The 56701-nt window shown below is 61.0% G+C and carries 53 protein-coding genes, 2 tRNA genes and 4 other RNA genes (2 of these 59 cut by a window edge); 26 read left to right on the top strand and 33 right to left on the bottom strand.

The genetic code is table 11. The annotated features are described in order from the left end of the window. The 4 genes in view from V8N38_RS10135 to V8N38_RS10120 are tightly spaced (at most 44 nt apart) and all read left to right on the top strand, a layout consistent with a single transcriptional unit that may run on beyond the window. On the top strand, positions 1-2531 hold the 3' portion of the coding sequence (locus V8N38_RS10135; protein WP_147840274.1) for a fimbria/pilus outer membrane usher protein. Its footprint begins 4 nt before the window's first position; the window shows 2531 of its 2535 coding nt (coding positions 5-2535); its start codon lies off the left edge, out of view; the stop codon is at positions 2529-2531. A gap of 28 nt (positions 2532-2559) precedes the next feature. Continuing rightward, positions 2560-3900 carry a fimbrial protein gene (locus tag V8N38_RS10130; RefSeq protein ID WP_060419392.1) on the top strand — a complete coding sequence of 447 codons (1341 nt, stop codon included), beginning with the start codon at positions 2560-2562 and terminating at the stop codon, positions 3898-3900. Continuing rightward, positions 3900-4652 carry a molecular chaperone gene (locus V8N38_RS10125; protein WP_244951331.1) on the top strand — a complete coding sequence of 251 codons (753 nt, stop codon included), beginning with the start codon at positions 3900-3902 and terminating at the stop codon, positions 4650-4652. Before V8N38_RS10130 ends, V8N38_RS10125 begins: the two co-directional genes overlap by 1 nt. Before the next feature lie 44 nt (positions 4653-4696). Next, complete coding sequence (locus tag V8N38_RS10120) at positions 4697-5563, top strand: hypothetical protein (protein WP_060419394.1); 867 nt, start codon at positions 4697-4699, stop codon at positions 5561-5563. 6 nt (positions 5564-5569) lie between these two features. Here the strand turns inward: V8N38_RS10120 and V8N38_RS10115 are convergent, their stop codons facing one another. From V8N38_RS10115 to ebgR, 7 genes are all read right to left on the bottom strand, one after another. Beyond that, positions 5570-6163, bottom strand: a complete 594-nt coding sequence (locus V8N38_RS10115; RefSeq protein ID WP_060440184.1) for an ATP-dependent Clp protease proteolytic subunit — start codon at positions 6161-6163, stop codon at positions 5570-5572. Between the two features lie 45 nt (positions 6164-6208). Continuing rightward, entirely contained in the window at positions 6209-6538 is a 330-nt protein-coding gene (locus tag V8N38_RS10110; RefSeq protein WP_087762347.1) for an SRPBCC family protein, read from the bottom strand. Then, complete coding sequence (locus V8N38_RS10105; protein WP_147840275.1) at positions 6535-6849, bottom strand: ArsR/SmtB family transcription factor; 315 nt, start codon at positions 6847-6849, stop codon at positions 6535-6537. Before V8N38_RS10105 ends, V8N38_RS10110 begins: the two co-directional genes overlap by 4 nt. 101 nt (positions 6850-6950) lie before the next feature. Next, on the bottom strand, positions 6951-8453 hold the full coding sequence (locus V8N38_RS10100) for an amino acid permease (protein ID WP_015377554.1): 1503 nt from the start codon (positions 8451-8453) through the stop codon (positions 6951-6953). 58 nt (positions 8454-8511) lie between these two features. Beyond that, a complete protein-coding gene (locus V8N38_RS10095; RefSeq protein ID WP_055312129.1) occupies positions 8512-8964 on the bottom strand; it encodes a beta-galactosidase subunit beta in 453 nt (150 codons plus the stop codon). Beyond that, the gene (ebgA, locus tag V8N38_RS10090) at positions 8961-12050 is read right to left on the bottom strand and encodes a beta-galactosidase subunit alpha (RefSeq protein ID WP_147840276.1); all 3090 of its coding nucleotides are present in this window, start codon (positions 12048-12050) and stop codon (positions 8961-8963) included. Before ebgA ends, V8N38_RS10095 begins: the two co-directional genes overlap by 4 nt. A gap of 169 nt (positions 12051-12219) precedes the next feature. Beyond that, a complete protein-coding gene (gene ebgR, locus V8N38_RS10085; RefSeq protein WP_049202529.1) occupies positions 12220-13200 on the bottom strand; it encodes a transcriptional regulator EbgR in 981 nt (326 codons plus the stop codon). Between the two features lie 336 nt (positions 13201-13536). On the opposite strand from ebgR, the gene ygjJ reads away from it, so the two are divergent. Then, entirely contained in the window at positions 13537-14607 is a 1071-nt protein-coding gene (gene ygjJ / locus V8N38_RS10080; protein WP_060440188.1) for a protein YgjJ, read from the top strand. A gap of 17 nt (positions 14608-14624) precedes the next feature. Beyond that, positions 14625-17000 (top strand): alpha-glucosidase, encoded by a 2376-nt coding sequence (gene ygjK, locus V8N38_RS10075; protein WP_147840277.1) that lies wholly within the window; start codon positions 14625-14627, stop codon positions 16998-17000. A 43-nt stretch (positions 17001-17043) separates the two neighbouring features. On the opposite strand, the gene V8N38_RS10070 is transcribed toward ygjK, so the two are convergent. Beyond that, a complete protein-coding gene (locus V8N38_RS10070) occupies positions 17044-17469 on the bottom strand; it encodes a universal stress protein (protein WP_015377548.1) in 426 nt (141 codons plus the stop codon). 147 nt (positions 17470-17616) lie between these two features. Continuing rightward, entirely contained in the window at positions 17617-18135 is a 519-nt protein-coding gene (locus V8N38_RS10065) for a hypothetical protein (protein ID WP_049202527.1), read from the bottom strand. 236 nt (positions 18136-18371) lie between these two features. Here V8N38_RS10065 and metQ point away from each other — a divergent pair, with 236 nt between their 5' ends. The 5 genes from metQ to lhgO all read left to right on the top strand — a co-directional run bounded on the left by metQ (position 18372) and on the right by lhgO (position 24283). Then, positions 18372-19187: a methionine ABC transporter substrate-binding lipoprotein MetQ gene (gene metQ, locus V8N38_RS10060; protein ID WP_060443277.1), complete on the top strand. Its 816-nt coding sequence runs from the start codon at positions 18372-18374 to the stop codon at positions 19185-19187. A 186-nt stretch (positions 19188-19373) separates the two neighbouring features. Further along, positions 19374-20408, top strand: coding sequence for a TAXI family TRAP transporter solute-binding subunit (locus tag V8N38_RS10055; RefSeq protein WP_049202560.1), 1035 nt, complete (start codon positions 19374-19376; stop codon positions 20406-20408). A gap of 13 nt (positions 20409-20421) precedes the next feature. Then, positions 20422-22377 (top strand): TRAP transporter permease, encoded by a 1956-nt coding sequence (locus V8N38_RS10050; protein WP_147840278.1) that lies wholly within the window; start codon positions 20422-20424, stop codon positions 22375-22377. Beyond that, positions 22374-23093 (top strand): FadR/GntR family transcriptional regulator, encoded by a 720-nt coding sequence (locus V8N38_RS10045; RefSeq protein ID WP_147840279.1) that lies wholly within the window; start codon positions 22374-22376, stop codon positions 23091-23093. Before V8N38_RS10050 ends, V8N38_RS10045 begins: the two co-directional genes overlap by 4 nt. Continuing rightward, positions 23093-24283, top strand: a complete 1191-nt coding sequence (gene lhgO, locus V8N38_RS10040; protein ID WP_147840290.1) for an L-2-hydroxyglutarate oxidase — start codon at positions 23093-23095, stop codon at positions 24281-24283. Before V8N38_RS10045 ends, lhgO begins: the two co-directional genes overlap by 1 nt. 29 nt (positions 24284-24312) lie before the next feature. Here lhgO and V8N38_RS10035 read toward each other — a convergent pair whose 3' ends face one another. From V8N38_RS10035 to V8N38_RS10015, 5 genes are all read right to left on the bottom strand, one after another. Next, positions 24313-25077, bottom strand: a complete 765-nt coding sequence (locus V8N38_RS10035; protein WP_049274233.1) for an SDR family oxidoreductase — start codon at positions 25075-25077, stop codon at positions 24313-24315. Between the two features lie 139 nt (positions 25078-25216). Beyond that, positions 25217-26137, bottom strand: a complete 921-nt coding sequence (locus V8N38_RS10030; RefSeq protein ID WP_087762341.1) for a sugar ABC transporter substrate-binding protein — start codon at positions 26135-26137, stop codon at positions 25217-25219. A gap of 63 nt (positions 26138-26200) precedes the next feature. Continuing rightward, entirely contained in the window at positions 26201-27241 is a 1041-nt protein-coding gene (locus V8N38_RS10025; protein WP_025160279.1) for an ABC transporter permease, read from the bottom strand. Between the two features lie 15 nt (positions 27242-27256). Continuing rightward, entirely contained in the window at positions 27257-28741 is a 1485-nt protein-coding gene (locus tag V8N38_RS10020; protein WP_049202519.1) for a sugar ABC transporter ATP-binding protein, read from the bottom strand. 75 nt (positions 28742-28816) lie between these two features. Then, positions 28817-29746, bottom strand: a complete 930-nt coding sequence (locus V8N38_RS10015; RefSeq protein ID WP_033642730.1) for a sugar ABC transporter substrate-binding protein — start codon at positions 29744-29746, stop codon at positions 28817-28819. Positions 29747-30230: 484 nt separating this feature from the next. Between V8N38_RS10015 and V8N38_RS10010 the strand changes: the two genes are divergently transcribed. The 3 genes from V8N38_RS10010 to dcuR all read left to right on the top strand — a co-directional run bounded on the left by V8N38_RS10010 (position 30231) and on the right by dcuR (position 33524). Next, positions 30231-31073 (top strand): class I fructose-bisphosphate aldolase, encoded by an 843-nt coding sequence (locus tag V8N38_RS10010; RefSeq protein ID WP_047727766.1) that lies wholly within the window; start codon positions 30231-30233, stop codon positions 31071-31073. 125 nt (positions 31074-31198) lie between these two features. After that, positions 31199-32812 (top strand): sensor histidine kinase, encoded by a 1614-nt coding sequence (locus V8N38_RS10005; protein ID WP_147840280.1) that lies wholly within the window; start codon positions 31199-31201, stop codon positions 32810-32812. Then, positions 32805-33524 (top strand): two-component system response regulator DcuR, encoded by a 720-nt coding sequence (gene dcuR, locus V8N38_RS10000; protein WP_060419412.1) that lies wholly within the window; start codon positions 32805-32807, stop codon positions 33522-33524. The genes V8N38_RS10005 and dcuR overlap by 8 nt, the downstream gene beginning before the upstream one ends. A gap of 37 nt (positions 33525-33561) precedes the next feature. Here the strand turns inward: dcuR and V8N38_RS09995 are convergent, their stop codons facing one another. The 4 genes from V8N38_RS09995 to fabV form a co-directional block, all read right to left on the bottom strand. Continuing rightward, on the bottom strand, positions 33562-33897 hold the full coding sequence (locus V8N38_RS09995; RefSeq protein ID WP_147840281.1) for a hypothetical protein: 336 nt from the start codon (positions 33895-33897) through the stop codon (positions 33562-33564). A 43-nt stretch (positions 33898-33940) separates the two neighbouring features. Beyond that, positions 33941-34246: a hypothetical protein gene (locus V8N38_RS09990; protein ID WP_084826386.1), complete on the bottom strand. Its 306-nt coding sequence runs from the start codon at positions 34244-34246 to the stop codon at positions 33941-33943. 171 nt (positions 34247-34417) lie between these two features. Then, positions 34418-34636 carry a hypothetical protein gene (locus V8N38_RS09985; protein WP_064291234.1) on the bottom strand — a complete coding sequence of 73 codons (219 nt, stop codon included), beginning with the start codon at positions 34634-34636 and terminating at the stop codon, positions 34418-34420. A 226-nt stretch (positions 34637-34862) separates the two neighbouring features. Then, positions 34863-36062 (bottom strand): enoyl-ACP reductase FabV, encoded by a 1200-nt coding sequence (gene fabV, locus V8N38_RS09980; protein ID WP_048322950.1) that lies wholly within the window; start codon positions 36060-36062, stop codon positions 34863-34865. A gap of 286 nt (positions 36063-36348) precedes the next feature. Between fabV and V8N38_RS09975 the strand changes: the two genes are divergently transcribed. Further along, positions 36349-36651, top strand: a complete 303-nt coding sequence (locus tag V8N38_RS09975) for a hypothetical protein (RefSeq protein ID WP_147840282.1) — start codon at positions 36349-36351, stop codon at positions 36649-36651. 50 nt (positions 36652-36701) lie between these two features. Here the strand turns inward: V8N38_RS09975 and V8N38_RS09970 are convergent, their stop codons facing one another. The 6 genes from V8N38_RS09970 to ftnA form a co-directional block, all read right to left on the bottom strand. Beyond that, positions 36702-37052, bottom strand: coding sequence for a DUF4377 domain-containing protein (locus V8N38_RS09970; RefSeq protein WP_060419421.1), 351 nt, complete (start codon positions 37050-37052; stop codon positions 36702-36704). A gap of 135 nt (positions 37053-37187) precedes the next feature. Next, entirely contained in the window at positions 37188-37595 is a 408-nt protein-coding gene (locus V8N38_RS09965) for a hypothetical protein (RefSeq protein ID WP_100396266.1), read from the bottom strand. Between the two features lie 490 nt (positions 37596-38085). Continuing rightward, on the bottom strand, positions 38086-38427 hold the full coding sequence (locus V8N38_RS09960; protein WP_025302452.1) for a YebY family protein: 342 nt from the start codon (positions 38425-38427) through the stop codon (positions 38086-38088). A 69-nt stretch (positions 38428-38496) separates the two neighbouring features. Beyond that, on the bottom strand, positions 38497-39378 hold the full coding sequence (gene copD / locus V8N38_RS09955; protein WP_060440195.1) for a copper homeostasis membrane protein CopD: 882 nt from the start codon (positions 39376-39378) through the stop codon (positions 38497-38499). A gap of 2 nt (positions 39379-39380) precedes the next feature. Further along, a complete protein-coding gene (gene yobA, locus V8N38_RS09950; protein ID WP_046686875.1) occupies positions 39381-39797 on the bottom strand; it encodes a CopC domain-containing protein YobA in 417 nt (138 codons plus the stop codon). A 292-nt stretch (positions 39798-40089) separates the two neighbouring features. Next, complete coding sequence (ftnA, locus tag V8N38_RS09945; RefSeq protein WP_038875847.1) at positions 40090-40608, bottom strand: non-heme ferritin; 519 nt, start codon at positions 40606-40608, stop codon at positions 40090-40092. 344 nt (positions 40609-40952) lie between these two features. Here ftnA and V8N38_RS09940 point away from each other — a divergent pair, with 344 nt between their 5' ends. Beyond that, positions 40953-41183, top strand: a complete 231-nt coding sequence (locus V8N38_RS09940) for a DNA polymerase III subunit theta (RefSeq protein ID WP_070914783.1) — start codon at positions 40953-40955, stop codon at positions 41181-41183. A 33-nt stretch (positions 41184-41216) separates the two neighbouring features. On the opposite strand, the gene pip is transcribed toward V8N38_RS09940, so the two are convergent. Both pip and dksA read right to left on the bottom strand, forming a co-directional pair. After that, positions 41217-42170: a prolyl aminopeptidase gene (pip, locus tag V8N38_RS09935; RefSeq protein WP_038875880.1), complete on the bottom strand. Its 954-nt coding sequence runs from the start codon at positions 42168-42170 to the stop codon at positions 41217-41219. A gap of 195 nt (positions 42171-42365) precedes the next feature. Beyond that, positions 42366-42791, bottom strand: a complete 426-nt coding sequence (gene dksA, locus V8N38_RS09930) for an RNA polymerase-binding protein DksA (RefSeq protein WP_147840283.1) — start codon at positions 42789-42791, stop codon at positions 42366-42368. Positions 42792-43215: 424 nt separating this feature from the next. Between dksA and exoX the strand changes: the two genes are divergently transcribed. Beyond that, positions 43216-43884 (top strand): exodeoxyribonuclease X, encoded by a 669-nt coding sequence (gene exoX / locus V8N38_RS09925; protein WP_147840284.1) that lies wholly within the window; start codon positions 43216-43218, stop codon positions 43882-43884. A 37-nt stretch (positions 43885-43921) separates the two neighbouring features. On the opposite strand, the gene V8N38_RS09920 is transcribed toward exoX, so the two are convergent. The 6 genes from V8N38_RS09920 to V8N38_RS09895 form a co-directional block, all read right to left on the bottom strand. Next, positions 43922-45955, bottom strand: coding sequence for a S9 family peptidase (locus V8N38_RS09920; protein ID WP_147840285.1), 2034 nt, complete (start codon positions 45953-45955; stop codon positions 43922-43924). A gap of 68 nt (positions 45956-46023) precedes the next feature. Further along, positions 46024-46677, bottom strand: coding sequence for a tellurite resistance TerB family protein (locus V8N38_RS09915; protein WP_060440713.1), 654 nt, complete (start codon positions 46675-46677; stop codon positions 46024-46026). A 158-nt stretch (positions 46678-46835) separates the two neighbouring features. Beyond that, positions 46836-47414: a molecular chaperone gene (locus V8N38_RS09910; RefSeq protein ID WP_019455786.1), complete on the bottom strand. Its 579-nt coding sequence runs from the start codon at positions 47412-47414 to the stop codon at positions 46836-46838. Between the two features lie 42 nt (positions 47415-47456). Continuing rightward, positions 47457-48194 (bottom strand): phosphatase, encoded by a 738-nt coding sequence (locus V8N38_RS09905; protein WP_049202798.1) that lies wholly within the window; start codon positions 48192-48194, stop codon positions 47457-47459. A gap of 90 nt (positions 48195-48284) precedes the next feature. Then, entirely contained in the window at positions 48285-49226 is a 942-nt protein-coding gene (gene ghrA / locus V8N38_RS09900; protein WP_060419491.1) for a glyoxylate/hydroxypyruvate reductase GhrA, read from the bottom strand. A 126-nt stretch (positions 49227-49352) separates the two neighbouring features. Next, a complete protein-coding gene (locus V8N38_RS09895) occupies positions 49353-50819 on the bottom strand; it encodes a peptide MFS transporter (RefSeq protein ID WP_049202801.1) in 1467 nt (488 codons plus the stop codon). A gap of 447 nt (positions 50820-51266) precedes the next feature. Here V8N38_RS09895 and V8N38_RS09890 point away from each other — a divergent pair. The 7 genes from V8N38_RS09890 to V8N38_RS09860 all read left to right on the top strand — a co-directional run bounded on the left by V8N38_RS09890 (position 51267) and on the right by V8N38_RS09860 (position 53420). Then, positions 51267-51356, top strand: a tRNA-Ser gene (locus tag V8N38_RS09890). Between the two features lie 465 nt (positions 51357-51821). Beyond that, a tRNA-Ser gene (locus V8N38_RS09885) sits at positions 51822-51911 on the top strand. A 47-nt stretch (positions 51912-51958) separates the two neighbouring features. Beyond that, positions 51959-52078: non-coding RNA, RtT sRNA (locus V8N38_RS09880), on the top strand. Between the two features lie 47 nt (positions 52079-52125). Continuing rightward, positions 52126-52245, top strand: a non-coding RNA gene (locus V8N38_RS09875) — RtT sRNA. Between the two features lie 47 nt (positions 52246-52292). After that, positions 52293-52412: non-coding RNA, RtT sRNA (locus tag V8N38_RS09870), on the top strand. Between the two features lie 46 nt (positions 52413-52458). Further along, positions 52459-52578: non-coding RNA, RtT sRNA (locus tag V8N38_RS09865), on the top strand. Positions 52579-52724: 146 nt separating this feature from the next. Next, positions 52725-53420, top strand: a complete 696-nt coding sequence (locus V8N38_RS09860; protein ID WP_127554731.1) for a hypothetical protein — start codon at positions 52725-52727, stop codon at positions 53418-53420. 68 nt (positions 53421-53488) lie between these two features. Here the strand turns inward: V8N38_RS09860 and V8N38_RS09855 are convergent, their stop codons facing one another. Continuing rightward, positions 53489-53845 (bottom strand): helix-turn-helix domain-containing protein, encoded by a 357-nt coding sequence (locus V8N38_RS09855; protein WP_004928813.1) that lies wholly within the window; start codon positions 53843-53845, stop codon positions 53489-53491. 295 nt (positions 53846-54140) lie between these two features. On the opposite strand from V8N38_RS09855, the gene sdeA reads away from it, so the two are divergent. Together sdeA and sdeB are read left to right on the top strand one after the other, a co-directional pair. Further along, on the top strand, positions 54141-55328 hold the full coding sequence (sdeA, locus tag V8N38_RS09850; RefSeq protein ID WP_075335070.1) for a multidrug efflux RND transporter periplasmic adaptor subunit SdeA: 1188 nt from the start codon (positions 54141-54143) through the stop codon (positions 55326-55328). Positions 55329-55352: 24 nt separating this feature from the next. Beyond that, positions 55353-56701: the start of a multidrug efflux RND transporter permease subunit SdeB gene (gene sdeB / locus V8N38_RS09845; protein ID WP_147839433.1), read on the top strand. 1795 nt of this gene lie beyond the right edge of the window; the window shows 1349 of its 3144 coding nt (coding positions 1-1349); the start codon lies at positions 55353-55355; its stop codon lies beyond the right edge, outside the window.

Here is a 56701-nt window from a genome sequence, read left to right as displayed (position 1 = left end):
TCGATGTCCGCAAGGCGACGCCGCTGCCTGCGCGCTGGTGTTGCGCGCTGCTGGCGCTGCCGCTGAGCTGCGCCGCCGCCGACGGCTATACCTTCGATCCCGCGCTGCTGCGCGGCAGCGTGCTGAGCAACAGCGCCCTGAGCCAGTTCAACCAGCAGGACGCCGTTGCTCCCGGCAGCTATCAGATCGATCTGTACCTCAACGGCCAGTTTCTCGAGCGCGACCAAATTCGCTTCGTGCGCGCAGGCCAGCAGGTGCTGCCCTGTTTCGATCGGCCGCAGTTGGCGCGCTTCGGGCTGAAAAATCCGCCGGCGGCCGCCGAAGCAGAATGCCTGCTGCCCGGTCGGGATCTCAAGGACATCGCGGTGAACGCGGACATTTCGCGGCTGCGGCTGGATCTGAGCATTCCGCAGGCGCTGTTGAACGGCCAGCCGCGCGGCAGCGTCAATCCCGCCAGCCTGGACAGCGGCGAATCGATGGCCTTCGTCAATTACAACCTCAACCAGTACCACGTCAGCTACCGACAGGGGCAAACCCGCGATCTCGACTCGACCTACGCCAACCTGAACGGCGGGTTCAACCTCGGGCTATGGCGCTACCGCCAGCAGTCCAGCTACCGCTACGATCGGGAGTTCGGCGGCCACCTGGACACCAGCCGCCGCTACGTCCAGCGCGCAATTTTGCCCTGGCGCAGCGAAATGCTGTTGGGCGAAGGCTTTACCGACGGGCACTTCTTCTCCGGCCTGGGATTTCGCGGTATTCAGCTCAGTTCGGACGACCGCATGCTGCCGGATTCGCAGCGCGGCTATGCGCCGGTGGTACGCGGCGTGGCGAAAAGCAACGCGCGCGTGACGGTGCTGCAGGGCAAAAGCACGCTGTATGAAACCACCGTCGCGCCGGGGCCGTTCGCCATCAACGATCTGTACGCCACCAACTACGCCGGCGATCTCACCGTGGTGGTGACGGAAGCCGACGGCAGCGTCAGTACCTTCACCGTGCCGTTCGCCGCGGTGCCGGAATCCATCCGCCCCGGTCAGTCGCGCTACTCCGCGATCGTCGGCAGTTCCCGCTACGTCGGCGACAACGATCTGTTCAGCGAAGTGACCTGGCAGCACGGCCTGACCAACGCCCTGACCTTCAACCTCGGCAACCAGCTGGCGGACGGTTATCAGGCGATGATGCTGGGCGGCGTGTACAGCAGCTGGCTGGGCGCCTTCGGCATGGACACCACCTATTCCCACGCCAGCCTGCCGGACGGCGGTGCCTCCGGCTGGATGCTGCACCTCTCTTACAGCCGAACCTTCAGCCCGACGGACACCACCTTATCCATCGCCGGCTACCGCTACTCCACCGAAGGCTTTCGCGATCTCAGCGACGTGCTCGGCGTACGGCGCGCCGCCACTACCGGCCAAAACTGGCAGTCCGACTCCTACCGCCAGCGTTCGCGCTTCGAGGTCGCCGTCAATCAGGGGATGGGGACGTTCGGCAGCCTGACGATGTCCGGCTCGACTCAGGACTACCGCGATCAGCGCGGCCGCGACAATCAGCTCCAGCTGGGCTGGGGAAAAACCTTCGGCAACGGCGTGGCGCTTAACCTCTCCGTCACCCGCACCCGCAGCCTGGGCTACAGCAACGGCGACTACCGCGGCTACGGGCCGCTGGATAACGTCTACAGCGCGCCGCTGGCGCAGAACGCGCAGACCGTCACCGCCCTGTCGCTGAGCTTCCCGCTCGGCCGTTCGTCATCCGCCCCCAGCGTCTCGCTGTTGGCCAACCACAGCCAGGGCCAGGGCGGCAACTATCAGGCTGCGCTGTCGGGCAGCGTCGGCGACGAACAGCCGGTCAGCTACGGCCTGAACTTCACCACCGATGACGATCGCCAACAAAGCATCTGGGGCGGCAACCTGCAAACCCGTCTGCCTTACGCCAACGTCACCGGCTCGTTCTCCACCGCGCGCCAGTACCGACAAGGCTCCCTGTCGCTGCAGGGGGCGGTGGTGGCGCACCGCGGCGGCGTGACATTAGGGCCGTATGTCGGCGATACCTTCGCCCTGATCGAGGCGCCCGGCGCCAGCGGCGCACGGGTGATGGACGGCCAGGGCGCGCGCGTCGATCGCTTCGGCTACGCCCTGGCACCGTCGCTGGTGCCCTATCACTACAACACCGTCGCGCTGAATCCCGAGGGCATGAACGATAAAGCGGAACTGGAAGACGGCCAGCGGCGCGTCGCTCCTTATGCAGGAGCCACGGTGCGCCTGCACTTCAACACCGTGCGCGGCCAGGCGCTGCTGATCACCGCGCAGCGGCCCGATAACGCACCGATCCCGATGGGCGCCAACGTGTTGGACAACGCGGGCAACAGCGTAGGCATGGTCGGCCAGGCCAATCAGGTGTATCTGCGCAGCGATAAGCGCGCCGGGGAACTGACGCTGAACTGGGGCGACGCCCCCGGCCAGCAGTGCACGCTGCATTATCGCCTGTCTGCCGGGGAAGACGGCCCGATTCAACGGCTCAGCGCCCCGTGCCGCTAGCCCGTTAAACTTATTTTCAGGAGAGACGATGAAACGCATTTTTTACCCGATCGCCGCCCTGGCGCTGCTCGCCCTGTCGCTGTTCGGCGCGCCCGCCGCGCTGGCGCAATGCACCCGGGTCGCCCCCTGGATCGATTCCGGTTGCGATCCCTGCGGAGTGGGCACGGCGCTGGGCCGGGTCAATTTGACCAGCACTTACCTGCAGCCCGTCGGCACGCCGCTCGGCACCAGCGTGTTCGACTTCACCTCCGGCACGCGCTATCCGGATCCCAACAAGGTGCTGTATGAATGCGACGCCGGCGACGCGGGGCAGATCTATGAAGTCTTCGCCACCAACGGCGACGATCGCGTCGGCGGCTATTACGATCTGGGCGCCCAGGACGGCAACCCCAACTACTACGCCACCTACTTCCCCTACGTCGGCATCCGCCTGACCCATCTGGATTCCGGCAAGGTTTTTACCCGCTACTGGCAGTCGGCGCCGATTACCCGCTACGCCACCGTCGGCAGCAAAATTCAGATCCGGGTGAAAGACTTCAGCGCCATCCGTGCCGATCTGATCCGCATCAGCTCGCTGCCGGGCGCGGGCGCCAGCAACTACTGTGGCTACAGCGCCGGCAACCCGCTGGTGGGCATGGCCTCGACCACCGGCAATTCGAACTATACCTGCACGCAGCCGAACGGCTATGTCACCTTTCAGGGGCCCGGCATCGCCTCGGATCCTATCGGCAGCGACTCCGCCACCAACTACGCCACCTGGGGCACCGGGCGCTGGAACGCGATGGGCATGGGCACCGCACCGATCTCCTCCTTGACCTATACCGCCACCTGCGTGGCGCGCAACGTCACGCCGCTGGTGATCCTGCCGACCATTTCCGTCAGCCAGCTGACCGCCGGGCAAACCTCTCAGGCGCAGTTCACCATCAATATCGAATGCGACAACGCCGCCGTTTCCGGCGTCAGCAGCAACAATACCGCCCTCGGCCTGCAGGTACCGTATGAAAGCTATGTCGCGGCGCAGCAGCTCGGGCTGGTCAGCGCCAACGGCGGCGTGAGCTACCTGCTCTCCAGCGGCTACGGCACCGACAGCAGCGTCGCCACCGGCGTGGGCATCGCACTCGCCAACGCCGGCAACGGCGCGCCGATGAACTTCGTCGGCTGGGCGCGTTGCAGCGCCGGGCAATGCCCGCAGGGCAACGACGCCGGCTGGTACCCGGTGCTCAACGGCGCCAGCGGCGGCGGCAGCACTGCGGCGGGGTTTACCCACTACACCACCCAGCTCACCGCCACGCTCGCCCGGCTGCCCGGGCAGACCGTTACCGCCGGCAAAGTGGACGCCAGGGCCTACGTCTGGGTTAAGGTGCAATAATGATGAGAAAGAAATATCTGACAATGGGATGCGCCCTGCTGCTGGCGCTGGCGACCATGGGCGCACAGGCGGGCATCATCGCCTCCGCCACCCGGGTGATTTTCCGCGAGGGTGACACGGAAAAAACCCTGATGTTGCTCAACACCAACGGCTATCCGATCGTGGCGCAAACCTGGGTCGATAACGGCGACGTCAATGCCGCCCCCGAACTGTCGCGCGCGCCGTTTGTCACCCTGCCCAGCGTATTCGCCCTGCCGCCTTCGGCGCTGAAAGGGCTGCGGATCCTGTTTGCCGGCGCGGCCCTGCCCACCGACAGGGAGTCGGTGTTCTGGCTTAACCTGTATGAGATCCCGCCCAGCCAGCCGACCACGCCGCCGCTGGCGTCGCGCGTGACGCTGGCGATGAACACGCAGATGAAAATCTTCTACCGCCCCAAAGCGCTAAAGGGAAACGCCGAAAACGCGGCCGAGGCCGTCTCGTTCTCGCTGCAAAAATCGCCGGGCGGCTATCTGCTGCGCTGCCACAACCGGTCGGCGTTTTATCTCTCCTTCGCCCGCATAAGCGTACACATAGGAAAACGTGATTACCCGGTGCGGCAAGAAAGCGACATGATGACCGCGCCGTTCAGCATGCGGGATTATCACCTCGACGGCGTTGCGGCGCCGACACTCCCTTCACAGATCACCGTTCAGGCCACCCTCATCAACGACCAGGGCCAACAGATCGTCAAGTCATACACAGCAAACCCATAACGATAAAAAGCAGCACATTTTTTAAGTACAGGAAATAGGGAAAAATGAGTCTAAGCAGATTCCAGCTACAGTTTCACCTGGAGAAACAGGCCAACAACATCAGGCAGTCACCGGGATTTCACGCCGCCATCGTCAAACACGGGGAGTTGTTGAAAGAGACCTACAAGAAGCATCCGCTGTTTTACAAAATCATCTTCAGGAACAGCCGGTTCATCATTTGTTCCACCATCCTGTCCATTTACTACCACCAGCCCGCCGCCGGGCTGAAAGACATCAAAGCCTTTTTTAAAGGAAAGAACATGATCAGCGAGAACTCCCTGGACTCCTTTCTGTTCTTTTTGCGGGTCGGCCGCCGGCTGGAGGTCAAACCCTGCGAACATGACAAACGCCAGTTGCGCTATAAGCCTACGCCGCACGCGCTGGCGGAAACCCAGGCGCTGATCGCCTCCATGGCGCGGCCCTATCAGGCGCTGGCGCCACAGATGCCCATCGCGGCGCTGCTGGCGGCGCCCGACTTTCTGCCCACCTTTTTCGCCGCCTACGGGCAGCTGATGCTCAAGGAGATCTACCTGATCGATCTGGTGCCGCAATCCGGACTGTTTATCAGCAAGGACGCCGGCCACATGGTGCTGCTGATGCTGCATATCGAAAGCATCCGGCAGGACTCCCCCTTTCTGCTGCTCTCCTCGGCGAAAATCGCCAAGTCGTGCTCCGTCTCACGCGCGCACGTAAACCGCATCCTGCAGGCGGCGGAAAAATCGGGCCTGCTGACCACCACCAATAACGTGGTGATCGAACTCAACAGCTCGTTCTTTATCATGGCAGAGCGCTATTTCAGCCTCTATTTCGCGATGGTCGAATTCGGGCTTGAACGGGTTTGGCACACGCCGCAGGCCGCCGAGCCTCGCTGAGCCGTTTTACCGCTCCCGCAGCACCTTATCGATCAGCCCCCAGGCCGCCGCTTCGTCGGCGGTCATGAAGCGATCGCGATCCAACGCCTGCTCTACCGCTTCATCACTCAGGCCGCAATGTTGGGCGTACAGCCGGATCACCCGGTCTTTGGTGCGCTTCATCTCTTCGGCGTGGATCAAGATGTCGGAGGCCTGCCCCTGAAAGCCGCCCAGCGGCTGGTGCACGTGCAGGCTGGCGTTGGGCAGCGCCATGCGGTGCCCCGGCTCGCCGGCCATCAGCAGGAACGAACCCATCGAACGCGCGGTGCCCATGCACAGGGTATGCACCGGCGCGCGCAGGTACTGCATGGTGTCGTAAATCGCCAACCCGCTGGTGATCGCCCCACCCGGCGAGTTGATGTACAGATGGATCGGTTTTTCCGGGTTTTCCGCCTCCAGAAACAGCAGCTGGGCGCACAGCATTTCAGCCACGTCGTCGTTGACTTCACCGTTGAGGAACACGATCCGATCGCGCAGCAGGCGCGAATAAATATCAAAGGAGCGTTCTCCCCGGCTGGTCTGTTCCACCACCATCGGGACGAGCATCATCTTCTCACGCATCGGTGAACTCCTGGGTTGGCAACAAAGGGAAGTGTGTTTAACGCGTCAGGCGGCGCGCATCACCGTCGTCGGGCCGTCGTTGGCGGCGTCGAGCTGGTGAATAATCCGCAGCAGGCTGCCGCCGCCGGCATCCGGCACAATCTGCAGCGTCACCACGCTTTCGCGGAACGGCGGTTGGTCGTCGCGCAGGCGGTAGCTCACCGCCTCGCCCGGCGTGGTGGCCAGCGGTTCGGCCTGCGCCAGATCCCCCGTCGGCAGCCACTGCTCGCGCAGCTCGGGAATGCTGAGCGCCCGCCACACTTTTTCCGGCGGCGCATCGAGCGAATATTCCAACACCAGCCGATCGCGCGGCGGTTGCTCAGCCCGTTTGTTCATTGATCCATGTCCTCCAGTAAGGTTTGCAGCGCGTCGATGCGCGCCGGCCACCAGGCGCGGTACTTCGTCAGCCACTGGGCGATCTGCGCCAGCCCGTCCGGGTCGACCTGATAATTGACGCAGCGCCCCTGCTTCGCCTCGCGCACCAGCCCGGCATTGCGCAGCACCGCCAGGTGTTGCGACATTGCCGACTGGCTGATGGGCAGCCCTTCGCGCAGCGCGCTGGCGTTCATGCTGCCGGCGGCGAGTTTGTCGAAGATGGTGCGGCGGGTCGGATCGGCCAACGCTTTGAAGATGTCATTTTCGTTCATATAAACACATTAGTGTTCACTTATGTATTATGCAAACGCAGACGTGGATTTTTTACACAAGCGAGACTCCGCGCCGGAGCGCGGAGCCGATAGAGGAGAGATTACAGCGGCTTATTGCAAGCGGGCGTGGTCAGCGCGGGTTGCCCGGCCGGTGCCCCTTCCTGCGCTTCCAGCGCGAGGCGCGCCAGCGGCATGTCTTCGTGGTAGCGCGCCTCGGCGTTCAGGGTCTTCGAGTAGCGGTTGTACTTCCACCAGGCGTATCCCAGGAACACCACCAACCCGCCGACGTTATAGAACACGATGGTCATGATGCTGGCGCCGGTCGGGAACGTCGAAGCGAAGAAACCGACGGTGAAGATGGCGATCAGCACGCTGACGATGGCGATGCCCTGCAGGCGCGAGCCCATTTTGAAATCGCGCGCCACCCGGTCGTACTTCAGCCGCAGATTCAGGTAGGCCAGCATGATGAACAGCGGCGGCAACATCGAGGCGGCGGCGGTCATGTTGATCAGCGTGTTCATCAAATCCTGCACGCTGCTGGAACCCAACGTCGGGATCAGCATCAGCGGGATGACGATGAAGAACTGGATCCAGGCCGCGCGCGTCGGCACGCCGTGCCGGTTCAGGCGAATGGTTTTCTCGCCGAAAATGCCCTTCGGGATTTCGGTGAAGAAAATCTTCACCGGCGCCGCCGTCCACATCAACAGCGAACCGAACATGGCGGTGAAGGAAACAATGCCGACAAAGCGGTTCATCAGCACCGTCGGCAGGCCGAAGTGCGCCGACAGGCCTTCGAACACCTGAACCGTGCCGCCGGTAAAGTGCAGATCGGTGCGGTGCACGAATACGTTAATCAGCAGCGAAGACACCGAATACAGCACGCCGATGAACAGCCCGGAAACGATGATCACCTTCACGAAGGCGCGGCTGCCGCCTTTCACATCGTTCACGTACACTGCCACGGACTCCGCCCCGCCCGCCGCCTGGAAGATCCAGGCGGTAATGCCGAGGAACGCCCAGTTGAAGTTCGGGGTCATCGCCTGCACGTTGATCGGGTCGGCCGGCTCAATGCCGCCCAGCACCGCCGCGCCCGCCAAGATGATGTAGGAAAACGTCAGCAGCAGCATCAGCGACGAAGTGACGGAGGTCATCGGCCCCAGCAGTTTTGCGCCGCTGTTGGAGATGTAGGTCGAGAAGGCGAACAGGAAGATGCTGATGATCGCCGTGGTCAGCGGGGTAAACACATAGTCATAGCCCAGGAACGCGTAAGAAGCGTAGGCGATGACGCGCGGCAGCAGCGCGGTGAAAAAGAACAGGTTTACGAACCAATAGGTGTAGGCGGTGATAAACGCCCAACGCCCGCCGAGCGCGCTTTTCACCCAGGCATAAACGCCGGCCTCGGAGTTGCGGTTGAGCGAGACGAATTCGGCGATGATCAGGCAAAAGGGAATGAAGTAAATGATCGTCGCCACCAGGAACACCGGCGACGAGGCGATGCCGAGCTGAATATTGTTGTTAATCACGTTGTTGAAACTGAACACTGCCGCAAACGTCATCGACAGCAGACCAAACTTGCCGATGGTGTTTCTGTTCGACGCAGCCATAGAGATTCTCCGAATGGTGTAGGGGACTTCGGTTTGTTGTTATCGATCGGCGAGCGCGCTATTTATTGACGAAATAGCTGTCTTCCACCGTCACTTTTAAAATGACTTTTTTTACCTTGCCGCTTTCTGCGAAGCGGTGAGCCTGGTGGTTTTCGAAGATCACCACATTGCCTTTGCCGACCCGGCGCCTCTCGCCTTCGCCGCTGAAAAACTCGCGGTCGGTTTCGTCCTGATAGGGCGCCACCGTCGTCAGCGCCCGTTTGTCGGCAACCTCGACGGTCTCTTCCCCGTCGAGGTAATAGTGCACGTCGAAGTAACGGCGGTTGCCCTCCAGCCAGCCGTGCTGGCGGCCGGCGCCGACGCTCAGCCGATACGTCAGCGAGTCGCCGATCGAATGGCACACGTTTGGGCTGATGCGCTCGACATTGGCGATCGCTTCCATGCAGCGCAGCCACTTCTTGCCGCTGTGATAAATGCGCTGGAACTCCGCCAGGGATTCGAGAATGATCATACGTTTTCCTCCGCAGACTGCGGGTGATGATGAGCGGGCGCGAAGTCATAACCGGCGAGCGCGGCACCCTGCGTTTGCCGCCCGTCGAACGGCACCAGTGTGAAGCCGTAGCTGAACGGCGCCAGATAGACCCGGTGGGTATCCAGCACTTCGGAGCCCCAGGAGTTGGAGCCGAGGCCGAGGATCTGGTCGTCCAGGTTCAGCGTCAGGCAGTCGCTCGGTTCCAGCTCGTTGATGTGTTGGGCCTGGTGCAGCATCTCGACGCTGTAAGGCCACAGGCTGAAGTTGATCGGCCGCCGCGGTTGGATGAAGATCCCCTTGCCCGCCGCGTCCTGCAGGCTCAGCCAGCGCACGTCCTGCCGGTTGCCGTTGTCCTGCGGGAACGGATAGTGTTCGAACAGCGCCTCGGCGCGCTGCCGGTAGTGGCCGATGAGGTTGGCTCGGCAGCTGTCGCGGTAGTTCTCGCCCGGCCCGCGGCCGTAGTATTCCACCTGCACGAAGCGGCGACTGATGCCGAAATCGAGACCGATTTTCGGGATAATCTGCCGGAAATCGCCATAAGGCTCACCGGACAGATCCAGGCTGACGTAGCCCTGCGGGGAGATGCGCCAGCGGTAGGTGCAGCGCATGCCGAAGTCGAACACCGGCGGCGCAATCAGGCTGTGCACCTCGAGCAGCAGATCTTCGCCCTGCCATTGCCGGCTGAGGCGGCGGAAGTGCTGCTGCATGATGGGGAAATGTTGCGGCAGCCAAATCCCCTCATATTCCTGTTTATGGTTATCGATCACCGGTTTGAAGAAGGTGATGCGCGGCGCGCGCCCCACCATTTCTTCATCGTCTACCCGCCACGACAGCAGTTCGCCGCTCAGCAGCGAGAACGCCAGCTGGAACCGGCCGCCGCTGACGAGCAGCTGATGATTCTCCTCGCGGCATTGCAGCGCCGGCGCATCGGCCAACGGTGCAGCCGGTCGCCGCGTCGCCGCCTGGCGCAGATGCTGATAATGCCCCAGCCGCTGGCCGCTCTCGCTGTAGCGGGTGGCGCTGTCCTTATGCACCGCTACGTCGATCAGCGTTTCCCCCTGCCCCAGCGCCAACACCGGCAGATGCATGTCTTCGCTCTCGCCCGGCTGCAGATGCGGCAGCTTGAATTCGTAACTTGCCACCTGGCGGCCGTCGGTCTTGACGCTGACCTTCAACGTGATGTCCGCCAGCGAGCTGAACCAATAGCGGTTTTTCACCCGCAGCACGTCACCCGCGCCCTCTTCCGCCGTCACCTCCACCGGGCACAGCACCTGCTGGTATTCCCGCAGGCCGGGGCCGGGGCGCTGGTCCGGATAGATCAGGCCGTCCATGCAGAAGTTGTAATTGTTCGGGTAGTCGCCGTAATCGCCGCCGTACTGATAGCGCTCGCGCCCCTGCTCGTCGTGGCTCAGCAGCCCGTGATCGCACCACTCCCAGATGTAGTGCCCCTGCAAACTGGCGTGACGGTTGAACACCGACTGGTATTCGAACAGCCCGCCGGGACCATTGCCCATCGCGTGGGCGTATTCGCACAGGATGCGCGGTTTGGGGTGCGGGTATTCGCCGAAGGCGTTCATCATCGCCACGCGGGAATACATGGTGCTGATCACGTCGGTCACTTCGGCGTCGCGATCTTCTTCATAGTGGATCAGACGGGTCGGATCGAGCGCTTTGCAGCGCCGGGCCATGGCGCGAATGTTGCAGCCGTAGCCGGACTCGTTGCCCAGCGACCAGATGATGATCGACGGGTGGTTTTTCTGCGCCGCCACGTGGCGCTCGATGCGCTCGACGTAGGCCTGTTCCCAGCGAGGATCGTCGGTGATGCGGCTCAGATCGCCGACGTTGGCGAAGCCGTGGCTTTCCAGATCGGTCTCCGCCATCACGAACAGGCCGTAGAGATCGCACAGCTCGTAAAAGCGCGGATCGTTGGGGTAATGGGCGGTGCGCACCGAGTTGATGTTGTGCTGCTTCATCAGCACGATGTCGCGCTCCACCCGCGCCATATCGACGGCGCGCCCTTTGCGGTGATCGTGATCGTGGCGGTTGACGCCGTGCAGCTTGAGGTAGCGCCCGTTGACGTACATCAGCCCGTCGCGCACCGCGATCTCGCGGAAACCCACCCGCTGCGGCACCACGCCCAGCAGGTTGCCGGCGCCGTCATACAGGCTGAGCAACAGCTGATACAGGTAGGGATTTTCCGCATTCCACTGCTGCGGTCGGCTGACCGGCAGTTCGAAACGGCAGCTCAGCGCCTGCTCGATGCGCAGATCGTCGCGCCACTGCTCCGCCACGCAGCGATCGCCGTCGAACAGCTGCGCCTGCAGGCGGCAGCCCTCGGCGGCCTGCACACCGAGATGGCGCAGCTCGGCGTCGATCGCCAACTGCGCGTCGCAGTAGCGCTCATCGAAGGTGGTGACCAGCGTCAGGTCGTGAAGGTGAGTGGCGCTCTGGCCGATCAGATAGACATCGCGGAAAATGCCGGCCATCCACCACATGTCCTGATCTTCGATGTAGGTGGAATCGGCCCACTGCATCACCCGCACCGACAGCAGGTTCTCGCCCTGCCGCACATAGGGGCTGATGTCGAACTCGGCGCACAGCCGGCTGCCCTTGCTGAAGCCGACATAGTCGCCGTTAACGTACACCTCGAAGTAGGTTTCCACGCCGTCGAATTTGATCAGCACCTGCTGATCTTGCCAGCCGGCGTCGAGCGTAAAGGGGCGCTGATAGGCGCCGGTGGGGTTGTTGGTCGGCACGTAAGGCACGTCGATCGGGAACGGGAAGCCCTCGTCGGTGTACTGCAGGTGGCCGTGCCCTTCCAGCTGCCACATGCCCGGCACCGCCATATCGCCCCAGTCGTTCATCGGCTCCCGATAAAACGCCGCCGGCACCTGCGCCGGGTGCTCGAAGAAGCGAAAACGCCAGCGGCCGCTCAGCAGCTGGAAGCGCCGGCTGGCGTTGCGATCGAAGCTCAGCGCCTGCCCGGCGTCCGCGTAGCTGAAGAAGCTCGCGCGCGGTGCCAACCGGTGCTCCGACTGTTTTTCAATGTTTTCCCAATTATTCACGTCACGTCTCCCGACACCTGTGCAATGCGGAAACGATAGTAAATATTTAGTAAAAACTACAGTTGATGTTTACCAAATGACGACAGGATCACAATAAATCTCAAATGCCTTTTTTTATCATGACGTTAATTTTGGGCGCCAACGCAACGCCCCGCCGAGGCGGGGCCGGTCAGGCGACGGTGGTGTCGCGCAGCTGCAGCGAGCTGGGAACGAAGATCGACAACGGGACGGCGCGCTCATCGCGCAGCCGCTCCGCCAGCAGGTTGACGGCCTGTGCGCCCATGGTTTCCGAAGGGATGCGCACCGTGGACAAGGCGGGGAAAATAAAGCGGGCGGTGGGAATGTCGTTGACGCTGATCAGCGCGATCTGCCCCGGCACCTGAATGCCGTGTTCGTGCAGCGCACGCAGCACGCCGATCGCGATCGAATCGGTCGCCACCAGCAGCGCCGGCGGATAGCCATTCTTGCTCTGCAACATCGCTTTGGCGCACTGGTAGCCCGACTGGCTGCTGAAATCACCGTGGTAAATGTCCTGCGCTCGCACCACGTTTTGCTGCCGGCCATACTCGACGAACGCCTGCTCGCGCTGGTCGATGCCGGCCGGATCGTCGCGCCCGCCGATAAAGCCGATGCGCTGATAGCCGCGGCCGATGAAGTAGTCGATCACCTTGCGGCTGATCTTGTATAGGTCGACATTAACGCAGTCGAACCGCTCATCCTCCACCACGCCGTCGATGAATACGACCGGCGTTTCCTGCTGCCTGAGCTGCTCATACAGCGCGGGCTGTGGCCGGCCGATCACCAGCAGGCCGTCGGCCGCCGGCAGCGCCTTGTCGCCGTTGAAGTCATATCCGGCGCTCAGCGCCACGCCCAGCTTTTCGCACTGCGTTTCGATGCCGTAGCGCATCGCCAGGTAATAGGGATCGTTGATCTCCACGCCCTGCGTATAGGTGAACAGCGCGGCGAAATGCAGGCGTTGCCCGCTTTGCCGTTTGGAAGGTGCAACCTTGTATTCGAGGCGCTCCGCCGCTTCCAGGATCTTCTGGCGGGTTTGCGCCTTCACGCTCAGGGTGGGGTCGTCATTCAACACGCGCGAAACGGTGGCGACGGACACATTAGCGGCTTCAGCAATTTCCTTCAGTGTGGCCATAGAGTCCCAATGCACAGACGAAAAACGGTAGCTTAATCGGATAGCGCCACGGCGTACAGCGCCGCCCGCCTCCTCTCCTTCCCAGACCGGGCCAGCGCACGCTCATGCCAGCCGTTGCCGGGCGCCTGCAGCGAAAGATACCCATTTCGCCCGCTGTGATCAAGTTAACGATTTACTGATTTAAGCGTATTTTTTACTAAATATTTTACTAATATACCTGCCGTTTACTGCCCCATGAGGGCGGACTTTTTCTCTTCTCCCAGGGATCCGGGAGCGACCTCGCGTGAGCCGCCGCTCGGCTGACGTTCCGATCCATCCAACACCAGGCTATGCCCCATGAAATCACTAAGCCATCACGCCCTGTTGCCCTTGTTGCTGCTCGTTAATGCGCCCGCTTGGGCGGCGCAGGAACCGGTGACCCCGGCGGAGCGCAATCAGCTCCCGCCGCCGCCGCTACCCGATAGCACCGCGACCGCCCTGCGTTTTTACGGCGAGCTCGGCATCGGCGGCAGCGTCTATTTGAACGGCGAACATCAGCATCAATACAGCGACGGCACCTATATCGAAGGTGGCCTGGAGATCAAACGGGGACACTGGTTCGGCCTGATTTACGGCGAAGGCTGGACCGTGCAGGCGGACAGCCAGGGCCACGCCTGGACGCCGGACCACAGCTGGGGCGGCTTCGAGGGTGGATTGAACCGCTTTTACGGCGGTTACCGCACCGACGACGGCACCGAGATGATGCTCAGCGTGCGCAACGATTCGTCGCTCGACGATTTGCAGTGGTGGGGCGACTTCACGCCGGAGTACGGCTACGTGATCCCCAACACCCGCGATCTCAGCTACGCCGCCAAGCTGCAAAACCTGACCGGGCGCTTTCGCTACAGCGTGACGGCGGCCCCGGAAAGCCGCATCGACGAGAGCAAGGCACTGCTGCACTTCGGTAAATACGACCGCTATTCCGACAAGTATACCTACCGGGCGATGGCCAATGGCTACACCCAGTACGACCTACAGGAGAATCTGACGCTGCTGACCGGCCTGGAAGTGACCGACGGGCTGGGGCAGCTGTTTCTGCTGGGGCTGCGCGGTAAGCACCTGGCCGGCCGCGTCTGGCACCACACCGGCAAAGGCGACAGCGGCGGCCATCCCGGCAGCGAATCGGGCCTGATGCTCAGCGCGATGACGGAAACCGCCAAAGGGCTGTATCTCTCCACCGCCTACAGCTACGCCCGCCACCGGTTTGATCGCGCGGCGGACACCGCCACCTCATACGCCCAGTTTGGCGTCTGGTACGAATACGCCGGCGGCAAACTGGCCACCGCGCTGGACAGCAAATTCTTCATGCGCAACGACAGCACCGGTGCCAGCAACTCGGTGTTTCTGATGCAATATTTCTATTGGTAACCGTTGAGGCTCCTACGATGAACATGACTCCCCTGACCCCGCTGGCCACCGCCCTCATCCTCGCATGGGCGCTGACGGGCTGTGTGCCGAAAACGCCCGACGCCGACGCCCCGTTGGCCGAGCGCTATAAAAACGTCATCGACCGCCGCGGCGCGCCGCACTTTATGCTCGATTACGATTTCGACGATCACCAGCGCTTCAATCCGTTCTTCGATCTCGGCGCCTGGCACGGCCACCTGTTGCCGAGCGGGCCGGAAGGCATGGGCGGTTTCCCCGGCCCGGCGCTGCTGACCGAAGAGTACATCAACTTTATGGCCAACAATTTCGATCGGCTCAGCGTCTATCGAGACGGTAAACCGGTGCATTTCACCATGACGGCCTACAGCCTGCCCGGCGCCCTGGTGCAGCGGCTCAGCGCGCCGGGCGTGACCGTCAACCTGACGCTGCGCTTCGCCGCCGCACGCACCTCGCTGCTGGAAACCCAAATCCTGACCGACACGCCGCTGGAGCTGGTGTGGGACGGTGAATTGCTGGAGCGCTACGCGGCCAAAGAGCAAAAACCGCAGCCGCCGGCGACCCTCGAGCAGGCGTTTCCGGACTATACGCGCCGCATTGTGCCGACGGCTGACGGCCTGCGCGTCACCTTCGGCAAGGTGCGCGCGCCGTCGCAGCTGATGACCTCGGGCCAGTCCGAGTATCAGATCCACAAATCGCTGCCGCAGCGCACCACGGTCGACGGCCACCGCTTCCGCGCCACGGCGCGCATCACCGGTTCCACCACCCTGTACACCACCTACTCGCACCTGCTCACCGCCGAAGAGGCGCAGCGCGAACAGCGCGCTATCGCCGATATCCTCGCTCACCCGCAGCGCTATATGGCCGCGTCGGCCCAGCGTTGGGAACGCTATCTCGCCACTGGGCTCAGCAACCCGCACGCCACGCCGGAACAAACCCGCGTGGCGGTCAAAGCGATGGAAACGCTGAACGGCAACTGGCGCGGCGCAGCCGGGGCGATGAAGTTCGACTCGGTCACCCCGTCGGTGACCGGGCGCTGGTTCTCCGGCAACCAAACCTGGCCGTGGGACACCTGGAAACAGGCCTACGCCATGGCGCACTTCAACCCAGACGTGGCCAAGGACAACATTCGCGCAGTGTTCGCCTTCCAGATCCGACCGGGCGACGCCCTGCGCCCGTGGGACGCCGGTTTTCTGCCCGACCTTATCGCCTACAACCCCAGCCCGGAGCGCGGCGGCGACGGCGGCAACTGGAACGAGCGCAACACCAAGCCGAGCCTGGCGGCCTGGGCGGTGATGGAGGTGTATCGCGTCACCGGCGATAAGGACTGGCTGGCGGAGATGTACCCGAAGCTGGTGGCCTACCATGACTGGTGGCTGCGCAACCGCGATCACAACGGCAACGGCGTGCCGGAGTACGGCGCCACCCGTGACAAAGCGCACAATACCCCCGACGGGCGCATGTTGTTTACCGTCAAACGCGGGCAGCGCGAGCAAACGCTGGCCGGCCTCGACAATTACGATCGCATCGTGCGCGAGGGGCAGTACGACAGCATCGAGATCCCGGCGCAGACCGCCGCCTCCTGGGAGTCGGGCCGCGACGACGCGGCGGTATTCGGCTTTATCGATCCGGATCAATTGGCGCGCTACGTGGCGCAGGGCGGCAAACGCGAAGATTGGCAGGTAAAATTCGCCGAAAACCGCGCGCCGGACGGCACGCTGCTCGGCTACTCGCTGCTGCAAGAGTCGGTGGATCAGGCCAGCTATATGTACAGCGACAACCGCTATCTGGCGGAGATGGCCGATATTCTGGGCCGCGGTGCCGAGGCCGCTGCCTTCCGCGCCAAAGCCGACCGGCTGGCGGCCTACATCAACACCTGCATGTTCGACAAGCAGAGCGGTTTCTTCTATGACATCCGCATCGAAAGCCAGCCGTTGGCCAACGGCTGCGCCGGCAAACCGATCGTCGAACGCGGCAAAGGGCCGGAAGGCTGGTCGCCGCTGTTCAACGGCGCCGCCAGCCAACCGCACGCCGATGCGGTGGTCAGGGTGATGAAGGATCCGCGCGAGTTCAATACCTACGTGCCGCTCGGCACCGCGGCGCTGACCAATCCGGCGTTCGGCGCGGACATCTACTGGCGCGGCCGCGTGTGGGTCGATCAGCTGTATTTCGGCCTCAAGGGCATGGAGCGCTACGGCTATCGCGACGATGCGGTGGCAATGGCGCAGGCCTTCTTCCGCCACGCCGACGGCCTGGTCGCCGACGGGCCAATCCGCGAGAACTACAACCCGCTCACCGGCAAGCAGCAAGGCGCGCCGAATTTCTCCTGGAGCGCGGCACACCTGTACATGCTGTATAACGACTTCTTCACGCAATAAGCCGCAGCGGCCACCGCCATCGTTGCCCGGCGGTGGCCCGCGTTTATGAGCGGATCGGGATCACCAGCACGTCGATATTCAGCTGGTTGATGGCATTGCGGGTGGAAGAAAACAGGTTGCTCCACAGATCGTGGTGATGGCCGAACACCAGCAGATCGATGTTCTTATCCACGACTGCCGTACGCAGTTCGTCGACGAAGCCGCCGCGCCCGATAATCACCTCCGCGATCGGGTAATTGACGTTTTGCGTGGTGGGCTCCAGCTCTTTGCGGATCTTCTCTTCGAACGGCACGCCGTCATAGCTGCGCTCCGAAAAGCCGATCGCCGCGTGGTAGGTGTCGTAGTGAACGTCCACATAGATCAGCGAGAGTTTGGCCTGCAGCGCCTCCGCCAGCAGCGCCCCCTTTTCGACCAGCCGTTTGCCGTCATCGCTCAGATCGGTGGCGATGACAATATGGTGGTAACACATAGCGCCTCCTGTCATGGACTCGGTAGAGCCGAGGCTCCGATATCACGCCGGGGTCATATCGTTATGGTTAATTTTAGTTCAGAAATGGCGCGTATGACGGGTGGCGACGCGGTGGGAAAGCCCCGTTACCGGGGCTGAAGGCAAAAATTACTTCTCGCGCTGCGCCTCAAACCAGACGTTGCACAGCGACAGGATCAGCGTGTTGGCGTCTTTCACCAGCACGTTATCGCCGGGCACCCCATCGGTGCCCTGATCGGTGATACCTTTGATGGCGGTATCCGCGTGCTGAATGGCCACGCGTTCGACCGACGGCGTGCTGATGCCCAGCATCGGGAAATCGATGTAGGAGCTGCTGCCGGAATTGTCCTCGACAAACTCCTGCGCTTCTACGGTGCTAACGGTGGCCCCTTCGCTTTTCAGCGCCGTGCCGTTCCAGCTGAACGCATCCGCTTTGTAGCTGATTTTGCCGCCGATCAGGCTCTGCGCCTGCTGTTGATCCCAGCAGCCGGTGGTCTGGGTCGGCACAATTTTACTGACGCGCCAGTTGCCCAGCAGCTGTTTGGGGATCGGCCCGGTATCGCTCTCCGCCGCCCGAACCTGAGTCGCCGAGACGCAGGCCAACACCACCAGCGGCAGCAGCGCCTTGCTCCAAGTGTTCAATCGCATTGTCTTTTCCTTCGTTTCAGTACCCAGTCTGCCCTCGCGGGCCAACGGCTATCATAATAAGCCCGCCGATTCGCCGTCAAAACAATCCGCACCGCACCGGGAGGCGGCCGCTCATAGCTAATCGCTATGAGTCATAGTGAATCAGTATTTTGTTTTAGCCCAGCGATTACCTACAGTCACTGCCACTATTCTGCCCGCCCAAATTAGCAGGCAATGTTGACAAGGACCCTGGGAAAATGACATTTACGCTGAAAAACCTCACCCTGGCGCTGGCCGCCGCCGGCACGCTGCTGCTGACCGCCTGCGGCCCGACGGCACAGGACGATCACCACATCAAGGTCGGCATCAGCGCCGGTATCGATCAGTCGCTGTGGGCGGTGGTACAAAAGGTCGCCAAGCAGAAATACGATCTGGACGTGGAGGTGGTGACCTTCAACGACTACGTGCTGCCGAACGAAGCGCTGAACAACGGCGATCTGGACGTCAACGCCTTCCAGCACAAGCCGTATCTGGACAAGCAGATGCAGGAGCGCGGCTACAAGCTGGCGGCAGTGGGCAACACCTTCGTCTACCCGATCGCCGGCTATTCGAAGAAGATAACCGCACTCAGCCAACTGCCGGACGGCGCGCAGGTGGCGGTGCCGAACGATCCGACCAACCTGGGCCGCTCGCTGCTGCTGTTGCAAAAACAGGGGCTGATCACCCTGAAAGAGGGCGTCGGCCTGCTGCCGACCGCGCTGGACATCGTCGGCAACCCGAAAAAGCTGAAGATCGTCGAGATTGAAGCGCCGCAGCTGCCACGCGCATTGGACGACCAACAGGTGACGCTGGCGATCATCAACACCAACTATTCCAGCCAGATCGGCCTGTCGCCGGCCAAGGACGGGCTGTTTGTCGAAGACAAAAACTCGCCGTACGTCAACATCTTCGCCAGCCGCATCGACAACAAAGACAGCGAGAAAGTGAAAGATCTGGTCAAGGCCTATCAGACCGACGAAGTGGCGGCCAGCGCCGCCGACATCTACAAGGGCGACGCCGTCAAAGGCTGGTAACCCTCCCCCGCATGCCCGTGGCGCCCGGCCACGGGTTTTTCATTTCCGCCCCCCGCTGCATCGTTCAATTTTCGCCCGCTCAGATCACAAATCAAGCACTGCGCTTTAGGTGAATAAAGCTGCCATGTTGTATACAAGTTTGCGTAAATGTTTTCTATTTGTTTCAAAAAACCGCTGGGGAAAATAATGAAAAATAGAAAAATCAAAACGTTGCTTGTTACCTGCGCCGTGGTCGGCGCCGCGTTGTTGGCCATCGCCGGCAAAGCGGAAAACGCCGATAAAACCTTCCTCTCCGTCGCCACCGCCTCCACCGGCGGTACCTACTACCCGATGGGCGTCGGGCTGGCCAACGTCTGGAGCAACCGGCTGAAGCACCAGGGGATACAGGTCACCGGCCAATCCTCCGCCGGCTCGATCGAGAATATCGACCTGCTGCAAAAAGACGAGGCTCAGTTGGCGATTTTGCAAAGCCTGATCGCCGTCGAAGCCTATCAGGGCGTGCGTAACTTCGACGGCCGCGCCTACGGCGATCTGCGCTCCATCTCCATGCTGTGGCCCAACGTCGAACACTTCGTGATGCTGGAAAGCCGGGTGAAAGACGGCACGCTGAACGATATCGCCGGCACGCGCTTTTCCGTCGGGCCGCAGGCCAGCGGCACCGAACAGTCGACGATGATCATCCTGCAGGGCGTCAACCTGACCAAAAAGTCGCTGTCGGCGGAATACCTCGGCTACGGCGACACGGTTTCCGCGATGCGCGACGGGCGCCTGGACGGCGGCGCCCTGCCCGCCGGGGTGCCGGCCGCCGCCGTCACCGATATGTATGCCAGCGGCGTGCCGGCACGCATCCTGGAAGTCACCGACGAACAGCTGGCCAGCATCAACGCCATCGCCAACTCCTGGTTCCGTTTCGACATCAAGGCGGAGACCTACCCGCGCCAGCCCAAGGCGGTCGCCACCATCGCACAGCCCAATATTCTGGTGGCCCTCAGCCGGCTCGATGAAAAGTTGGTGTACGACCTGACCAAAACGATGTTCGAGAACCTGCCGGAAGTGCACCAGGTACACAGCTCGGCCAAATACATCTCGCTGGAAAATGCGCTGAAAGGCGTTTCGGTGCCGCTGCACCTCGGCGCCTATCGCTACTACCGCGAAGCCGGCGTCGAGATACCCGATTATCTGATCCCGCCGGAAGCCGCCGCGCTGGCCGCTAACCCTTAATCCAGGAGGACGTATGAGCACTCACTCTTCTTCACCGCAGCCCGCCGTCGATCTGGACAAAGAAGCCGGCGCCGGCAACCGGCCGCTGAGCGGCATCTATTTGCAGCTGGCAACCGTCCTGGCGATCGCCATCTCCGCCTATGCCATCTACGCCAACGCGCTGTCCAACACGCAGGAGTTCTACCGCAACACCACTTTCCTGAGCGGTATTCTGATCCTGGGCTTTATCCTGTTCCCCTTCTCGGCCCGGTACGCCACCCGCAGCTTCAACCGCTGGGACTATTTGTTCATCATCCTGACGCTGGTCAGCTACGGCTATTTCTACGTTAACTACGTCGATCTGCACGTGGTGCGCAAGAGCATCCCCAACGCCACCGACTATGTGATGGCAGCGATCGGTATCGGCGTGCTGTTTGAAGCCGCGCGGCGCACCACCGGCTATTTCATCCCCGGCCTGGCGAGCTTTGCCATTCTCTATGCGCTGTTCGGGCAATACTTCATGGGCATCTTCGGCCACGGCGGCTTCTCGGTAGAACGCCTGCTGTATCGGCTATTCATGACCGGCGAGGGGATTTTCGGCATCACCCTGTCCACTGCCTCCACGGCCATCGTGGTGTTTATTCTGTTCGGTGCCTTTCTCAGCGTCAGCGGCGCGACCGCGCTGTTCAACGATCTGGCGCTGGCCGCCGCCGGACGCCGCCGCGGCGGCCCGGCCCAGGTGGCGGTGATCTCGTCGGCACTGACCGGCTCGTTGAGCGGCAGCGCGGTGGCCAATGTCGCCACCACCGGCACCTTCACCATTCCGCTGATGAAAAGCATCGGGTTGTCGTCCCGCTTCGCCGGCGCCGTGGAAGCCACCGCCTCCACCGGCGGCATGATCATGCCCCCCATCATGGGCGCAGCGGCGTTTATCATGGCCGGTTTCCTCGGCATCTCGTACACCACCATCGTCATCGCCGCCATCGTGCCGGCGCTGCTCTATTACGCCGCGCTGATCATGGCTATCGATCTGGAAGCCAAGAAACAGGGCCTGAAAGGCATCAACAAGGAGAACATCCCTCAGGTGCGCGCGGTGCTGAAGGCGCGCGGGCTGCTGCTGCTGCCGCTCGTCATCGTTATCGGCACGCTGCTGCTGGGCAAAACGCCGATCTATGCCGGCTTCCTCGGCATCATTGCCATCATCGTCGCCAGCTGGCTCACCCCCGACAGTTCGGTGCGCATGACGCCGAAAAAAATCGCGCTGGCCTTGAATGACGCGGCGCGCGGCTCGATCCAGGTCACCATCGCCTGCGCCGCCATCGGCGTGATCATCTGCGTGGTGACCATGACCGGCATCGGCTCCACGCTGGCGTTCAACATCGTCGCCATGACCGACAACACCCTGTGGATGATCCTGCTGGTGGTGATGCTGGTGTGCATCGTGCTCAGCATGGGGCTACCCTCGACCGCGCTCTACATCGTGGTAGCGGTGACCGTGTCGCCGATCCTGATCAAAGCCGGCGTGCTGCCGCTGGCGGCGCATTTCTTCGTGTTCTGGTTCGGCGCGTTGTCCAACATCACGCCGCCGGTGGCGCTGGCCAGCTACACCGCCGCCAGCATCGCCCGCGCCGATCCGATGCAAACCTCGTGGGACGCGGTGCGCCTGGCGCTGCCGGGCTTTATCATCCCGTTCATTCTGGTCTACAACCCGATGCTGTTGATGCAGGGTGACGATCTCAACCCGCTGTCGGTGCTGCATATGGTGATCAGCGCGCTGGTGGGGATCTACGCCCTGTCGATCGCCAGCGCCAATTTCTGGCTGATGAAGACCCACTGGCTGGAGCGGGTGCTGTTTACCGCGGCGGCGATTTTACTGATCAAACCGGGCCTGATGACCGATCTGGGCGGTGCGGCCCTGATCGCCGCCGCCGCCGCCATGCACCTGCTGCGCTATAAACAGCGCGCCGCGCTGCCGGGAGGCGCGTCATGATCCGCAAGGTCACGCGCCAGAAAGCCTCCCATCAGGTGCTGGCGCAGCTGAAAGCCGGTATCAACGACGGCACCTTTCCGGTCGGCGAGAAGCTACCGTCGGAAAACGTGTTGGCGGACGCGTTCGGCGTCAGCCGGGTGCCGGTGCGCGAGGCGCTCGGCGTACTGGAGGTCAGCGGCATCATCTCCTCACGCCAGGGCGGCGGCCACCGGGTGGAACAGCATTCGCTGCTGAGCAAATACGAACCACTGGTGATGGAGGTAGCCGACCGCCGCGAGGTGGAAGCGCTGCTGGAAATGCGCGAGGTCATGGAGCAGCAGGCGGCGCGCATGGCCGCCGAGCGCCGTACCGAACAGGAATTGCAGGCGATCGAACAGGCGCACCTCGCCTTTCGTCACTGTACGCTGAACGACGGCCAGATCGGCTATCGGCAGGATTACCTGTTCCACCGCGCCATCATGCAGGCTTCGCATAACCCCTTTTTCGTGCAGATCCTCGATAACATGCACGAGCTGTATCTGGGGGTGCTGGTGTACTCGCTCAGCAAAAACCTAGGGCGGCAGGCCGAGCGCCAGCGGGTGATCGACGAACATGAGCGGGTGTTTATCGCCATTCGCGACGGCGATGCGGCGGCGGCCACCGCCGCCATGCAAAACCATCTGAACAACGTACGCGGCAAATTACGCCGCCTGGAAAACGAGGAGCAAGAGCCGTGATGTACGACGCGATCGTTATCGGTGCCGGCCTGGTGGGGCTCGGCGTGGTGAATGCGCTGCAGGAAGCGGATCCGCAGCGGCGCATTCTGATCCTGGAAAAAGAACGCGGCCCGGCGGCGCACCAAAGCGGCCACAACAGCAACGTGGTGCATTCCGGCATTTACTACACGCCCGGCAGCCTGAAAGCGCAGTTGGCAAAACAGGGCAACCGCAGCATGTTCGCCTTCTGCCGCGAACATGACCTGTATTACGATCAATGCGGCAAGGTGATTGTCGCCACCCAGCTAAACGAACTGGATCGGCTGGAGAACATCTATCAGCGCGGCCTGCAAAACGGCCTGCAGGTCACCCGGCTGTCACAGGCGCAGCTGCGGGAGCGCGAACCGCACGTCAATGGCCTTGAAGCGCTGCTGGTGCCCGACGCCGGCATCGTCAACTACGCGGAGGTGGCCGCCAAGCTGGCGGAGATCATTGTACGGCGCGGCGGCGAGATCGCCTACGGCCATCAGGTTGAGGCCATCCGCGAGCACGCCGCCGGCGTCACCGTCACCGCCGCCGGCGACACCTTCGAGGGACGGCTGCTGATCAACTGCGCGGGGCTGTTCAGCGATCGCATCGCCAAACTGACCGGTTACGAAACCGGCATGAAGATCGTGCCGTTCCGCGGTGAATACTATGTGTTGGACGACGCGAAAAACCACCTGGTCAACCATCTGATCTACCCGGTGCCCAACCCGGATTTCCCTTTCCTCGGCGTGCACTTTACCCGCATGTATAACGGCAAACGCGACGTCGGCCCCAATGCGGTGTTGGCCTTCAAACGCGAAGGCTACCGCAAATGCGACTTCAGCCTGCGCGATCTGAGCGAGGTGCTCGGCTATCGCGGCTTTTGGAAAATCGCCGGCAACTACCTCGGCGAAGGACTGGCGGAAATGCGCCGTTCGCTGTCGCGCCGCCGCTTTGCCGAGAACGCCCGTCGGCTGATCCCGGCGCTGCAGGAGCAGGATATCCGGCCCGGCCCGGCCGGCGTGCGCGCTCAGGCGCTGACCGCCGACGGCAAGCTGGTGGACGACTTCCATTTCGTGCAGGGTAAACGCTCGCTGCACGTGTGCAATGCCCCTTCTCCGGCGGCGACTGCCTCGCTGGAGATCGGCCGCGAGATCGTGCGCCGCCACCTGTCCGCTTTCTGACGCCCGCTGAGGCCACGGCGCCCGTGGTCTCAGCCGCGCTGGATGGACACGCCACCGTCCACCAGCATCGCGGTGCCGGTGACAAATGAGGAAGCGTCAGACGCCAGATACAGCGCCGCCTGCGCGATCTCCTCCGGCATCGCCAGCCGCTTCAGCGCGTGCAGATCGGCCACCTGCGCCAGCGCCTCCGGGGTATTGCTCATCTGCCGGCCCATCGCCGTATCGGTGCCGCCCGGCAGCAGTGCGTTCACCCGAATGCCGCGCCCGCCGAACTCCACCGCCAGCGCCTGCGTCAGGCCGATCAGCCCCGACTTGCCGGCCGCATAGGCCGCCGTGCCGGGAAACGCCGCGGTGTGGCCGACGAAGGTGGAGGTGAAAATCACCGAGCCCGCGCCGCGCGCCAGCATGGCGGGGATTTGATATTTGGCGCCGTAGTAGGCGCTCGACAGATTGGTTTCCAGCACCTCGCGCCATTCTGGCGCGGTGAGCGCCAGCGACGGCCCCAGCGGCCCCAACGTGCCGGCGTTGTTGAAGGCGATATCCAGCCCGCCGAATTCGTCGACCGCCGTCGCCGTCAGCCGTTCGGCGAAGGCTTCATCGCGCACGTCGCCCGCCACCGCGAGCGCCCGGCCGCCCTCGCGCCGAATGTCCTCCACCAGCTCCGCCAACAGCCGCTCGCGCCGCGCCCCCAACACCAGCGCAGCCCCCTGGCGGGCGAACAGCAGCGCCGCCGCCCTGCCGATCCCCGAACTGGCGCCGCCGATCACCGCCACCTTGCCGTTCAATGCGTTCATCGCTCATCCTCACGCGGTTTAAAGATCCTCAGTGTGAAGCAAGATCCCGCGCCGCGCTGGCCGCAAGCGGACATGTAACTGACGCCAATAAAAAAGGCGCTGCAAGCAGCGCCCCGGCAACGCGAATCTGACGGTTAACTCACGGCCTGGCCGCATACTTCTGCATCGTGGCCGGCGTCACCAGCTCGAACGGGATCCAGTAATACGGCTCGAGCTTTTCACCGTTGATCATGCGCTGCGCCACATCGACCGAGGCTTTGCCCTGCCCGACCGCGTCCTGGAACACCGTGACCTGCATCTTGCCGGAGGCCAGCGCCTTGAGGCCGTCCGGCGTGGCGTCGATGCCGCCGATCAGCACTTTCTTGTCCGCCTTGCCCGCCTGCTGCAGCGCCATGATTGCGCCGATCGCCATCTCGTCGTTGTTGGCGGCGACGATGTCGATCGCTTCGCCGTTGGTCAGCCAGTTCATCATCAGGTCCATACCTTCACTGCGTGAATAGTTGGCGCTCTGCTTCTGCACCACCTTCATTTTCGGGTACTTGCTCACCACCTGCTCCACGTCTTTGGTGCGCTGCAGCGCGCCGGCGTCGGTCAGGTTGCCGATCATCACCGCCACGTTGCCCTGATAGCCGGCCAGCCGCGCCAGCTCTTCCATCTGCAGCGTGCCGGATTCCCGCTCGTCGGAGCCGACGAACACCACGCCCTGCGGCAGTTTGGCGTCGCCCGGCGTGCGGTTCACGTACACCAGCGGCACGCCGGCGGCCTGGACCATTTTGGTCATCACCGGCGTGCTGGCCGAGTTGACCGGATCGACGATAATCGCGTCCACCCCGGCGCTGATAAAGCTCTGCACCTGATCGGTCTGACGGCCGACGTCGCCGCGTGCGTCCTCAAACTGCACGGTGATGCCGCGCGCCTTGGCCTCCTTGTCGATCGCCTGGCGGATGATGGTGAGGAAGTTCTGGTCGAAATAGGCCATCGACACGCCGATGGTTTGCGCCCATGCCGGGGTAGACGCGCACAGCGCCACCGCCAGCCACAGCCCTTTCAGGTAATTCATGATGTGTCCCCCGGTAAAAAAACGCCGCCGGCCAACCCTGGCGCCGGCGGCAATTCACGGCAATCAGTGTTTTTTGCGGTTGCGCCGCATGTCGATCGACACGGCGGCGACGATAATCACGCCTTTGATGATGTCCTGAATGTAAGAATCGACGCCGATAAAGGTGAAGCCGCTTTTGATCAGGCCGAGGATCACCGCGCCGATCAACGTGCCGGTGATGCGCCCGACGCCGCCCATCAGGCTGCTGCCGCCGATCACCGCCGCGGCGATGGCGTCCAGCTCGTAGGACATCCCCATGCTCGACTGGCCGCTGCTGACGCGCGCCGCCAGCACCACGCCCGCCAACCCCGCCAGGCCGCCGGCGATGGTGTAAACCGTCACCAGGTACTTATTGACGTTGATGCCGGAAACCCGCGCCGAGGTCATGTTGCCGCCGATGGCGTAGATGTATTTGCCGTAGCGGGTGTGCTTGAGTGCGATATGGAAGATCACCGCAATCACCAGGAAGATGATCACCGGCATCGCGCCCTGGCCGATTGACGTGAAGCCGTCCGACAGGAAGCTGACCGGGTTGCCCTTGGTGTAGTACTGCGCCAGGCCGCGCGCCGACACCATCATCCCCAGCGTGGCGATGAACGGCGGAATGCCGGTGCGGGTGATCAGGAAGCCGTTGATAAAGCCGCAGACGATGCCCACCCCGATCCCCGCGCCGATCGGGATCGCCGCCGGCAGATCGAGCAGCCCCGGATACATCGGCGAGATGCTGTCCGAGGTCTGCGCCAGGCTGGCCGCCACTACCGCAGTCAGCGCAATCAGCGAGCCGGAGGAGAGATCGATGCCGGTGGTGATGATCACCTGGGTGACGCCCACCGCGATGATGCCGATGATCGCCACCTGCAGCACGATCAGCAGCAGGCGGTTCGGGTTCAGCAGGAATGACTGATCGCGCATGTACCAGCCGAGGATTTCGAAGATCAGCGCGATGCCGATCATCACGATGAAGATACCGGTATCCTTCGGCATTTTGCCGCTCAGCCCGGAGAACAGCGTTCCCTTGCCCGTTGAATCGGCGGAGAGCGGCTTCTCAATCTTTACGTTACTCATGATGTTCACCCTTCGTTATTCTGAGGCCAGCGCCAGGATCTTCTCCTGGTCCGCGTCGTCTTTGTCCAAAATGCCGGTGATGCGGCCGCCGTGCATCACCATCACCCGGTCGCTCATGCCGAGGATCTCCGGCAGCTCGGAGGAAACCAGAATGATGGCGACGCCGCGGTTGGCCAGCTCGCTGATCAGGCGGTAAATTTCCGCTTTCGCCCCCACGTCGATACCGCGCGTCGGTTCATCGAGGATCAGGATTTTCGGCTGCGCCAGCAGCCAGCGCGCGATCAAGACCTTCTGCTGGTTGCCGCCGCTGAGGTTATTGATGATCTGATCCATGGTCGGCGTTTTGATGTTGAGCTTTTTAATCTGATCCATGCAGTCTTTGGCCATCTGCACGTGGCTGACGAAACCGTTCTTGCCGATGTATTCCGACAGGTTGACGATGCTCATGTTCTCGACCACCGACAGCACCAGAAACAGGCCGGATTTCTTGCGGTCTTCGGTGAGGAACGCCAGCCCGCTCTCGATCGCCTTCGCCGGGGAATCCACTTTCACCGCCTGGCCTTCGATAAAGATCTCGCCGCCGTCCGCCGGGTGCATGCCGAACAGGCTCTCCATCACTTCGCTGCGCCCGGCGCCCACCAGCCCGGCAACGCCGAGGATCTCGCCGCGCTTGACGCTAAACGATACGTCATGGAACCAGCCGCTGCGGCGCAGCCCCGCCACCCGCAGCACTTCCTCGCCGATATTGTTGTTGAATTTGGGGAACATCTGCGTCAGTTCGCGCCCCACCATCATGGTGATCAGCGACTGTTTGGTCAGGTTTTCGGTTTTGTCGCAGGCGATGAAGGTGCCGTCGCGGAAAATGCTCACTTCGTCGGTGATGGCGAAGATCTCATCCATCTTGTGGCTGATATAGATGATGCCTTTGCCTTGCTCGCGCAGCTCGCGAATGATGGCGAACAGGTGCACCACTTCGCCTTCGGTCAGCGCCGAGGTCGGTTCATCCATGATCAGCACGTCGGCGTTGTAGGATACCGCCTTGGCAATCTCCACCATCTGTTGGTTGGCGATGCTCAGCTCGCCCACCAGCGTTTCCGGCTGCAGTTTGATGTTCAGCCGCGCCAGCAGTTCGCGGGTCTGTTCGTTCAGCTGTTCGTGGTTGACGAACCCCAGCCGCGCCGGTTCGCGCCCCAGCCAGATGTTTTCCGCCACCGTCATGTAGGGCACCAGGTTCAGCTCCTGGTGAATCATGGAAATACCCGAATGCAGCGCCTGCAGCGTATCGCTGAAGGTGACCGGCCGGCCTTTGATTTTGATCGAGCCTTCGTCCGGGTGGTAGATGCCGATCAGGCATTTCATCAGCGTCGATTTGCCCGCGCCGTTTTCCCCCATCAGCGCGTGCACGCTGCCGGGTTTGATTTTAATCGAGACCTTATCCAGCGCTTTGACGCCGGGGAACTGCTTGCTGATGCCTTCGGCCTCAAGAACATAAGGGTACATACCGCTTACCTCCGCACTGACCCACGTTTTCCGCCGCGCTCGCCCCACACCGGCGCCCGCGGCGGGCTTCAAGGCTTATTTCTTGTTTTTATCGGCGAATTGCTGGTAATTGGCCTGGGTGATCAGCTGGTAAGGGATCAGCACGTTGCTTTCCACTTTCTCGCCTTTCACCAGTTGAACGGCGGTCTGCACCGCGCCTTCGCCCTGGCCTTTGGCGTCCTGGAACACGCTCAACGCCAGATCGCCCTTCTTGATGAACTCCAGCGCGTCCGGCGTGCCGTCAACGCCGGCCACCAGCACGCCGGATTTCTTGGCCTGCTTCAGCGCCAAAATAGCGCCGATGGCCATTTCGTCGTTGTTGGAGGCGATGGCGTCTATCTGCTGGCCGGACAAAATCCAGTCGGTGGTAACGTCCACCGCCTCTTTGCGGAAGAACTTGGCGGTTTGCTTATCGACTATTTTGATGCCGGGATAGTTGGCCGCCACCTCTTCCACGCCGCGGGTGCGGTCGCGCGTGGCTTCACTCGACAGCTCGCCCATCAGGATCATCACGTTGCCCTTGCCGTTCATCAGCTTGGCCAGCGCTTCCATCTGCAGCTTGCCGGCCAGCTTGGAGTCGGAGCCGACGTAGGCCATGCCGGCCGGCAGCGCCACTTCCGGCTTGCGGTTGACGAACACCAGCGGGATCTTGGCCTTCTCGGCCAGCTTGATCATCGGCTTGACGCCCTGGGTATCCACCGGGTTGAGGATGATGGCGTCGACGCCCTGGCTGACGAAGTTTTCGATTTGTTGAATTTGCTGCGCGATGTCGCCCTTGGCGTCTTCGAACTGGCCGCTGACGTTGCCGTCGGCCTTCATTTTGTTTTGCATCGACTGGCGCAGAATGGTGAGGAAGTTGTCATCGAAGTAAGCCATGGAAACGCCGATCTTGATGTCTTTCGCCAACACGCTGGCCGGCAGCATGCACATCAGTACCGAGGCGGCGATCAGTTTCTTCAGCTTCATGTTCGTTACCCTTTAATCGTTAGAATGAAGAGGTCTGTTGGTTGACAGCTAATGAAAAATATTTTTTACATTCAAACAACAATACGGTCGGTGTTATCCCTTTGATACGGCGAATTTACCGCGTTATCGCCGTATAAAGGTCGTTGGAAAAATGGTGATCAATATCTCAAAACAGATTAAAAACAACCAATTGAAATAAACCCCTAGCACAACAAACGGCACCTTCAGCACGTTTTTAAATGTTTATTTCATAATTTAGATTATTGAAACTTTTTAACCCAAACAAGCGAAACATGCATTTTGGAATGGCTTATTAACAAAAACATGACACGGATCTAACAAATGAAATGAAAGCCGCCGGCGAGCGTTCCTCTTTCGTGCGCCGGCAAAAACTGCGAGCGGCCACGCAGTTTGCGGTTTCCGCGTTTCCCGACCATCCTTACTCGGCAATAATGGACATATCCCTATCTCAGGAGGACCTGACATGCAGCTCAGCAGTAAGGTGCGGATGAACCGCCTGTTCAACAACGGCAAGTGCCTGGACGTGGCGATCGATCACGGCATCGCCAACGAACCGGATTTCTTGATCGGCCTGGAAGATATCGAACGGGTGATGGGCAACCTGATCGCCGCGCGCCCCGACGCCATTCAGGTCAACTACGGCCAGGCGGATCTGCTGCAGCGCGCGCCGCAGCGCGAAAAACCGGCGCTGGTGATGCGCACCGACGTCGGCAACGCCTATAACGCCGCGCGCCACCGCGAAATGTGGGCGGTGCTGCACAACCCGGAGGCGCCGATCCTCGCGGCGCTGCAAATGGACGCCGCCGCGGTGGTGGTCAATCTGTATATGATCCCGGATGAGCCCGGCATTTTCCGCCAGTGCGTGGAAAACATCGGCCGCCTGCGCCACGCCTGCGATCAATACGCCATGCCGCTGATGATCGAACCGCTGGTGATGGCCCCGGCCGGCCAGGGCGCCGCCTACGGCTCGCTCGGCGACGTGGAGAAGATCGTGCCGCTGGTGCGGCTGGCGCGCGAGCTGGGCGCCGACATCATCAAGGCCGACCCGACCGAGCGGGTGGAAGACTTCCACCGCGTGGTGGAAGCGGCGCGCTGCCCGACGCTGGTGCGCGGCGGCGGCAAGGGGGAGCTGGGGCCGGTGCTGGAGAAATCCGCCGCGCTGATGGCCCAGGGTGCCTCCGGCATGGTCTACGGCCGCAACGTCTATCAACACAGCAATCCGTCGCAGGTGGTGCGCGCGTTGATGGCAATCATCCATCAGGGCGCCAGCGGCCAACAGGCGCTGGAGATCTACCACCAGCAGTGACCCGCTTTTGTAACTAAAATAAGCCCCCCGCTCCCCGGCAGCATGCTATAACCTGCTGCCGGTAACTGCAGCTTGCCTCATTCCTCGCTAGAATACGCCGTGATATCGCCATTCGGAGAACCGCCATGCCAAAACAACGGGTGCCGCTCAAGCTGAGCTCCTCCATCACGCTGATGGTGTCCGCCATCATCGCTTCGGTGCTGCTGGTGGTATTCGCGCTGTTTTTCGTGCAGATGAGCCGCGAGGGGCAAGATCAGCTGCAGCAGAAAGCCATCGCCGTCGCCAATACGCTGGCGCTCTCCAGCACGGTGGTTGACGGCCTGCAGCGGCGCGACCAAAGCGGCGCCATTCAGCGCTTCGCCGAGCAGGTGCGCCATCAAAACGAGCTGCTGTTCGTGGTGGTGGTGGATATGCAGGGTATCCGCTATTCGCACCCCAAACCCTGGCTGATCGGCCAGCATTTTATCGGCGACGATCTGGCGCCCGCGCTGCAAGGCAACGTCAACAGCGCCATCAACCGCGGCACGCTGGCCCCGGCGCTGCGGGTGTTCGTGCCGGTGTATGACGCGCAGAAACAGCAAATCGGCGTAGTGGCGCTCGGCATCGCGCTGGATACCGTGCAGCGGGTGGTGGCGGAAAGCCGCTGGATCATCTATTGGACCATCGCCTTCGCCGCGCTGGTCGGCAGCCTAGGCACCTTCTTCCTGGTCTCCGCACTCAAGCGCATCATGCTGGGTTTCGAGCCTTACGAAATCTCCAACCTGTTCGAACAGCGCAACGCCATGCTGCAATCGATTAAAGAAGGCGTGATCGCGGTCGATAATGAATCCCGCATCACCATCGTCAACGACGAGGCCAAGCGCCTGCTGCGCCAAAGCGGCCCGGTGGAAAACCTGCTGCTGGAAGCCGCCAGCAAGCATTGGCCGGCGCAGCTGCATCTGGCGGAGGTGCTGGCCAGCGGCAAACCGCTGCGCGATCGGCAGATCAGCTTCAACGGCAGCGAACTGCTGACCAATACCGTCCCGGTGATCGTCAACGGCCAGGTGACCGGCGCCATCGCCACCTTCCGCGACAAGACCGAGGTCAGCCGCCTGCTGCAGCGCCTGAGCGGCATGGCGCACTACGCCGATGCGCTGCGGGTGCAGTCGCACGAATTTATGAACAAGCTGCACGTGATACTCGGCATGCTGCACATGAAGGCCTACCAGCAGTTGGAAAACTACATCATCAATACCGCCAGCAACTATCAGGAAGAGATCGGCGCGCTGCTGCGCAAGATTCACTCGCCGGAAGTGGCGGGCTTCTTCATCGGCAAGATCAGCCGCGCCCACGAAGCCGGCGTTGAGCTGACCATCGAGGAAACCAGCCTGCTGCCGGAAACCGACGACGCGGAAACCACCCATGTGCTGATCAGCGTGCTCGGCAACCTGATCGAAAACGCCATCGACGCCATCGACGGCGTTGAGGGCCACGAGATCGGCCTGAGCTTCCATCACCACGACGATCAATTACACTGTATCGTCAGCGACGACGGCCCCGGCATCGATCCGGTGATCGGCGCGCGCATCTTCGAACACGGATTTTCTACCAAGGGAACGGGACGCGGCATTGGCCTGGCGCTGATCCGCAGCCATCTGGAGAAACTGGGCGGCAGCATCGATTTCGAATCCGAACCGGGCGAGCTGACCCAATTTTTCGTGCACCTTCCCTATCAGGCCAAGAGCAGAGCCCATGATTAACGTACTGATTGTCGACGACGACCCGATGGTGGCGGAGCTGAACAAATACTACCTGAGCCAGGTCAGCGGTTTTCACTGCCAGGCGACGGTCGCCACCCTGAACCAGGCGCGCGCCCTGCTGGCCGATGCCGACGTCAGCATCGATCTGGTGCTGCTGGATATCTACATGCAGCAGGAGAACGGGCTGGATCTGCTGCCCGGCCTGCGCGAACTGGGTGAGAAGACCGATGTGATCATCATCTCCTCCGCCAGCGACGTGAACACGGTGCAAAAGGCGCTGCACTACGGCGTGGTGGATTATCTGATCAAACCGTTCCAGTTCAGCCGCTTCAAGGAGGCGCTGAGCCACTACCGGCAGCAGTCGCAGATTCTGGCGCAGCGCGAGTTTTCGCAGGCCGACGTCGACAGCCTGCTGCGCCGCCAGCCCGGCGGCCAGGAGAGCAAGAAGCTGCCGAAGGGGCTGACCAGCATTACCCTGAGCACGGTGTGCGAGTGGATCGAACAGCAGCATGACAGCGAATTCTCCACCGACAACCTGGCCAACGCCATCGGCATTTCGCGGGTGTCCTGCCGCAAGTACCTCATCTATCTGGCGGAGAGCGGCATTCTCGGCACCCGTATTCTGTACGGCGCCACCGGCCGCCCGGTCTATCTGTATCAGCTGAAACCGGACGCGATCGCCATGCTGAAAGAGCATTGCCGCCCGGCCTAAACGACGCCGGGCGCTGATGGCGCCCGGACGGTTAATGTTAGAAGCTGTGCATGTAACACTTCGCCTCGCGGTGAGGATCTTTCGAGTGTCTCCGCAGGCAGCGCTGCTTTTTCTCCTGCTGTTCCAGGTGATGCTGCTGCCGTTTGGCGCTCTCTGCCGCCTCGCGCTGCTGTTCGCGCGCAATCGCCTGCTCGTTGGCCAGCGTCAGATTATCGACATTCCACACCTTGTGGCGCAATGCGTCGCGCTTTTTCTGATACTCCTCGGTGACCTTGCTGTCCTTCGGCGCCGTCGCATGGTATTCCAAATCCACCCGCGCCTGCGCGAAGCTGGCGCAACACAAGGCCGCGCCGGCCAACACTATCCTTTTCATTAATGATTCCTTTTACATCGTTTTACTCTGCGCGCACGCCGGCTCAACAACCGTTCGGCGATGCCGGCGGCTTTTCCTCTGAACGGGGCGCGCGCTGCCCGCCGGTGACGGGCGCTTTGCCGGGCTCGATACCGCACTCCGCCAGCCGCGCCAGCTCTTCCGCATCGCGCTCTGCCGGTGTCGCTTCCTCGCTCATTTCCTGCCGCAGATCCTGCGCCAGCGCTTTCAGCCGCTTTTGAAACAGCACCGGCGACACGCCTTCACATTGCCTGTCGTAGCGCGCCGCGCCGGCGCTTTGGCTTAGCGGCAGCAACAGCAAGAGAAAGATCGCGGCCATGTCCTTCGCCATGGGCAACTCCTTTGATTACACCGAAATAAACCGGCAGTTCCCTATAAGGAAAACGAATTGTCTGCTAACGCAATAAATGGTCGGGCCACGGCAGAATAACGCAGGAAAGGTAAACCCTCCGACAATATCGACAGAATGCGCGCATTAATTTGGCTGAATATATTTAGCGGCTTAACGATCGAATATTTTCGACCCATCGAAGGTGCCGCCAATGCCAACATTTCCTTCGTGCAATACCGAGGAGGCGGACTCGCCCGCCATGATGCGCTGCCGCTGCTCCCGCGTGGCAGGCTGCGGCTGAGACCAGTCTGGGGACGTCGACGTCGGCTGAATCGCGCTGCAAGCGCTCAACAACAATAACGATGCCGGGGCCCAATAACGCCATGTCATCGTTTTCTCCTTAAAGGAAATAAAATACCCGCAGCCGGCGGCAAGGGTAAATAAAAAAATGACTTTCTTTAGTTTAATAACCGCCGTTATTTCAACGCCGCCCGTCGATGTTAATCACCTGGTTAACCTATTAACCTGAAATAAACATTTTCGCTTAGCCACCCGATAATTCGCGTGCAATAAAAAAGGCCGGGCTAACCCGACCTTGTTTGACCGCTCGACGCGCTTAGACCAGTTCGATCACATCGAAGTTGGCTTCGCCGCTCAGATCGGCGTCGTAGTCAACGCCCTGCAGACCAAAGCCGAACAGGCGCAGGAATTCCGCCTTGTAGCCCTGGTAATCGGTCAGTTCGTTGATGTTGTTGTCGTTCAGCTGCTGCCAGATTTCACGGCAGGTTTCCTGCACGGCGTCGCGCAGCTCCCAGTCATCCAGACGCAGACGGTGTTTCTCGTCGGTGTCCGGCGCCGCACCGCTGTACAGCTTGGTGGCGAACAGACGCTGGATCTGCTCGATGCAGCCTTCGTGAATGCCCTGCTCCTTCATGATCTTGAACACGATGGAGATATACAGCGGCATTACCGGAATGGCGGAGGAAGCCTGAGTCACTACCGACTTGAGCACCGCAACGTAAGCCGCGCCGCCTTTGGCCTGCAGCTTCTGGTTGATGGCGTGCGCCGCGCGATCCAGATCTTCTTTCGCCTTGCCCAGCGTACCGTGCCAGTAGATTGGCCAGGTCAGATCGGTACCGATGTAGGAGTAAGCGACAGACTGCGCGTTATCCGCCAGCACGCCCGCTTCGTCCAGCGCGTCCATCCACAGCTGCCAGTCCTGGCCGCCCATCACCTTCACGGTGTCGGCGATTTCTTGCTCGTTGGCCGGCTCGACCACGGCTTCAACCAGCACGTCTTTGTTGGTGTCCAGCGCGACGGATTTGTACGGCTCGCCGATCGGCTTCAGTGCGGAACGCACCACTTCGCCGGTTTCCGGCATCTTACGCACCGGCGAAGCCAGCGAGTAAACCACCAGGTCAACCTGACCCAGGTCTTTTTTAATCAGATCGATCACGGTCTGACGGCACTCGTTGGAGAATGCATCGCCGTTGATGCTTTTCGCGTACAGGCCTTCTTCTTTAGCTGCCTTGTCGAAACCGGCGGAGTTGTACCAACCGGCGGAACCGGTTTTGCCTTCGCTGCCAGGCTTCTCGAAAAATACGCCGATGGTGGCCGCACCGCTGCCGAAAGCGGCATTGATGCGCGAGGCCAGACCGTAACCGGTGGATGCACCAATGACCAGCACCTTTTTAGGCCCGTTTTTCAGTTCGCCGCGCGACTTAACGTAGGCGATTTGCTCACGGACGTTGGCTTCACAGCCTGCCGGGTGAGCGGTGGTGCAGATAAAACCACGAATTTTAGGTTTGATAATCATAGTAATTTTTTCTTGGTAGCTAAAAACCGAAGGACAATATACCTGATTTTCTCGATATACTTAAGAAAGTGCGAAAACAAGCGCAGTGAACAGACCAGTTTAGTCGAGGGATCAGGGTTGCCCAACTCCGCATAGTGCTGCCTCCACGCGCCACGCGTCGCACCCTCAGCGCGTTCAAGCCTTCCCTCTTCAAATCAGCAAAAGTTGATCATGCTTCTGGCGTTGCGTTATGGTGTGGCTGTTTTTCGGTCGAATATCAGGGAAGATAAAATCACCAGGAACAGTAATGGAACCGACTTTATATTATATTCTTTCAACTCTCGCTGCCGCGGCCTGTCTGGCCGTGAAATACGGCTTCAGACCGCCTCTGGGTTCCAAGGGTTATGTCGTTCTGGTTACGATATGCTTTTTAATCCTTTGCTGGCAATTTACCCTTTTTGCCAACGGCAACGCGATGTTTATTGCTGACTCTGAAACATGGGCCAAAGAAAATTGGCCTCTACGCTACTGTGCGTTGGGGTTTGCTCTTGCACATGCCTTCTCCACTTTCGAATCCTCCAGAAGAAAGAAAAAAGACAAACTTTCCTGAAGACGTCACCACCAAATGAAACGCCATTTGGTGGTGACAAGGTAGATCCATTACGCCTTGTTCTTTTCCATCTGCTCAATCAGCGTATAGCGCAGCGATGAAGCATCGGCCGGCACGTTCTCCACCGGAGTAACAAGCACTTTCAGCCGATACTGATAGCCCGGTTCGAAGGTGAAACCCTCGATACCGGTATAGAACAACTCCCACGGCTGCTGCGCGGAACGGCGCACCTGCATGCACTTCATCGGGCCGACGCCCACGCAGTCCACCAGCGCGCTGTTCACCAGCAACACCTCCGTTTGGCCGCCTTTCTCGTTCGCGGGCTGATTCATCGAGGTTCCCTCCTGGCTGCAGCCGGCCAGCGCGGCCAACGCAACAAATAACAACGCTTTAATTTTCAATGTACTGCACCAATAGTCATGTAGGTCAGGCGATCCTAACAAATTGACTGGATGAATTGAACCTTGCTCCGTATCACAGGAGCGACATTATTCGTTCGCGTTTATTCTCCAAACTCACGCGTTACAGGACAGCGGTCATGACGGTACGCTGTCGTTTTTATCATCGCCCGCAATGATAAAACCGGCATCACGAATCGCCGCCTTCACCTGCCTGGCGTCCATCACCGCCGTTTTCACATAGCCAAAAAAGGCCACCCGCACGCCGGGCAAACGGATTGGCGTCGCCAGTTGGGCACTGAGTTCGAGATTGCGCTGCGCCATCAGCTCGGCACGCGCCTGCCAAAACGCGGCGGGATCGGAAGGGGTTTCAGTGGCGTTTTCGAACAGAGACGCCAATTCGCTCAGCGCCTCCCACTCCGCCAACAGGGCGGCAACCACTTCAGGATTAGCTACCTGCCCCCAGTCAGAGGGTAAAACCCCCTCACGCCACGCATCGAGATAGCCGGGCAGCGCCCTCTTCAACCGACTCAACCGATCGTTCAAAACAGGTTTCCTTTTACAACGCCTAATACCTTGATATTCCCCATAATGCCACTTTCGTTTAACCGGTGATGGGAGCAATGACCGGAGCTTATCAGCGCCATAAATGACGTAATGACTTTTGGTGCGGCTAAATTAGCGATATGTGCGGGTGGGGAGTGAAACGGGAGCTCGGGCTTATGGCTGTGACGCGAAAAGAGGAACGGGGATTGTTGCTGGCGTCTTAAGTGAAATTTACTTATAAATCAATCACACAAAAAAAGACCGAATACGATTCCTATATTCGGTCTAGGGAAATGGCTCTTGGGAGAGAGCCGTGCGCTAAAAGTTGGCATTTAATGCAGGGCTTGTTCAGCCGTGCACTTTAAGAGTAGCCTACCGCGCCAGTTTTGCCAGCCGCCCAGCGGCCGCGTGATAGTTTCGTGACGAAATAACTATGCGGCAAATGCGCATCAATCCGCGCGCGCTGGGCAAGGCGTTGGCAAACAAGCGGTTAGTCAGCGCACAGCTTCTCGGCGCGTTCAATGAACGGCGCCAGGCTCATTTTTTTCCCCGGTTCGGCAGGGTCGTCCAGCAGGAGCACCTCCAGCGGTTGCGCGCGCTGATGGCCCTTCTTCACCTGCTGCTCCGCTGCGTCGTTGAGCGGGTATTGCATCAGAGTGCTGTTGTTGAGCACGAACAGCGCGCCGCCGCTGCGGCACTGCAGCGTCACTTCTTCCTTGGTGAACGCCCACTGTTTGCCGTATTCCAGTTTGGTGATGTTCACCAGTTTGTCTGCCGCCAGCGCGCCGGTCGCGGTTGCCAGCAGCGTAATGCCGAGTAATACCGATTTCATGTGTTGGCCTTAAGGTTGCTATTCACGTCGATTTTCCCGCAGCTTGCCCGGTTGCGGCAAGCCGAAATGTCAAACCGGCGCATAGGTTGCAAATAAACTGACCAGCAGCAGCACCGCCATCCCCAACCCGACTTCGAGCCAGCAGGCCAGCACCACGCCGCGCTGCGCCAGCGCCGGCACGCGGCTCATTGCCGGCACGATGGCGTAGCGATTGGCCAGCGCCACCATCACCATCAGCGCCACCAGCGCGGTTTTGATCAGCAGCAGGCGCTGATAAGGCGAGCCGAGGTTGAGCGGCCAACCGCCGAGAATGATCAGGCTGTTGACGATGCCGGTGACGATCACCGCCGCCACCGCCAGGTGCCCCCAGCGCGAGAAACGGATCAGCGTGGTGATGGCGTCGCTGCGCCACTGCGGCGGCTGCAGGTAACGCAGGCAAACCAGCAACGGCGCCAGGCAGCCGAACCAATAACCGGCGGCCAGCAGGTGCACCGCATGGTTGGCGCGGTGCAGCACGCCCAGCGTGCCTTCGTGCATCGCCGCGTGGCCGATGAACGCCAGGCTGACCAGCAGCAACGCCGAACACAGCGCCAACGCCTGCGCGCGCGGCCGTTCCGGCAGCAGCAGGCTCAGGATCGCCAGCAGCGACAGGCCCAGATGCCAGCGCCACACTTCGCCGAAGGTGGTGCCGAGCACCGCCCACCAGACCTCCAGCCGCCAGGCGTCTTCCCAACCGTCGCCCATTTGCCCGGCTTGAATGGCCAGCAGCGCCACGGCGGAAAGCCCGGCAATCCAGGTGCCGGCAAGCAGCAGCGGGCGCACATCGCGGGAGAGGATCGGGGAGAGGCGCTGCGGTGACAATAAGGCGGTGAACAGACTGATGCCGAACATCAGCATCACCGCCGCAAAGTGCACCAAGCGACACAGAACGAACAGGGTCGCCAGACTCACGATCAGTTTACGGTGAAGCTGTACTGGCCTTTGGTTTTATGCCCGTCGACCGAAACCACATGCCAGCTGACGTTGTATTTGCCCGCGCTCAGTTCGCCTTCGATCGGCACATTGACCTGGGTGTTGTTGTTCGGATCGAGCTGCAGCTTGCCGGTTTTCACCACGGCGTTGTCTGGGCCGGTGATTTTCACGCCGCTGAAGTTCGGCTCGATGCCTTCGGAGAAGCTGAGGGTCAGCGCTTTCGGCGCCGGGCTGACGCTGGCGTCGGCCTTCGGCGTTTCCACTTTCAGATGGGCGTGCGCCAGCGCTTGCTGCGAAGACAGGCCGACGAACAGGACGAAAACGGTGGAAAGCAGGCGACAGGAGGAACGAATTTTACCGATCACAGTGGTATCCCTTAACAGTATAAAGAGGGTCATAAGGGTTAAGGCCACAGCCAAGGCGATGTATCAGCGGCCCCAACCCACCGCAAGTGATTGCGCCACGGGTAAACAGAAAAACGGGTTGTATCGGCTAACCCGCTGTTTTGACTCTACCATCCCTGTAGCGTATCGCGGTAAATCATAACGACCACGCTGCGGCAAGTCGAGCGCATCACTGGCATTTTGCGATCCGGCAGCACGTATCGCCGCATAACCGCGATAAACGCAGGGTAAAAAAAACCGCGCGTCAGGCTCGCCCGCGCGCGGTTTTTCGGTGTTCTGATGCGGATTAAGCCTGGCCGTTGCCGCCCTGGCCCATCGCGCCCATTTTCTTCAGATCTTTGTCGATGAAGAACAGGCCTTTGCCGCTGGTGCCCACCAGCGCCAGCTTATCCAGCACGGATTTGAACAGTTTCTCTTCTTCGTGCTGCTCCGCCACGTACCACTGCAGGAAATTGAAGGTGGAGTAATCGTGTGCGGTCATAGCGGCGTGCGCCAGTTCGTTGATCTGACGGGTGATCAGCTGTTCGTGTTCGTAGGTCTGCTGGAACACGTCCGCCAGCGATTCGAACGTCACCGGCGGTGCGGCGATGCTGCCCAGCAGCGGCAGAGAGCCGGTGTCGCTCAGGTAGTCGAACAGACGTTGCATATGCTGCATCTCTTCCTGAGAGTGCTCTTTAAGAAATGCGGCGGCGCCTTCAAAGCCTTTATCGCTGCACCATGCGCTCATCTGCAGGTACAGGTTGGCGGAGTAGAACTCCAGATTCAGTTGCTCATTCAGCTTTTGAGTCATTTCTTGCGTCAGCATAATGATTCCTTTTATTTTGCAGGTCATGAATTTAATTTCCGCGCATTATGCCCTGCCGCCGTGAAAATAAAAACACCTTATTTACACTCAAATCACATTAATTATAAAAATCATATATATCAATAAATTAAAATATCAACACCACATTGAGAATTAACATGATAATTATTTTCATCTTTTATTTTAATCAAAAAGCGAATCATTCTTATTTAAAAGAATAAATAGATTGCATTACTCCCGGATAAATATCGCCCACGGCAGCGGCGCAACGGGCTTGCCAAGCGCCCCCGGGTGGATTACCTTCTGCGCAGGTTCAAAGCGGCAAAGTAAGTAAGGAGCATAGCGTGGGTTACAATCTGGCCGAACTGTCTAAAGAAGAGATGGACCGGGTGAACGTGGATCTCGCCGCCTCAGGCGTGGCGTACAAAGAGCGCTACAACATGCCGGTGATCCCGGAAGTGGTGGAGCGTGAGCAGCCGGAAGTGCTGCGCGACTATTTTCGCGAGCGCGTGGCGTACTACCGCGCGGAATCCCACAGGTTTTCGCGCCTGCCGTACGAGCCGAAGGTCAAATAACAAAAAACCCGCCGTAACGGCGGGTTTTTTACGTCACTTGCCGGCGAACCGGTCGGTGGCGATCATCAGCTGGTGCAAGATGCCCGGCTCATCAAACGAATGCCCCGCCCCTTCCACGATATGCAACTCCGCTTCCGGCCAGGCCTTGGCCAGATCCCAGGCGTTCTGCACCTGGCAGGCCATGTCATAGCGGCCGTGGACGATCACCGCCGGAATATGGCGGATCAGCGGCACGTTGCGCAGCAGCTGGTCGTCGCTCTCCAGGAAACCCAGATGGGTGAAATAGTGGTTTTCAATGCGGGCGAACGCCAGCGCGAAATCATCCTCGCCGAACGAAGCGGATTCGCGGCTCGGCAACAGCGTCACCGTCTCCCCTTCCCACACGCTCCACAGCTTGGCCGCTTCGAGCTGCACCTGCGGATCGGCCGAAGTCAGCCGCTGCCGGTAGGCGGCGATCACGTCTTTACGCTCGTCATCCGACAGAATGGACAGCACGCGCGCCCATTTGTCCGGGAAGAAGCGTGACGCGCCGTCCTGGTAATACCAATGCAGTTCCTGCTTACGCAGGGTGAAGATGCCGCGCAGCACCATTTCACTGACGCGCTCCGGGTGGGTCTGCGCATAGGCGAGCGCCAGCGTCGATCCCCAGGAACCGCCGAACACCAGCCATTGATCGACGCCGGCCATGTCGCGCAGCCGCTCGATATCGGCCACCAAATGCCAGGTGGTGTTGTTGTCCAGGCTGGCGTGCGGACGGGAGCGGCCACAGCCGCGCTGATCGAACAGCAGCACCTTGTAGCGTTCCGGATCGAACAGCTGACGATGATGCGGGGAGATGCCGCCGCCCGGCCCGCCGTGAATGAAGACCGCCGGTTTACCGTTCGGGTTGCCGCTCAGCTCCCAGTAGATCCGGTGGCCATCCCCAGTGTCCAGCCAACCGCTGTCGTATGCTGCTAACGGCGGGTACAAACCTCGTAATTGTTCCATGGCGCTTTCCGTCTCTCTGTGAGTCATGCTTTCATCAAAGCGGAAGCCGCCCGGCAGGTCAACGGTAAAACCCGAAAACTCGAACGCGCGCCGAGAACTCGGCGCGCGTTTGCTCAAAATCACAACGACCTGCCTGCAAAATGCCCACAGGTCCGATCGGTTGAGGGGCACATTCGCCCCCCCGGCGGGACTCAATTAGCCACCTTTGCGCATATGCGGCTCACGCATCTCCTGTGCGGTTTTCGCCTCGATGCTCAGCTCCGCCGTCGGGCGCAGCAGCAGGCGCGCCAGCCCGATAGGTTCGCTGGTTTCCCGGCAGTAGCCGTACTCGCCGTTCTGCAATCGCGCCAGCGCCGCGTCGATTTTCGGCAGCAGGCGGCTTTCGCGATCCAACTGGCGGAACAGCAGGCGCAGATCCTCTTCGCGCGCCGCCTTGTCGGCTTCATCGCCCGTCGCTTCACCGCCGTCGATCTCTTTTTTCAGCTCATCGATGTGCAGCAGCAACTTTTGCCGCTCGTCCTGCAACCGTTGGCGGAAAAACGCCCGTTGAACCGAGTTCATATAATCAGAATCCGGCATGGCCAGCAGTTGCTGCGCATCCGGTAACGTCATGACTGTCATTGCGCTCTCCCAACACCAAAAGTGTAACATTATAACATAATATTTATTTTTAGCACCCGGTCATCCAAAAACAAAATTTCATGCACAAACAGCCGGTTAACCTAAACCTGCACTTTGCCGCTTGCATCCTCTTGGCTTTAGGCGGTTAATGGCTGAGCAAGCCACCCAATCATAGGTAACGAGAGGCCATCATGAGTAAGGGAATGGATAGCAAAAAGAATGCGAAGAAGAAGCCGTTGAAAACCCCAGCTGAGAAACGTGCGGAGAAACGCGCCAAAAAAGCGCATCCGTCTGGTGAGTAAGCGTCCTTCCATCCGTCATTAAACCCGCCAAGGCGGGTTTTTTATTGCCTGTAGTGAGGGTGCGGTTGGCACGGCCGCCTGTGCCGGTTAAGCTGAGGGCTGACGGCAACGCGGAGGAAAACATGACGTTACGCGTAATAGATACCGAGACCTGCGGGCTGGACGGCGGCGTGGTGGAAGTGGCCTCCCTCGATCTGCTCGACGGTCAATTGACCAACCCGATGAGCGATCTGGTCAGCCCGGATCGCCCCATCAGCCTCGACGCGATGGCGATTCATCACATCACCGAGCAAATGGTGGAAGGCAAACCGCGCATCGCGGTGGCGATCGGCCGCTATCAGGGCAGCCCCTACTACGTGGCGCACAACGCCGCTTTCGATCGCGGCGTGCTGCCGGAGATGAACGGCGCCTGGATATGTACCCTCAAGCTGGCGCGCACGCTGTATCCGGACATCAAGTACGGCAACCAGTATCTGCGCTATGCGCTGAAACTGGACGTGCAGCTACCGGCGGACGCCACGCTGTACCCGCACCGCGCGCTGTATGACTGCTACGTCACCGCCGCGCTGCTGCAACGCATCATCAAGGATTCGGGCTGGACGCCGGAGCAAATGGTGCAGATCACCGAACAACCGGTGCTGCTGAAGAAGTTCAAATTCGGCAAATATCGCGGGCAGGAGATCGATCGCATCGCCCAGGAAGATCCCGGCTATCTGCGCTGGATGCTGAAATCCATCGACGATCTGAGCCCGGACATGAAGCACACGCTGAAATACTATCTGATTGGCTAACACGGCGGGCGGCACAGAGGCCGCCCGCCGAATGCCGTTACTCCGCCAGCGCCAGAATGAAGGCGTACTCCAGCGCAATATCCTCATAGGCCTTGAAGCGCCCGGACTTGCCGCCGTGGCCGGCATCCATGTCGGTATACAGCAGCAGCTGCCGATCGTCGGTTTTCAGTTCGCGCAGCTTGGCCACCCACTTGGCCGGCTCCCAATACTGCACCTGCGAATCGTGCAGGCCGGTGGTCACCAGCAGATGCGGGTATGCCTGCGCCTTCACCTGATCGTACGGGCTGTACTGCTTGATGTAGTCGTAATAGGCCTGCTCGTTCGGGTTGCCCCACTCGTCGTATTCGCCGGTGGTCAGCGGGATCGACTCGTCCAACATGGTGGTCACCACGTCGACGAACGGCACCTGTGCCACCACGCCGTGGAACAGCTGCGGCGCCTGGTTGATTACCGCCCCCATCAGCAGGCCGCCGGCGCTGCCGCCCATGGCGAACATCCGCTTGCCGTCGCCGTATCCCTGGGCGACCAGCGTTTCAGTCACGTCGATAAAATCGTTGAAGGTGTTCTGCTTGTTGAACAGCTTGCCGTCTTCATACCACAACTGCCCCAGCTCGCCGCCGCCGCGAATGTGCGCCAGCACGAACACGAAACCGCGATCGAGCAGGCTCAGGCGGCTGGCGCTGAACGCCGGATCCATGCTGCTGCCGTAGGAGCCGTAGCCGTACACCATCAGCGGGTTGGCGCCGCGCTGGAAGCTGTCCTGGCGATACACCAGCGAGACCGGCACCTCGACGCCGTCGCGCGCCTTCACCCACACCCGCTCGCTGCGGTAGTTTTCCGGCGTGAAGTTCTTCACTTCCTGCTGTTTGAGCATCGTCCGCTCGCCGCTGTCCATGTTCAGCTCGTACAGCGTGGTCGGGGTGGTCATCGACGAATAGCCGTAGCGCAGCAGCGCGGTCTCCGGATCCGGGTTATACGCCAGCCAGGTGGTGTAAGTCGGATCGTCGAAGGCGATGCGCTTCTCTTCGCCAGTCTGCCAGTGGATCTGGCGCAGCAGCGTCAGGCCGGCGCTGCGCTCCTCCACCACCAGCCAGTCGCGGAACAGGCTGAAGCCCTCCAGCATCACGTCGGCGCGCGGGGCGATCAGCGTCTGCCACTGCGCTTCGTCCGCCTGTTCGCTTTGGTACAGGCCGAAGTTCTTGCCGTCCTTGTTGGAGCGGATGTAGAAATGCTGGTGATAGTGATCGATGGCGTACTCATGATCCTTGCGGCGCGGCACGAACAGCTGCGGCTTGGCGTCCGCACGATCGGCGTCCAGCAGCAGGATCTCCGAGGTGGTGGTGCTGCTCAGGTGGATCAGGATAAAGCGCTCGGAGGTGGTCTTCTCCAGCCCGACGTAGAAAGTATCGTCCCGCTCTTCGTAAATCAGCTCGTCCTGCTGCGGATCGCTGCCCACCACGTGACGATAGACCTGATACGGCAACAGCGTCTTGGCGTGCTTGCGCACGTAGTACACCGTCGAGGAGTCGTTGGCCCACTCGAAGCTGCCGGAGGTGTTCTCCAGCACTTCGTCCGCCCAGCTGCCGTCGGTCAGGTTCTTGAAGCGAATGTCATACTGGCGGCGCGACAGGAAATCCTCCGCCACCCCCAGCCGCTGGTTGTCGGGGCTGACGTCCAGCCCGCCCAGGGTGTAAAACTCGTGGTTCTCGGCGCGCTGGTTGCCGTCGATAAGCACCTCCCAGTGCTCGCTCTCGGCCTGCGGCTGGCGCACGGAAATCGCGTATTCGTTGCCCGGCTCATAGCGTGTCTGATAGCGATAGCCGTGGCGCACGTAAGGCACCGAATGTTCCTGCTGCGGAATGCGCGCCACCATCTCTTCGTACAGAGTTTCGCGCAGCGCCTGCTGCGGTTTCAGCATCGCATCGGTGTAGGCGTTCTCCGCCTGCAGGTAGTCCAGCACCTGGCGGTCTGCGCGCTCGTCGTCGCGCAGCCAGTAATAGTCATCCACGCGCGTGTCGCCGTGGATGGTGATGGGATAAGGGCGTTTTTCCGCTTTCGGTGGGGTCATCATTGCTAAATCATCCGCTTACATAGATTGCGGCAAGAGTGACACGATTCCCCCCGGCTTGCCAAGCGGCGCTATGCCAGCTCGCGTTTTTTCTCGTTGACGTCGCTCTCGATGCCCTGCTTGACGTCCGCCGGGATCTTCAGCGCCTGCGCCAGCGCATCGAGGTAGCCGCGCTCCATAAAGTGGTCGACGTCGATCACCAGGCAGCTCAGATAGTAAACCTCCAGCGCCTCGTCTTCGTTTTGCACGCTGCGGGCGATCAATTCCGGGTTGAGCGGCTGATCGAGCGCTTCCTGCACCCAGCTCTGCGCCTCCTCCCCCACCTGCAGCTGCGCCAGGCTGTGATCGATGGCGCGCTGCTCGTCGGCATCGATATGGCCGTCGCTCTTGGCGGCGAACACCAGCGCCTGCACCAAGCGTTTGGCGCGCAGATCCACCGGGGTGGTTTGCAAACCGAACTGCGGTTCGCCCTGATGGGTCTCCTTCACCCGCTGCTTGTACTTGTTCCACAGCACCGCCCCCACCGCCGCACTGCCGCCGACGATCAGCGCATTTTTGCCGAACTTGCCCACCAGCTTGCGCGAGGATTTGTTGGCCAACAGCACGCCGACCAGGCCGCCCAGCGCCGTGGGCGCCAGCAGCTTGCCGATGCCTTCTGCTCCGCCCATCGCGCCGGCCTTCTGCCCGATCAACGTTTGAATCTGCTGCATCCAGTTACTTTTCATCATCTACCCCTTGCGTGAAAAAGCGCGGCGCGCAGGCGCGGCCGAACCGACGGTAAACCGCCAGATTAGGGGATCTTTTGTCAATTTACGTCTGGGGGATGCAAACCTGTGTTTAGCGGATCGGCGGGCCGGGCGGCCCGCCGGGATAAGCTGCGGCGTTACGCTTCTTCGTCGCCCGCTTCGTCGTCCTGCTCGTACTCCGCCAGCTCGTCGCGCATCGCCTGGATGGCGTCGCGGGTCATCAGCGCCAGCGTGCGGTAGAAACCGGTGGTGGCGTGCGCTTCCACTTTACCGAGGAAGCGGCCGCACCACGGCAGCAGAAACTCGTCGAACAGCGCGATCTGCGCCTGCGCTTCATCTTCCTGCGACTGATCTTCCAGCCAGGACGCCGCCAGCAGCAGCTGGCCGAAATGGTCGGCCGGCGCCTCCGCCAGCGGCATGCCGCGCTGCTGGAGGAAGGTGCGCACTTCCGCCTCGCTGGCACCTTCAACGTAGTCGGAGCGGAACGGCGACACGCTGCATTCGCTGCCGACGAACATCGCGTTGAAGTCGGTCGCCAGCTGGTTGACGTCGCAGCCCTGCTGCAGGCGCTTCAGCAGGTCATCCTGCTCCAGCGGCCAATGTTGCTGCAGCTTGCCCTCTTTGATCAGCGCGAACAGCGGCACCAGCAGCGGATCCTGCGGCTGACGGTAGAACAGCGTACCCAGCACGCGGCAGACAATGGAAAACTCATTCATGATAATGCCTTATACAATACGGAAAATTTTGCCGGGACGATGTCACAAATCGGCCAATTCCGCAATCGCCGGCTTGCCGCGCCGCTCGAGAAAGTCCAGCAACCGGCGCGGGCTGACGTTGAGAATGCGCTCCTGCGGGAAGCCCACCTCTTCGATAATGCGCTCACAGTGCTCAAAGTTACCCAGCGAAAAGGCGACGTGCGAATCCGAGCCCAGCGCCAGCCAGCCGCCGGCATCGCGCACCGCGGCGGCGATCGCCCGGCAGTTGGCCTCGCTGCCCTTGCGGGAGTGGGTGAACGACGAGTTATTCAGCTCCAGCGCCACCTCGTATTTGGCCGCCGCCGCCGCGACGGCGGGAATGTCGATCGGGTAGCGCGGGTTGCCGGGGTGGCTGATGATATGCACGTCCCCCTGCGCCATTGCGGCGATCATCGCTTCAGTATTGGACGCTTTATCCTGCGGCGCAAACACCGGCTCATGGAAACCGGCGATGATTACGTCGGTGGCGGTCAACATCGGGCCCGTGCAGTCGATGTCGCCCTGCAGGTTTTTGATGTTGGCTTCGATGCCGCGCAAGATGCCCACGCCGTTCACCAGGCGCGGCCACACATGCATGTTCATAAAGTGCCAGTAGTGAGGCGCATCGGCCATGTCCGGGCCGTGATCGGTGATGGCGAACAGCTTGATGCCTTTCTGCTGGGCTTCGGCGATGTAATCGTGCAGCGTGCTGTAGGCGTGGGTGCTGGCGACGGTGTGCATATGCAAATCAACGGGGTACATTGTTTCTCCTTCCAGAGGGCCCGCCCGCAAAGGTACGGACAGGCGCGATGACGATAACAGCTTATCAGTTACCGAACGGCGGCTGAAGGATCAGTACCCCCGCTGCCTGTCTACCACACCGGCCGGGGCATGCCCCGCCTCCAGCGCGCGGATGTTGGCGGCGATCTGATCCATCGCCTGCTGCGGCAACGTGATGGCAGCAATATGCGGGGTAATGGTGACACGCGGATGACGCCAGAACGGGTGATCCTGCGGCAGCGGCTCGCGGGCGAACACGTCCAGCGTGGCGGCGGCCAATTGCCCCTGCTCCAGCGCCGCCAGCAGATCGGCCTCCACCAGATGCGCGCCGCGCGCGATGTTGATGAGATAGGCGCCCGTGCTCAACTGCGCGAACAGCTCGCGGTTGAGGATGCCGACGGTCTCCGGCGTATTGGGCAGCAGGTTGATCACCAATTTGACGCCGTCGAGGAAGGCCGCGCGCTGCGCCTCCCCGGCGAAGCTTTGCACGCCATCGATCTGTTTGGCGCTGCGGCTCCAGCAGCGCACGCTAAAGCCAAACTCGGTCAGCTTGCGCGCCACGCTCTGCCCCAGCACGCCGGCGCCGAGGATGCCGATGGTAAAATCATCCAGCGAGTGCGGATCGAGCGGCTGCCACTCCTGCCGCTGCTGCAGCGCCTGATACTCGTCGAAACGACGGAAATAGCGCAGCACATAGCTCAACGCATATTCCTGCATCTGCTGCGCCATGCCGGTATCCTCCAGCCGCAGCAGCGGTACGCCGGCGGGCAGCGTGCCGGGGTGCTTTCGCTCCTGATCGAGGATCGCGTCAACGCCGGCGCCGAGGGCGAACACCGCTTTCAGATCGCGGCGGTTGGCCAGCATTTCGTGCGGCGGGCGCCACACCAGCGCGTAATCGGCTGGCCGCTCGTCGCCACGCTGCCACTCGCGGATCTCGGCCTGCGGCAGGCGTTGCTTGATGCCGGCCAGCCATTCCTGGGCGTTAAACAAGGGGTGGTAATAAATGATGTTCATACTGCGGGCTCCCGTTTGTTTTTATTGGTTTTCCTCCAGCCTTCCGCGATTCGCCGCCGGATGCAAGCGTTAAAGCCCAAAATAAAAACAGCCCCGACCAGTGGGGCTGTTGTACATATTAGCGAATCAGGCGGCAGACGGGCCGTCGCGCCGGATAAGGCGCCGCAGCAGCGGAATTAAAATCAGCATCGCCACGCCGACGCCCGTCGCCCCCCAGCCCAGCGCGCTGAAGATTTCGCTGTAGCCGGGGTTGGTTTGCAGCGGCGTGCTGCCGCTGTTTTCCGGCATCAGGCCCGAGACGTAGCCCGCCAGCACCGAGGCGACGCCGGTCACCATCATCCAGCAGCCCATCATCACGCCCTGATAGCGCGGCGGCGCCAGCTTGCCGATCATGGCGTAGCCGATCGGCGAGATCATCAATTCACCGACGCTTTGCAGCACATAGCTGATAACGATCCATTTGAATGCCACCAGCCCGTCGCCGCCCGCCATGCTGATACCCAGCGGCAGCACCAGCATGCCCAAGCCGATGCAGAACAGCGATCCGGAGAACTGCAGCGGAATGTCGATGTTGCAACCGCGAGCGCGCAGGCGGTTGAACCACCAGGCCAGCAGCGGGCCGCCCACCACGATCACCAGCGTGTTGATGTTCTGGATCCACTGCGGCGCCACCTGAATGCCGTAAACGTTAAGGTTGATGTTGTGCTCGGAGAACAGCATCAGCCCCATCGGCGCCAGCTGGTACAGCGCCCAAAACACCAGCGAGCCCAGCGCCAGGATCAGATAGGCCGCCATTCTGCGGCGCTCATCGCGCGGATGGTGGCGCAGCGTCACCACGCACAGCATCAGGAAGATCAGCGCGCCGAGCACGATCACGAAGTGGCCGCTGAACTCGGCATGGGTCAGCATCACGCGGATAATCGGCACCAGCGCCACCAGCACCGCCAGCCCGACCAGCATGCGCCAACGGTATTGGCTGCGGCTGGCGTCGTGCAGCGGGGTATTGAGATCCGCCAGAATGCGCCAGCGGCAGACGGCGACGATGATCGCCGCCGCGTTACCCAGCGTGGCGAACAGGAACAGCGCGCGGTAGTTTTCCGTCAGTTGGAAATACCCGGCGACGGTAAAGCCGACGAAGAACCCGAGGTTCATACCGGCGTAGTTCCACAGGAACGCCGATTCGCGCCGATCATCGTCCGGCTTGAAACGCTGGGTGAGCATCATATTGATGCAGGTGACGTTAAGGCCGCTGCCGGTCAGGAACATCGCCAGCCCCCAGTACAGCCCCCACACGCCCGCGACGGCAATCAGCGCGCAGCCGATCACCTGCAGCACCATGCCGAGCACGAACAGATTGCGGTTACTGAGGAATCGACCGCCGAGGTAACCGCCGAACATGTGCAGGCCATAGTTGAAGGCGCCGAACACGCCCATCATGGCGTTGGCGCTGCTTTCGTTGAAGCCCAGCCGCTTGGTGGCGTACAGCACCAGCGTAGAGTAAAGCACGGCGAAGCCGAGCGTGGCGAAGATCTGGATGAAGAACAGTGCCCCCGCACCGGGGGGAATGGCGTGGCGCGCTTGCGGCGCCGGCATGGCATCTGAAGGAGTCAAAACGAACCTCTACTGCATTATTATGTAATGAGTCTGTCCCTGTCTGCGATATCGCCGGCCTGTCACCCGGCAATCTGCGCGGCGTCGTGATATTCCTTGCCAAAAACGCCGCGCCGACATGATTCCATTTAGCGACACATCTGACTAATAATCCAGTATTAATGCATATAACAGCAAACAACCCAACCTCATTGGCGATATATTGAGCCATCTGTACAGAAAAAGGTCAACCAATCGTCTTTCATGGATTCCAACCGCTGCCTGCCCTGCCCGCCGGCGGTCGCGAGTGGGAATATCGTTCGGTAAATCAGCAAATTGCTGCAAGTTTGGCTAAACAGTCATGAGAATGAAATAAGAGGGTTGACGCTGAGATCAGATTCTCCTACATTAGCGCCCGTCGACAGCGCAACGCGTTTTCGGCAACAAAACGGTGAGGTGTCTGAGTGGCTGAAGGAGCACGCCTGGAAAGTGTGTATACGCGAAAGTGTATCGAGGGTTCGAACCCCTCTCTCACCGCCAAATTCAAAGAGAAAGCCTGGATTCGCGTCCAGGCTTTTTTTTGCATGGTGCACCGCCGAGAGGGGCGAGAAGCCTCGACAGGGTTCGACAAAACACCTGCGTTTTGGACCGCCAACGGCGGCCCGCAGGGTGAGCGCAGCGAATCAAGCCCTCTCTCACCGCCAAATTCAAAGAGAAAGCCTGGATTCACGTCCAGGCTTTTTTTTTGCATGGTGCACCGCCGAGAGGGGCGAGCATCTTTCCCCCTCTGCGACAGTGATCCCCATTTCCGCCGGTTATCCACGAACCTTACCGCTAATTTTCTCGCCCATTCATGACATCTGCCCTGCCGTTCGCCGCAGTTTTCAGCAAAGTGCGCACGGCTTGAGCGGACGAACAAAAACACAGAAATTATTCTTGACCGGATCGGCCCCACTCCCTATAGTAGCGCCCCGTTGCAGCGATGATTTCGCAACAAAAAAATATGGTGAGGTGTCCGAGTGGCTGAAGGAGCACGCCTGGAAAGTGTGTATACGCGAAAGTGTATCGAGGGTTCGAATCCCTCCCTCACCGCCATATTCTAACGAGAAAGCCTGAGCGAAAGTTCAGGCTTTTTTGTATGCATAGCGCACCGACCGGGAGGGTGAGAACCCTCGACAGGGTTCGACAAAACGCTTGCGTTTTGGACCGCCAACGGCGGCCCGCAGGGTGAGCGCAGCGAATCAATCCCTCCCTCACCGCCATATTCTAACGAGAAAGCCTGAGCGAAAGTTCAGGCTTTTTTGTTTGCATAACGCACCGACCGGGAGGGTGAGAACCCTCGACAGGGTTCGACAAAACGCTTGCGTTTTGGACCGCCAACGGCGGCCCGCAGGGTGAGCGCAGCGAATCTATCCCTCCCTCACCGCCATATTCTAACGAGAAAGCCTGAGCGAAAGTTCGGGCTTTTTTGTATGCATAGCGCACCGACCGGGAGGGTGAGAACCCTCGACAGGGTTCGACAAAACGCCCGCGTTTTGGACCGCCAACGGCGGCCCGCAGGGTGAGCGCAGCGAATCTATCCCTCCCTCACCGCCATATTCTACGAAGAAGCCTGAACTCACGTTCAGGCTTTTTTGTATGCATGGCGCACTGACCGGGAGGGTGAGAACCCTCGACAGGGTTCGACAAAACGCCTGCGTTTTGGACCGCCAACGGCGGCCCGCAGGGTGAGCGCAGCGAATCCATCCCTCCCTCACCGCCATATTCTAACGAGAAAGCCTGAGCGAAAGTTCGGGCTTTTTTGTATGCATAGCGCACCGACCGGGAGGGAGCCCCTCGACAGCGGCATAAGCTGTCGACCATAATGCCCTCATAAAGATAGGCCAATGCGTAATGCAAGGGAGAAACGTGGCGCGTAAGAAGAAAGGCAATGCCCCGCGGCCAAAGACAGGCCCCGTTAAAGAAAAATCGAATAACCGTTTGGCGAAAGTATCGGCATTTTTGGTAGGCTCTGGGATTCTCGTGGCGATATTGGGCGCCGCCTATCAGTACTTCGCCGGCAGCGTTTCATTAGCTTTCGTTCAATCCGTCGGAAGAGCCTATGAGTTCCAACTGACGAATGACACGCCTTCGGATCGTACCGTAAAATCCTTCCGCATCATTCCCCCCGACGTCCAGCAAGTGATCTACAAAGTCACCGAGGATGTGTATGCCACCCGCGACGAAAAAGGGCAGATTACCTTGCCGGGCGGCAACCAGAGCTATGTTCCCGCCGCTGAATTTAAAGAGCTTGATGGCCAGCGCCTATCCGCGAACTCGTCATTCAAGTTTCGCGTGCCGCCGCTTTCCAATCGCACCTGGATGGCGCCGGAGGCGGCCATCGTCGATATTCGCTATGAAATCGACTCGTCGAACCCTGTACTTGCCGCTATTGAAGGCATATTTGACGTCCTTGGTTTCCACTCCCGCCAGCACACCGTTCGCTACCTGGTCATTGAAAACTACTGGACGCCTTCTCGTTCAAACTCCCTCAACGAGGCGATTCGCATATTCTGCCGCGACAGCGACACGGTGGCGAAGTCAGGCAGTTGCGACAACTTTTGAATCCCCACGGGTAAAGACAAAAAGCCCGAACGCAAATTCAGGCTTTTTTATCCCCACTGCCCAACCGCTCAGTGGTGCGTGCGCCCCATGGACGCCGGCTGTGCCAACGCGCGGCGCCAGTCGCCCGGCGTTTGGCCAAACTGGCGTTTGAAGCTGCGGTTGAACGACTGCTGTGAGTCGAAGCCGAGCGAAATCGCCACGCTGACGATAGGCTCGCCGCTGTTGGCCAGGCGCTCCGCCGACACTTTCAGTTTTTGCATGCGGATATACTCCCCCAGCGCGTAGCCGGTCTGGCGCTTGAACATGCGCTGCAGATGCCATTTGGAATAGCCCGCGCGGTCCGCCACGGTGTTGATATCCAGTTTCTCTTCCAGATTGTTGTCGATCCACGCCTTCAAATCGGTAATAAAGCCCGTAGTGTTCATGCTGATGCTCCCATCATTCGGCAGGGTCACCCTCTGCCCGATGCACATACGTTGCAACAGTTTCGCTTTAAATGCAATTTTTATTATTGCATTTACCAGAAAGCCGCCACTATACTCCACCCAATTAATGTAACCGATATTGATACATTAATGTGACACCAATGTGTTTCAAAACCTAACGCTGCGCCGCTGCTGGGCGCAGCCGCCCCCTCGCCGCACGCCGGCGCGGGGGCGAATCCCGGAGAACAGGGCCGGGTATGGGGCCTGACCGCGCTTACTTATCGGAATAAAAATAATGGCAAATCAACCAAACTCATCGTTCAACGCCGGCGGCCGCACGCGCGCCGTCGCTCTGGGCCAGCGGCTCTCCGGGGTGGCGCTGTTGGCCGCCCTGCTCGCCGGGTGCGACAACAGCGTCGCGCACAACGCCCCGCCACCGCCGCCGGTGGTCAGCGCCGCCAGCGTGGTGGTCAAGCCCATCAGCCAATGGGATGCCTTCAACGGCCGGGTCGAAGCGGTGCAAAGCGTGCAGCTGCGCCCACGGGTCTCCGGCTACATCGAGCGGGTCAACTACACCGAAGGCGACGAGGTGAAGAAAGGCCAGGTGCTGTTCACCATCGACGATCGCACCTACCGCGCCGCGCGCGAACAGGCGCAGGCGGAGCTGGTGCGAGCTCGCAACCAGGCCGCCCTGGCGCGCAGCGAATCCTCGCGCACCGAGAAACTGATCGGCACTCAGGCCATCTCTCAAGAAGTCTGGGAGCAGCGCCGGTCGTCCGCCGCGCAGGCGCAAAGCAACGTGCTAGCAGCGCAGGCCCAGCTCGACATGGCGCAGCTGAATCTCGACTTTACCCGCGTTACCGCGCCGATTGACGGGCGCGCCAGCCGCGCAATGATCACCGCCGGCAACCTGGTCACCACCGGCGACAGCGCCAGCGTGCTGACGACGCTGGTGTCGCTCGACAAGGTCTACGTCTATTTCGACGTGGATGAAGCCACCTTCCTGCGCTATCAGCAGCAGGGCCGGCACGACGCGCGCCTGCCGGTGAAAGTCGGCCTGGTGGGCGAAGACGGCACCCCGCATCAGGGGCTGGTGGATTTCACCGATAACCAGCTGAACGCCGGGACCGGCACCATCCGCATGCGCGCCCTGCTCGACAACCGCGAGCGCCGCTTCACGCCGGGGCTGTTCGCCCGGGTACAGATGCCCGGCAGCGCCGAGTTCAACGCCATGCTGATCGACGATAAAGCGGTGATGACCGACCAGAACCGCAAGTTCGTTTACATCGTCGATAAAGACGGCAAGGCGCAGCGCCGCGACATCGACGTGGGCCGCATGGCCGAAGGATTGCGCATCGTGCAGAAAGGGTTGGCAAACGGCGATCGGGTGATCGTCGACGGCATGCAGAAAGTGTTTATGCCGGGCATGCCGGTCGACGCGAAAGCCGTCGCCATGAACCCTATCGCCTCCGCACTTAACTAAGCTCCCAGCAGAGACTTCTGACCCATGGACTTTTCCCGTTTTTTCATCGACCGGCCGATCTTTGCCGCGGTGCTGTCGATCCTGATTTTTGTCGCTGGGGCGATCGCCATCCCGCTGCTGCCGATCAGCGAGTACCCGGACGTGGTGCCGCCCAGCGTGCAGGTGCGCGCCGAATACCCGGGCGCCAACCCGAAAGAGATCGCTGAAACGGTGGCCACGCCGCTGGAAGAAGCGATCAACGGCGTCGAAAACATGATGTACATGAAATCGGTCGCCGGTTCCGACGGCGTGCTGGTGACCACCGTCACCTTCCGCCCCGGCACCGATCCCGATCAGGCGCAGGTGCAGGTGCAAAACCGCGTGGCGCAGGCCGAAGCGCGCCTGCCGGAAGACGTGCGCCGCCAGGGCATCACCACCCAGAAGCAGTCCCCGGCGCTGACGCTGGTGGTGCATCTGGTCTCGCCTTCCGGCAAGTACGATTCGCTGTACCTGCGCAACTACGCCACCCTGAAGGTCAAGGATGAGCTCGCCCGTCTGCCGGGCGTCGGCCAGGTGCAGATTTTCGGCGCCGGTGAGTATGCGATGCGCATCTGGCTCGATCCGAACAAGGTCGCCGCGCGTGGCCTGACCGCCTCCGACGTGGTGAGCGCCATGCAGGAGCAAAACGTGCAGGTCTCCGCCGGCCAGCTCGGCGCGGAGCCGATGCCGACGCGCAGCGACTATCTGCTGTCGATCAACGCCCAGGGCCGCCTGCAAACCGAAGAAGAGTTCGGCAACATCATCCTCAAGAGCGGCGACAACGGCGAGATCGTGCGGCTGCGCGACGTGGCGCGCATCGAAATGGGCTCCGGCAGCTACGCGCTGCGCGCCCAGCTCAATAACAAGGATGCGGTCGGTATCGGTATCTTCCAGTCGCCGGGCGCCAACGCCATCGAGCTGTCTGACGCGGTGCGCGGCAAGATGGCCGAGCTGGCGACCCGCTTCCCGGACGGCATGAGCTGGAAATCGCCTTACGATCCGACGGTGTTCGTACGCGATTCGATCCGCGCGGTAGTGGATACCCTGCTGGAAGCGGTGATCCTGGTGGTGCTGGTGGTCATTCTGTTCCTGCAGACCTGGCGCGCCTCGATCATTCCGCTGCTGGCGGTCCCGATCTCCGTGGTCGGCACCTTTGCCGCGCTGTATATGCTGGGCTTCTCGCTCAATACCCTCAGCCTGTTCGGACTGGTGCTGGCGATCGGCATCGTGGTGGATGACGCTATCGTGGTGGTGGAAAACGTCGAGCGTAATATCGAAGAGGGGCTGTCGCCGCTGGCGGCGGCGCACCAGGCGATGCGCGAGGTCTCCGGCCCGATCATTGCCATCGCCGTGGT

The organism is Serratia nevei, from assembly GCF_037948395.1.
GTDB classification, from domain to species: domain Bacteria; phylum Pseudomonadota; class Gammaproteobacteria; order Enterobacterales; family Enterobacteriaceae; genus Serratia; species Serratia nevei.
The sequence above is the reverse complement of the archived record's forward strand: the minus strand, read 5'-3'. Positions and strand labels throughout refer to the sequence as shown.

Bases quoted from the DNA above. Each gene is read 5' to 3' on its own strand.
- V8N38_RS10130 (WP_060419392.1), top strand. From the start codon at position 2,560: ATGAAACGCATTTTTTACCCGATCGCCGCCCTGGCGCTGCTCGCCCTG.
- V8N38_RS10125 (WP_244951331.1), top strand. From the start codon at position 3,900: ATGATGAGAAAGAAATATCTGACAATGGGATGCGCCCTGCTGCTGGCG.
- V8N38_RS10120 (WP_060419394.1), top strand. From the start codon at position 4,697: ATGAGTCTAAGCAGATTCCAGCTACAGTTTCACCTGGAGAAACAGGCC.
- V8N38_RS10115 (WP_060440184.1), bottom strand. From the start codon at position 6,163: ATGCGTGAGAAGATGATGCTCGTCCCGATGGTGGTGGAACAGACCAGC.
- V8N38_RS10110 (WP_087762347.1), bottom strand. From the start codon at position 6,538: ATGAACAAACGGGCTGAGCAACCGCCGCGCGATCGGCTGGTGTTGGAA.
- V8N38_RS10105 (WP_147840275.1), bottom strand. From the start codon at position 6,849: ATGAACGAAAATGACATCTTCAAAGCGTTGGCCGATCCGACCCGCCGC.
- V8N38_RS10100 (WP_015377554.1), bottom strand. From the start codon at position 8,453: ATGGCTGCGTCGAACAGAAACACCATCGGCAAGTTTGGTCTGCTGTCG.
- V8N38_RS10095 (WP_055312129.1), bottom strand. From the start codon at position 8,964: ATGATCATTCTCGAATCCCTGGCGGAGTTCCAGCGCATTTATCACAGC.
- ebgR (WP_049202529.1), bottom strand. From the start codon at position 13,200: ATGGCCACACTGAAGGAAATTGCTGAAGCCGCTAATGTGTCCGTCGCC.
- ygjJ (WP_060440188.1), top strand. From the start codon at position 13,537: ATGAAATCACTAAGCCATCACGCCCTGTTGCCCTTGTTGCTGCTCGTT.
- ygjK (WP_147840277.1), top strand. From the start codon at position 14,625: ATGAACATGACTCCCCTGACCCCGCTGGCCACCGCCCTCATCCTCGCA.
- V8N38_RS10070 (WP_015377548.1), bottom strand. From the start codon at position 17,469: ATGTGTTACCACCATATTGTCATCGCCACCGATCTGAGCGATGACGGC.
- V8N38_RS10065 (WP_049202527.1), bottom strand. From the start codon at position 18,135: ATGCGATTGAACACTTGGAGCAAGGCGCTGCTGCCGCTGGTGGTGTTG.
- metQ (WP_060443277.1), top strand. From the start codon at position 18,372: ATGACATTTACGCTGAAAAACCTCACCCTGGCGCTGGCCGCCGCCGGC.
- V8N38_RS10055 (WP_049202560.1), top strand. From the start codon at position 19,374: ATGAAAAATAGAAAAATCAAAACGTTGCTTGTTACCTGCGCCGTGGTC.
- V8N38_RS10050 (WP_147840278.1), top strand. From the start codon at position 20,422: ATGAGCACTCACTCTTCTTCACCGCAGCCCGCCGTCGATCTGGACAAA.
- V8N38_RS10045 (WP_147840279.1), top strand. From the start codon at position 22,374: ATGATCCGCAAGGTCACGCGCCAGAAAGCCTCCCATCAGGTGCTGGCG.
- lhgO (WP_147840290.1), top strand. From the start codon at position 23,093: ATGTACGACGCGATCGTTATCGGTGCCGGCCTGGTGGGGCTCGGCGTG.
- V8N38_RS10035 (WP_049274233.1), bottom strand. From the start codon at position 25,077: ATGAACGCATTGAACGGCAAGGTGGCGGTGATCGGCGGCGCCAGTTCG.
- V8N38_RS10030 (WP_087762341.1), bottom strand. From the start codon at position 26,137: ATGAATTACCTGAAAGGGCTGTGGCTGGCGGTGGCGCTGTGCGCGTCT.
- V8N38_RS10025 (WP_025160279.1), bottom strand. From the start codon at position 27,241: ATGAGTAACGTAAAGATTGAGAAGCCGCTCTCCGCCGATTCAACGGGC.
- V8N38_RS10020 (WP_049202519.1), bottom strand. From the start codon at position 28,741: ATGTACCCTTATGTTCTTGAGGCCGAAGGCATCAGCAAGCAGTTCCCC.
- V8N38_RS10015 (WP_033642730.1), bottom strand. From the start codon at position 29,746: ATGAAGCTGAAGAAACTGATCGCCGCCTCGGTACTGATGTGCATGCTG.
- V8N38_RS10010 (WP_047727766.1), top strand. From the start codon at position 30,231: ATGCAGCTCAGCAGTAAGGTGCGGATGAACCGCCTGTTCAACAACGGC.
- V8N38_RS10005 (WP_147840280.1), top strand. From the start codon at position 31,199: ATGCCAAAACAACGGGTGCCGCTCAAGCTGAGCTCCTCCATCACGCTG.
- dcuR (WP_060419412.1), top strand. From the start codon at position 32,805: ATGATTAACGTACTGATTGTCGACGACGACCCGATGGTGGCGGAGCTG.
- V8N38_RS09995 (WP_147840281.1), bottom strand. From the start codon at position 33,897: ATGAAAAGGATAGTGTTGGCCGGCGCGGCCTTGTGTTGCGCCAGCTTC.
- V8N38_RS09990 (WP_084826386.1), bottom strand. From the start codon at position 34,246: ATGGCGAAGGACATGGCCGCGATCTTTCTCTTGCTGTTGCTGCCGCTA.
- V8N38_RS09985 (WP_064291234.1), bottom strand. From the start codon at position 34,636: ATGACATGGCGTTATTGGGCCCCGGCATCGTTATTGTTGTTGAGCGCT.
- fabV (WP_048322950.1), bottom strand. From the start codon at position 36,062: ATGATTATCAAACCTAAAATTCGTGGTTTTATCTGCACCACCGCTCAC.
- V8N38_RS09975 (WP_147840282.1), top strand. From the start codon at position 36,349: ATGGAACCGACTTTATATTATATTCTTTCAACTCTCGCTGCCGCGGCC.
- V8N38_RS09960 (WP_025302452.1), bottom strand. From the start codon at position 38,427: ATGAAATCGGTATTACTCGGCATTACGCTGCTGGCAACCGCGACCGGC.
- yobA (WP_046686875.1), bottom strand. From the start codon at position 39,797: ATGACCCTCTTTATACTGTTAAGGGATACCACTGTGATCGGTAAAATT.
- ftnA (WP_038875847.1), bottom strand. From the start codon at position 40,608: ATGCTGACGCAAGAAATGACTCAAAAGCTGAATGAGCAACTGAATCTG.
- pip (WP_038875880.1), bottom strand. From the start codon at position 42,170: ATGGAACAATTACGAGGTTTGTACCCGCCGTTAGCAGCATACGACAGC.
- dksA (WP_147840283.1), bottom strand. From the start codon at position 42,791: ATGACAGTCATGACGTTACCGGATGCGCAGCAACTGCTGGCCATGCCG.
- exoX (WP_147840284.1), top strand. From the start codon at position 43,216: ATGACGTTACGCGTAATAGATACCGAGACCTGCGGGCTGGACGGCGGC.
- V8N38_RS09920 (WP_147840285.1), bottom strand. From the start codon at position 45,955: ATGATGACCCCACCGAAAGCGGAAAAACGCCCTTATCCCATCACCATC.
- V8N38_RS09915 (WP_060440713.1), bottom strand. From the start codon at position 46,677: ATGAAAAGTAACTGGATGCAGCAGATTCAAACGTTGATCGGGCAGAAG.
- V8N38_RS09910 (WP_019455786.1), bottom strand. From the start codon at position 47,414: ATGAATGAGTTTTCCATTGTCTGCCGCGTGCTGGGTACGCTGTTCTAC.
- V8N38_RS09905 (WP_049202798.1), bottom strand. From the start codon at position 48,194: ATGTACCCCGTTGATTTGCATATGCACACCGTCGCCAGCACCCACGCC.
- ghrA (WP_060419491.1), bottom strand. From the start codon at position 49,226: ATGAACATCATTTATTACCACCCCTTGTTTAACGCCCAGGAATGGCTG.
- V8N38_RS09895 (WP_049202801.1), bottom strand. From the start codon at position 50,819: ATGCCGGCGCCGCAAGCGCGCCACGCCATTCCCCCCGGTGCGGGGGCA.
- V8N38_RS09855 (WP_004928813.1), bottom strand. From the start codon at position 53,845: ATGAACACTACGGGCTTTATTACCGATTTGAAGGCGTGGATCGACAAC.
- sdeA (WP_075335070.1), top strand. From the start codon at position 54,141: ATGGCAAATCAACCAAACTCATCGTTCAACGCCGGCGGCCGCACGCGC.